General features: G+C 39.5%; 44 protein-coding genes (1 of these 44 only partly in view). 21 read left to right on the top strand and 23 right to left on the bottom strand.

Features of this window, described 5'->3' with window-relative positions; translation table 11 throughout:
• Window positions 1-52 precede the first annotated feature (52 nt).
• Both CKW03_RS07690 and CKW03_RS07685 read left to right on the top strand, forming a co-directional pair.
• On the top strand, window positions 53-895 hold the full coding sequence (locus CKW03_RS07690; RefSeq protein ID WP_093095539.1) for a mechanosensitive ion channel family protein: 843 nt from the start codon (window positions 53-55) through the stop codon (window positions 893-895).
• 88 nt (window positions 896-983) lie between these two features.
• A complete protein-coding gene (locus CKW03_RS07685) occupies window positions 984-1,205 on the top strand; it encodes a hypothetical protein (protein WP_093095538.1) in 222 nt (73 codons plus the stop codon).
• A 707-nt stretch (window positions 1,206-1,912) separates the two neighbouring features.
• On the opposite strand, the gene CKW03_RS07680 is transcribed toward CKW03_RS07685, so the two are convergent.
• The 5 genes from CKW03_RS07680 to CKW03_RS07655 all read right to left on the bottom strand — a co-directional run bounded on the left by CKW03_RS07680 (window position 1,913) and on the right by CKW03_RS07655 (window position 10,426).
• Window positions 1,913-4,363, bottom strand: coding sequence for a ThuA domain-containing protein (locus tag CKW03_RS07680; protein ID WP_093095536.1), 2,451 nt, complete (start codon window positions 4,361-4,363; stop codon window positions 1,913-1,915).
• 788 nt (window positions 4,364-5,151) lie between these two features.
• Window positions 5,152-6,363, bottom strand: a complete 1,212-nt coding sequence (locus tag CKW03_RS07670) for an MFS transporter (protein ID WP_093095533.1) — start codon at window positions 6,361-6,363, stop codon at window positions 5,152-5,154.
• Window positions 6,364-6,403: 40 nt separating this feature from the next.
• A complete protein-coding gene (locus CKW03_RS07665; protein WP_093095532.1) occupies window positions 6,404-7,543 on the bottom strand; it encodes an NAD(P)-binding domain-containing protein in 1,140 nt (379 codons plus the stop codon).
• 343 nt (window positions 7,544-7,886) lie between these two features.
• Window positions 7,887-9,389 (bottom strand): acyl-CoA dehydrogenase family protein, encoded by a 1,503-nt coding sequence (locus CKW03_RS07660; protein ID WP_093095530.1) that lies wholly within the window; start codon window positions 9,387-9,389, stop codon window positions 7,887-7,889.
• Between the two features lie 167 nt (window positions 9,390-9,556).
• Window positions 9,557-10,426: a helix-turn-helix domain-containing protein gene (locus tag CKW03_RS07655; protein ID WP_093095529.1), complete on the bottom strand. Its 870-nt coding sequence runs from the start codon at window positions 10,424-10,426 to the stop codon at window positions 9,557-9,559.
• Window positions 10,427-10,567: 141 nt separating this feature from the next.
• Between CKW03_RS07655 and CKW03_RS07650 the strand changes: the two genes are divergently transcribed.
• Window positions 10,568-11,842: a DUF2264 domain-containing protein gene (locus tag CKW03_RS07650; protein WP_236736439.1), complete on the top strand. Its 1,275-nt coding sequence runs from the start codon at window positions 10,568-10,570 to the stop codon at window positions 11,840-11,842.
• A gap of 103 nt (window positions 11,843-11,945) precedes the next feature.
• Complete coding sequence (locus CKW03_RS07645; protein WP_093095527.1) at window positions 11,946-12,413, top strand: response regulator; 468 nt, start codon at window positions 11,946-11,948, stop codon at window positions 12,411-12,413.
• Between the two features lie 11 nt (window positions 12,414-12,424).
• Here CKW03_RS07645 and CKW03_RS07640 read toward each other — a convergent pair whose 3' ends face one another.
• The 4 genes from CKW03_RS07640 to CKW03_RS07625 are packed head-to-tail and all read right to left on the bottom strand — an operon-like array spanning window position 12,425 to window position 17,653.
• A complete protein-coding gene (locus CKW03_RS07640) occupies window positions 12,425-13,513 on the bottom strand; it encodes a hybrid sensor histidine kinase/response regulator (protein ID WP_093095526.1) in 1,089 nt (362 codons plus the stop codon).
• Window positions 13,514-13,562: 49 nt separating this feature from the next.
• Window positions 13,563-15,722, bottom strand: coding sequence for a sensor histidine kinase (locus CKW03_RS07635; protein ID WP_093095524.1), 2,160 nt, complete (start codon window positions 15,720-15,722; stop codon window positions 13,563-13,565).
• Window positions 15,723-15,732: 10 nt separating this feature from the next.
• Window positions 15,733-16,836: a ThiF family adenylyltransferase gene (locus tag CKW03_RS07630; protein ID WP_093095523.1), complete on the bottom strand. Its 1,104-nt coding sequence runs from the start codon at window positions 16,834-16,836 to the stop codon at window positions 15,733-15,735.
• Window positions 16,837-16,840: 4 nt separating this feature from the next.
• On the bottom strand, window positions 16,841-17,653 hold the full coding sequence (locus CKW03_RS07625; protein WP_093095522.1) for a hypothetical protein: 813 nt from the start codon (window positions 17,651-17,653) through the stop codon (window positions 16,841-16,843).
• 750 nt (window positions 17,654-18,403) lie between these two features.
• On the opposite strand from CKW03_RS07625, the gene CKW03_RS07620 reads away from it, so the two are divergent.
• The 3 genes from CKW03_RS07620 (at window position 18,404) to CKW03_RS07610 (ending at window position 21,279) form a co-directional block, all read left to right on the top strand.
• Window positions 18,404-19,906 (top strand): PAS domain-containing sensor histidine kinase, encoded by a 1,503-nt coding sequence (locus tag CKW03_RS07620; protein WP_093095520.1) that lies wholly within the window; start codon window positions 18,404-18,406, stop codon window positions 19,904-19,906.
• Between the two features lie 6 nt (window positions 19,907-19,912).
• Complete coding sequence (locus CKW03_RS07615; protein ID WP_093095519.1) at window positions 19,913-20,350, top strand: response regulator; 438 nt, start codon at window positions 19,913-19,915, stop codon at window positions 20,348-20,350.
• 344 nt (window positions 20,351-20,694) lie between these two features.
• Window positions 20,695-21,279, top strand: coding sequence for a helix-turn-helix domain-containing protein (locus tag CKW03_RS07610; RefSeq protein WP_093095517.1), 585 nt, complete (start codon window positions 20,695-20,697; stop codon window positions 21,277-21,279).
• Window positions 21,280-21,358: 79 nt separating this feature from the next.
• On the opposite strand, the gene CKW03_RS07605 is transcribed toward CKW03_RS07610, so the two are convergent.
• From CKW03_RS07605 to CKW03_RS07580, 6 genes are all read right to left on the bottom strand, one after another.
• Window positions 21,359-22,795, bottom strand: coding sequence for a c-type cytochrome domain-containing protein (locus CKW03_RS07605; protein WP_093095516.1), 1,437 nt, complete (start codon window positions 22,793-22,795; stop codon window positions 21,359-21,361).
• Entirely contained in the window at window positions 22,792-23,679 is an 888-nt protein-coding gene (locus tag CKW03_RS07600) for a sugar phosphate isomerase/epimerase family protein (protein ID WP_093095515.1), read from the bottom strand. The genes CKW03_RS07605 and CKW03_RS07600 overlap by 4 nt, the downstream gene beginning before the upstream one ends.
• Before the next feature lie 7 nt (window positions 23,680-23,686).
• Window positions 23,687-25,186 carry a DUF1501 domain-containing protein gene (locus tag CKW03_RS07595; RefSeq protein ID WP_093095513.1) on the bottom strand — a complete coding sequence of 500 codons (1,500 nt, stop codon included), beginning with the start codon at window positions 25,184-25,186 and terminating at the stop codon, window positions 23,687-23,689.
• A gap of 4 nt (window positions 25,187-25,190) precedes the next feature.
• On the bottom strand, window positions 25,191-27,947 hold the full coding sequence (locus CKW03_RS07590) for a DUF1553 domain-containing protein (RefSeq protein WP_093095511.1): 2,757 nt from the start codon (window positions 27,945-27,947) through the stop codon (window positions 25,191-25,193).
• 326 nt (window positions 27,948-28,273) lie between these two features.
• On the bottom strand, window positions 28,274-29,062 hold the full coding sequence (locus tag CKW03_RS07585; protein ID WP_197700990.1) for a class I SAM-dependent methyltransferase: 789 nt from the start codon (window positions 29,060-29,062) through the stop codon (window positions 28,274-28,276).
• Window positions 29,063-29,158: 96 nt separating this feature from the next.
• Window positions 29,159-30,184: a glycosyltransferase family protein gene (locus CKW03_RS07580; RefSeq protein WP_093095508.1), complete on the bottom strand. Its 1,026-nt coding sequence runs from the start codon at window positions 30,182-30,184 to the stop codon at window positions 29,159-29,161.
• A gap of 162 nt (window positions 30,185-30,346) precedes the next feature.
• Here CKW03_RS07580 and CKW03_RS20900 point away from each other — a divergent pair, with 162 nt between their 5' ends.
• The 4 genes from CKW03_RS20900 (at window position 30,347) to CKW03_RS07560 (ending at window position 37,859) form a co-directional block, all read left to right on the top strand.
• Window positions 30,347-30,670: a DUF6660 family protein gene (locus CKW03_RS20900; protein ID WP_373865678.1), complete on the top strand. Its 324-nt coding sequence runs from the start codon at window positions 30,347-30,349 to the stop codon at window positions 30,668-30,670.
• 113 nt (window positions 30,671-30,783) lie between these two features.
• A complete protein-coding gene (locus CKW03_RS07570; RefSeq protein ID WP_093095506.1) occupies window positions 30,784-35,136 on the top strand; it encodes a CusA/CzcA family heavy metal efflux RND transporter in 4,353 nt (1,450 codons plus the stop codon).
• Between the two features lie 4 nt (window positions 35,137-35,140).
• On the top strand, window positions 35,141-36,472 hold the full coding sequence (locus CKW03_RS07565) for an efflux RND transporter periplasmic adaptor subunit (RefSeq protein ID WP_093097712.1): 1,332 nt from the start codon (window positions 35,141-35,143) through the stop codon (window positions 36,470-36,472).
• A 787-nt stretch (window positions 36,473-37,259) separates the two neighbouring features.
• A complete protein-coding gene (locus tag CKW03_RS07560) occupies window positions 37,260-37,859 on the top strand; it encodes a hypothetical protein (RefSeq protein WP_093095504.1) in 600 nt (199 codons plus the stop codon).
• A gap of 1 nt (window position 37,860) precedes the next feature.
• On the opposite strand, the gene CKW03_RS07555 is transcribed toward CKW03_RS07560, so the two are convergent.
• Window positions 37,861-39,336: a glycoside hydrolase family 130 protein gene (locus tag CKW03_RS07555; protein ID WP_093095503.1), complete on the bottom strand. Its 1,476-nt coding sequence runs from the start codon at window positions 39,334-39,336 to the stop codon at window positions 37,861-37,863.
• Window positions 39,337-39,504: 168 nt separating this feature from the next.
• Between CKW03_RS07555 and CKW03_RS07550 the strand changes: the two genes are divergently transcribed.
• The 6 genes from CKW03_RS07550 to CKW03_RS07525 all read left to right on the top strand — a co-directional run bounded on the left by CKW03_RS07550 (window position 39,505) and on the right by CKW03_RS07525 (window position 45,386).
• Window positions 39,505-40,707, top strand: coding sequence for a glycosyltransferase family 4 protein (locus CKW03_RS07550; protein WP_093095500.1), 1,203 nt, complete (start codon window positions 39,505-39,507; stop codon window positions 40,705-40,707).
• Window positions 40,708-40,719: 12 nt separating this feature from the next.
• Window positions 40,720-41,811, top strand: coding sequence for a hypothetical protein (locus tag CKW03_RS07545; protein WP_093095499.1), 1,092 nt, complete (start codon window positions 40,720-40,722; stop codon window positions 41,809-41,811).
• A 91-nt stretch (window positions 41,812-41,902) separates the two neighbouring features.
• Entirely contained in the window at window positions 41,903-42,082 is a 180-nt protein-coding gene (locus tag CKW03_RS07540; protein WP_093095497.1) for a hypothetical protein, read from the top strand.
• Window positions 42,083-42,112: 30 nt separating this feature from the next.
• A complete protein-coding gene (locus CKW03_RS07535) occupies window positions 42,113-43,153 on the top strand; it encodes a DNA topoisomerase IB (RefSeq protein ID WP_093095496.1) in 1,041 nt (346 codons plus the stop codon).
• A gap of 100 nt (window positions 43,154-43,253) precedes the next feature.
• Window positions 43,254-43,709 carry a ferritin-like domain-containing protein gene (locus CKW03_RS07530; RefSeq protein WP_157739427.1) on the top strand — a complete coding sequence of 152 codons (456 nt, stop codon included), beginning with the start codon at window positions 43,254-43,256 and terminating at the stop codon, window positions 43,707-43,709.
• A 585-nt stretch (window positions 43,710-44,294) separates the two neighbouring features.
• Window positions 44,295-45,386: a sensor histidine kinase gene (locus CKW03_RS07525; RefSeq protein ID WP_093095493.1), complete on the top strand. Its 1,092-nt coding sequence runs from the start codon at window positions 44,295-44,297 to the stop codon at window positions 45,384-45,386.
• Here CKW03_RS07525 and CKW03_RS07520 read toward each other — a convergent pair whose 3' ends face one another.
• Window positions 45,387-46,073: a DUF421 domain-containing protein gene (locus CKW03_RS07520; RefSeq protein ID WP_093095492.1), complete on the bottom strand. Its 687-nt coding sequence runs from the start codon at window positions 46,071-46,073 to the stop codon at window positions 45,387-45,389.
• A gap of 86 nt (window positions 46,074-46,159) precedes the next feature.
• On the opposite strand from CKW03_RS07520, the gene CKW03_RS07515 reads away from it, so the two are divergent.
• Together CKW03_RS07515 and ku are read left to right on the top strand one after the other, a co-directional pair.
• The gene (locus CKW03_RS07515; protein ID WP_093095490.1) at window positions 46,160-47,056 is read left to right on the top strand and encodes an SDR family oxidoreductase; all 897 of its coding nucleotides are present in this window, start codon (window positions 46,160-46,162) and stop codon (window positions 47,054-47,056) included.
• Window positions 47,057-48,903: 1,847 nt separating this feature from the next.
• A complete protein-coding gene (ku, locus tag CKW03_RS07505; protein ID WP_093095488.1) occupies window positions 48,904-49,656 on the top strand; it encodes a non-homologous end joining protein Ku in 753 nt (250 codons plus the stop codon).
• Here ku and ligD read toward each other — a convergent pair.
• Genes ligD through CKW03_RS07490 form a run of 3 tightly spaced genes read right to left on the bottom strand, consistent with a single transcriptional unit; the run spans window position 49,653 to window position 53,902 of the window.
• Complete coding sequence (gene ligD / locus CKW03_RS07500; RefSeq protein ID WP_093095486.1) at window positions 49,653-52,115, bottom strand: DNA ligase D; 2,463 nt, start codon at window positions 52,113-52,115, stop codon at window positions 49,653-49,655. The two genes, ku and ligD, sit on opposite strands and share 4 nt — an antisense overlap.
• Before the next feature lie 44 nt (window positions 52,116-52,159).
• A complete protein-coding gene (locus CKW03_RS07495) occupies window positions 52,160-52,819 on the bottom strand; it encodes a response regulator transcription factor (RefSeq protein WP_093095485.1) in 660 nt (219 codons plus the stop codon).
• Between the two features lie 3 nt (window positions 52,820-52,822).
• Window positions 52,823-53,902 (bottom strand): sensor histidine kinase, encoded by a 1,080-nt coding sequence (locus tag CKW03_RS07490; RefSeq protein ID WP_093095484.1) that lies wholly within the window; start codon window positions 53,900-53,902, stop codon window positions 52,823-52,825.
• Between the two features lie 465 nt (window positions 53,903-54,367).
• On the opposite strand from CKW03_RS07490, the gene CKW03_RS07485 reads away from it, so the two are divergent.
• Window positions 54,368-54,862, top strand: coding sequence for an RNA polymerase sigma factor (locus CKW03_RS07485; protein WP_093095483.1), 495 nt, complete (start codon window positions 54,368-54,370; stop codon window positions 54,860-54,862).
• Between the two features lie 107 nt (window positions 54,863-54,969).
• Here the strand turns inward: CKW03_RS07485 and CKW03_RS07480 are convergent, their stop codons facing one another.
• Complete coding sequence (locus CKW03_RS07480) at window positions 54,970-55,188, bottom strand: hypothetical protein (RefSeq protein ID WP_093095482.1); 219 nt, start codon at window positions 55,186-55,188, stop codon at window positions 54,970-54,972.
• A 505-nt stretch (window positions 55,189-55,693) separates the two neighbouring features.
• Between CKW03_RS07480 and CKW03_RS07475 the strand changes: the two genes are divergently transcribed.
• Complete coding sequence (locus CKW03_RS07475; protein ID WP_197700989.1) at window positions 55,694-56,122, top strand: GNAT family N-acetyltransferase; 429 nt, start codon at window positions 55,694-55,696, stop codon at window positions 56,120-56,122.
• Between the two features lie 172 nt (window positions 56,123-56,294).
• Here the strand turns inward: CKW03_RS07475 and CKW03_RS07470 are convergent, their stop codons facing one another.
• Both CKW03_RS07470 and CKW03_RS07465 read right to left on the bottom strand, forming a co-directional pair.
• Window positions 56,295-56,807: a hypothetical protein gene (locus tag CKW03_RS07470; RefSeq protein WP_093095478.1), complete on the bottom strand. Its 513-nt coding sequence runs from the start codon at window positions 56,805-56,807 to the stop codon at window positions 56,295-56,297.
• 98 nt (window positions 56,808-56,905) lie between these two features.
• A protein-coding gene (locus tag CKW03_RS07465) for a DUF808 domain-containing protein (protein WP_093095477.1) crosses the window boundary here: on the bottom strand, window positions 56,906-57,671 show its 3' portion. The gene runs 107 nt beyond the window's last position; the window shows 766 of its 873 coding nt (coding positions 108-873); the start codon falls outside the window, past its right edge; its stop codon occupies window positions 56,906-56,908.

Here is a 57,671-nt window from a genome sequence, read left to right as displayed (position 1 = left end):
ATGTTTCAAACTGAATATTTACTAGTAATACGCACAACAAAAACAGAAAAAAATGCAAGACGCAAATTTGAATGGTATTGAAAACAAATTGGAAAAATTTATTGACAGCGCAATTGCTTACGCGCCAGTATTATTGAGCTCTTTGATTTCAGCCGCCCTTGTTCTCTTCTTAGGCCTATGGCTCATCAAACTTTTTGGAAAACTTTTAGGAAAGATTTTCGAAAAGCGTGATGTTGACCCTAGTATCAGAACTTTTTTAGGCAACTTATTGAATTGGGTCTTGAAAATCATGCTTTTTATTGTTGTTGTCAGTCAATTAGGGGTTCAGACATCGACATTTATTGCAGTGATTGGTGCGGCTGGTTTAGCAATCGGTATGTCCTTGCAAGGTTCCCTATCCAACTTCGCTGGTGGAGTGTTGATCCTGTTATTCAAACCATTTAGGGTTGGCGATTATATCTCCTCATCTTCCGGTGTGGATGGAACCGTTAAAGTCATCGATATTTTCAATACCAGATTAGTAACTCCGCAAAACCAATTGGTCATTATCCCCAATGGCGAGCTTTCCAATAGCAATATCACCAACTATTCTGAATTGGGAACTCGTAGGACCTGGTTCAACATCGGTGTCGGCTATGATACCGACCTAAAGGCTGCAAAAAGATTATTATTGGATACCGTTTCAAAAAATGAATTTGCATTTAAAGAACCCGCACCAGATGTGGTGGTCACCGAATTAGGAGATAGTGCTATTAATCTCTCTGTCCGCGTCACGACCTCCAACGAAAACTTCTGGGCCATGCAGGAACAATTGATCATCCAATGTAAAGAAGACCTGGACAAAGCAGGGATCGAAATCCCATTCCCACAAACCGATATTCATATTAAGAAGTAAAAAAAGGGATTGTTGGGGAGTCTTTCGTATATAAATGTATTAAGAAGGGAAAAGGGATTATTGGATAGGCCTGGTGATTTGAACCAGGATGGAAAGGATAAGAGGATGGACCAAGATCTTTTCCGATGGTCGAGCGCAGTCGAGACCCGGCACAGGATCATTGTTGGCATTATATTCAACAATAATTTCACCAAAATTCGTAGGGGCGTATCGCATACGCCCGCAACATGGATTTGAACCAGGATTCCCTTCGACGGTTATCGAAGCCGAGATGCCGCTCGATATCCATCGAAACCAGGCACAGGATTAAAGGACCAAGATCATTTCCGAAGGTCGAGACCCGGCACAGGATTCAAAGGACCAAGATCTTTTCCGATGGTCGAGCGGCATCTCGGAACCGCTCGATATTCATCGAGACCCGGCACAGGATTAATAGACCAAGATCATTAGCGCTATATTCAAACATGGCACGTTAGCCCGGAACTATCCTAAAAACCTTTCCCTTGCCCTTTCCGGTGTCATCCTGACGCAGGAAGGATCTCGGAACTATTCAAACCTCCCCTTTATTCAAAAACAATGATGATTCCATTAGCGAACAGGTCCTACACCGAAGGTGTAGGATGACAAAATGTAGTGGACATTTTCGTACAGATTCTTCACTCATCGTTCAGAATTGGATATTCATGTGAGGGATTCAGAGCGCAGCGAAGAATCCATTGTTGTTTTTTTTTAAGAATCGGTGTCATCCCGAAATCGTAAGATGAGGGAACTATTTTTTATTGTTTTATACCCATAAAGGGGATTTTCGGAAAAATATTTCACCCCCTCTAGGGGTTAACCGTTTAACGCCTCATCCTTCTACAAAGATTCCACCCACGCTGTGGGTTTTCTACAAACATTTCAACTTCCTAGAAATTCTCCAACACCCCCACCCTTTCCCCCATAAAAAAAGGAGCAGCCAGCCAGCTACTCCAATTTTTTATATCCCTGATCAATCAGGGTAGTTTCAACTAATTCTTATTTATGCGATAGAATCCAAGTTACGATTTCATCTAGATCAGCATCTTTCATGTTAGGGTGTGCAGCCATCGCTACTTCTCCCCAAACACCACTTCCGCCATTCTTGATTTTCTTCACAAGGATGCTATGGGCATCTTTATTGTCTTTGTAATGTTTGGCGATCTCCACATAAGAAGGTCCTACAGACTTCTTATCCAAAGCATGACAAGCCTTACAATCTGATGCTTCAATCAAAGCCTCACCTTTAGGTTTGCTACCTTGTTGGTGACCCATTGGTCCAGCCACGCTCGCATCGCCATCAGCTCCTTTATTGGCAGCATGATCTGCCGAGGCTGCTACGAAATCGACCCTTGAAATACCTGCATCTGGGTTCTTGCTGAACCAGCCACTTCCGTACTCCAATACATAGAACTTACCATCTGGGCCAACTTCCATATCAATTGGACTATTGAACTTAACACCGCCCATAAATGGCTCCATCTTATCGAAATCACCGTTAGGCAACATCGTTACTGCTTTGAACCATCCACGAATCCAGTCATAGATAAATAATTTACCATTGTAATAATCTGGATAGCGGGTTTCTTGCGGGAACATATCGGTATAATAGATAGGACCTGCCATCGCATTACGACCGCCAGAACCTACTTGAGGGAAATCAGGTGATTCAGCATATGGATACCAAATAAATGCCGGCATAGCCTCTGGCAACTCCCTTAAACCTGTATTGTTCCTTGAATCATTGATTGGCTTCTTCGGATCATAAGCAGCACCCATTTCTCCAGTCTCATAGTTATAAGCATGGTAAGCATAATTGTTTCCTACGAAATACGGCCAGCCAAAGAAACCAGCCTTACGGGCTTGGTTAACCTCATCATAGCCACGTGGTCCTCTGTTCAAAGAATCTTTATTGGCATCTGGTCCAACTTCTCCCCAATACAAGAATCCATTTTTCTTGTCAATGGAAACTCGATATGGGTTTCTGTTACCCATTACATAGATTTCAGGCCTAGTTTTTTCGGTTCCTTTAGGGAATAAGTTTCCTGCAGGAATATCATAAGTACCATCTTCCTTCACTGTGATACGCAATACCTTTCCACGTAAGTCATTGGTGTTTCCAGAAGAACGTTGAGCATCATATTGCTCATGTCCTTCCCTTGAATCCTTAGGTGAAAATCCGTTGCTCACATATTTTTGGTTTGGCTCATCAAATGGTGTGGAGTTATCTCCTGTAGAAATAAATAAATTTCTATCCTTACCAAATGCCAATGAACCACCTGTATGACAACAGATATCACGTTGAGAATACAATTCTAAAACCACTTTCTCAGAAGCCATGTCCAATTTATTGTCTTTAAAGACAAATCTTGAAAGCCTATTTACCGAAGTATCTTTAGGACTGTAATAAGCATAGATATAATTGTTCTTTGCAAAATCAGGGTCAGCGGTCAAGCCCATAAATCCTTCTTCTGCATTGACGTTTGGAACCTCTGTTTTATGATAAACATCCAATAGCCCAACTTGGGTCACTTTATTCGTTTCTTTGCTATATAGCAATAGTTCTCCACGACGTTGCGCAATCAAGATATCTAGATTAGGCAAGATAGCCATCTCGGTAGGTTCGAAGAATTCTCCTTCTGCCAAAGTAACTTTCTTGAATTGATCAGCAGCCGGAACTTGTAAAGTCTTTGCTTTTTTATAATCCAGTTCATAGTTCTTACCGATAGCATATTGGATACCGCCAAGGATATGCTTCAAGAAATTCGGGTCAGAATATTCAGCATCCTCATGTCCCAGTCCGGTATAGAATGAACGTCCACCATCATATTCCTGGTACCAAGCCACTGGAGCTTGCTCCATTTCATCCTTATTCGGGAAAACAGATTTATCAACGGTCATCAAGATTTTCAACCCTTCAGGTTGTTTCTTGAACGTGTACCATTCATCTGTAATTTCCCAAGGATCAGGAAGACCTTTTGTGGAGGGATGACTTTTGTCGACCAGGGTTAACTTACCCTGTTTCAATTCAGGCTCTGATCCAAAATATCCACCCAGTAAACGACCGTACCAACCCCAATCCGTCTCAGAGTCAGCCGCCGAATGGATTCCAACAAAACCACCTCCAGCTTGAATATAGCGCTCGAAATCAGCTTCTTGATAATTGTTTAAGACATCTCCAGATGTATTTAAGAATACAACTGCTGAGTAATTCTTCAAAGAATCCTCAACAAATCGATCTGCATTCGAAGTGGTATCCACGACGAAATCGTTCTCTAGACCTAATTTTTGAATGGCTGCATTGCCCTTTTCAATAGAATTGTGATGAAAACCTGCAGTTTTACTGAAAACCAATACCCTTGGCTTTCCAGATCGTTTTTGTTGACAAGAACTCAGGACCGCTACCAATATTAGCAGAAGAGAAATCTTGGATAAACAATGTTTAATCATATTTGAGTTTATTAATATTTTTTGTGTTTAGGTTTCGCTAATCCGTTTTACCAAATTAACAAATGTCAGTCAAAAAACAAATATGCAATTATTTATTTCAGTCTAAAGAACTGCATTAAAAAAATTACATCTGAAAAGAGGGATTTGGTTGAGGGTAAAATGCTAAGGATTGCTGGGAATTTGGGAGTCCCCAACAGGGGTAAAAAATTTATAGAATCGAGAATTGGAATATAGAAAACCCCCAGAGGTGGTGGAATCTTTGTAGAAAGGTGAAGCGTCAAAAGGATAACCCACAGCGGGGGTGAAATATTTTTCTATACCCTTTAAATGGGTTGATAATGAAAAAAATAGTTTCCTCACCTTACGATTTCGGGATGACAGCCATCCTTAAAAAATAGATTCTTCGCTGTGCTCTGAATCCCTCTCTGGGCCATTTCCCATTCTGAACGGGTTGTGAAGAATCTGTACGTGTCGTCAGCGTCATAACCTGTCATCCTACACCTTCGGTGTAGGACCTGTTCGCAAATGGAATTATAATTGTTTTAGAATAAATGGAAGGTTTGAATAGTTCCGAGATCCTTCCTGCGTCAGGATGACCCCGGGAAAAAAAAGGGTTTTAGGATTAGTTCCTTGCAAAGGTGCCATGTTTGGAGATAACGAATGATCTTGGTCCATCCTCTCATCCCGTACCCCGAGCGGAGCCTAGGGGAATCCTGGTTCTTCCCCCGATCTTGGTCTATCCTCTCATCCCATTCATCCTGGTTCAACCCCGATCTTCCTCAAATCCCCTACAAATACTTCCCTTCTACAATTTTATTCACCCTATACATCAATAAGATACAGAGCAAAATACTCACAAAGGTAATCCAACCTAATAACTGGAAATTCTCAAATCCTTGGTTCCCCTCTTTTTCGATCAAAACTATACCGCCAAGAATTGATGCAATCCCTCCACTGGATTGCTGGATGGCAGAATTGATATTCATAAAGGCTCCGCGTTCGCTTGCTTCTGGAATCGCGGTGATCATTGCTGTTGCACTGATAATTCTAGAAGACACGAACAACATCATACAACTAAATGCCACTGCAACCATAAATAAATTGCCTGCCGGAACGTTAACAAACCAAATAACACAAATTCCCGCCAATAAACTTCCCGTTACAAACAACTTATACTTTCCCCAAGAATCACTTAATTTCCCGAAAAAGGGTGATCCAACCAGGGTTGCAATACCCGCTGCGAAAAAAACATAGGGCAATTGATCTTCCGCATAATTCAGGTCGAATACCAAATGCGGCGTTATGTATGGTTGTAGGATAAATCCTCCTGTCGATAAGAAAAAGGTCGTGGAAAAGGCTACCAAATACTTTCTATTGGTAAAAACCCTTCTGATCACTTGGAAATAACTGCTTTTCTCACCCTCAAGTGTTTTGGATGGAATAGGTTGCATATACTTCAATAACATGGCGATATTGACGAGACCTATGCCTACAATAAAATAAAACGGAACATGCCAAGACCAGATATGTGCTAAATAGAGTCCTAGAGGAATCCCTAAAATCTGGCTAGCTGAAAAAGCCATTTGAATGAAGCCCATAACCCTACCACGGACTTCATATCGAAAAAAATCTGTTACCGTCGCAAAGGTAATACCTGACATAACACCTCCAAATACACCAGCCACAATCCTGGAAACCAGCAGAAAATAATAAGAAGGTGCTATCGCACAGAAAACTGTCCCAATAATAAAGCCCACGTACATCATCAAAAGGATGTTTTTCCGATCAAAGCGATCGATAAAACCAGCCAATAAGAAACCCGATGCACCTGCACTCAGGGCATAGGCGGAAACTAAAATTCCAAATTGTTTGGTAGAGATATTCAAGGAATCGATCAACTCAGCACCCAATGGTGCCATGACTGCAAAATCTAGCACAACGGTAAACTGAACTATGGTCAACATCGCGACCAATAGGGCTTCGTATCGGGAAAAGGTCATATAAAAAGTTAAGTTCTCAAAAAATGTATCTGTTCGGCACCTATTTTAATTTCAAATATGCAATCAATTCTTTTGCGGCTGCACGCCCTGCCCTATTCGCACCAATGGTCGAAGAGGAAGGTCCATATCCCGTAAGATGGATCCTTGGATCTTGGACAACCTCAGTGGCCAATGATCCCCCCATTGTAATACCGCCTTGTTCATTTTTTAAACCTAATGGATCTAAATGGTCCAAGGAATGTCGAAACCCGGTATTCCAAAAAATAACATCAGCTTCCATTTCGGTCCCATCCTCCCATTTCACCCCTTTAGCGGTAATCTCCTGGAACATGGGCTTCCTATCCAAAACGCCTGTCTTCAACATATCCGCAATAGCTGGCGTGATCGGTAAACCAGTTACAGAAACAACAGAATTTGGAGGCAATCCCATCCGTACCCTTTCATCGACCATAGCCACAGCTTCTCTTCCTAATTCCGGATTAAATTCATAGGGCCTAAAATCCGGTGGTCGACGAGTTACCCAAGTGGTTTTGGTTACTTTGGATAGCTCTCCTAACAATTGGACCGCTGAAATCCCACCTCCCACGATGATGACATGTTTTCCAATAAATTCTTCGGCATTTTTATATTCACCAGTGTGCAACTGCCTGCCCTCAAATTTATCCCAACCCGGGTATTTTGGACAATGTGGAGTTTTCCAGGTACCAGTAGCATTAATAATGCCTCGAGCCGAAAATTGCAATCCATTGGTATGGATCAAAAACCTTCCATTTCTCTCAGTCACTTCCAGTACATTCACCGGTCGGATTACTGGTAGGCCGAAAGTTTTTTCATATTTCTCATAATATTGTGGTAAGGCCACATTGGCACGCAATTCCTTATCATCCCGATTGACAGCTTCTGAAAAGCCCATTCCAGGCAAATCATTGATTCCATTGACATTGCTCAAGGTCAATGAATCCCAGCGATGTTGCCAAGCTCCTCCTGAGCCAAATTCATCGTCCAATACCACAAATCCCTTTCCCGGTTCTATACCTTCTCTTTTGAGATGATATGCCGCCGATAATCCCGCTTGCCCTGCTCCAATGACAACAATATCAACCTTATAGAAAACATCCAGTTTCCCATTGCCATTAAGAGATGTTGTAGCCGCAGTACCAGCCTTACTTTGATTCGCCATACTTACTTAACAATAGTAATATTCAATAGATTGTTTAACCTATAGCTAGTTTTTTTGTTTGATGGAATAAAAATATCAAAGATTTAGAAGAATGGTATTTTTCAGGGATTTTCCTGACATAATTATGGCTAATAATATAGACCTCATTCGAGACTCATTCGAGGCATATTCGGGAATGCTTCGGTTAGTATATTAGCTTCCTTTAAGACATTATGCAAAAATTCGGAACATGTCTCGAATGAGGTTAAATAGAAAAACAATATAAAAAGCCAATCTAAATTTTTGGACATAAAAAAAGCTGAGTAAATATACTCAGCTCTCCTTGTTGTATTTGAAATTGTTATTAAGAGACAAAATTCATCCAATCCGAATTCAAACCATATTCTACCAGTGGATTAGCGCTGTTTTTGCTAATATATTGGCCATGGAACATGGTCAAATCCATCAAGATATGCTGACGGGTGATTTCTACTAGTTCAGCATTGAACCCTTCCATTTGAATGACGAATTGGAAACTGATTACTCTAGCGATCATTCGACCTATGGTCACCATATCACGTTGGTTGATTCCAGCTTCTAAATTAAAGTTCAATTGCTCCTTGAAATAAGCTGCACTCAGATTAGCAGTTGGATAGTTTTTCAAGAATTCATAAAGATTAGCCTCCTTCGCTTTACGCATCATCTTGCTAATACCTTCAGCAATCTGTGCATACAACATTTCATTGGACCCTTCGAAAATCTGGAATGGGCGACTATCAACCACTGATCTTCCAGCGATATGATCTAATCGATATCCATTTGCACCTGCTAATTGAAGACTGATCTGAGCAGACTCTTGCATCAAATCGGTAATCAATGCTTTCAAGGTATTGGCTTCAATACTTAATCCCGAAAGATCATTTTCGATTCCGCTGGTCGCTACTGAATAGGCACACATACCTGAACAGATAGCAAAGGCTGCTTGGATTCTTGAAATCTGATATTTAACGGAATCAATGTTGATCAATGGACTTCCGCTAACAATTCTGTTTTGGCAATGTTGCAAGGATTCATCAAGTAGACGCTTGATAAAACCTAGGCCCATACCTGGAAATTGCAATCTACTTCGGTGAAGCATATCCAACATCAATTTGATCCCCGTACTTTCTGGAGTCAATTTTTGATCTTCTGGAACGACAACGTCTATTTGATTGATACCATAAGGAATGGCATATAATCCAAGGTTGTTATAGCGCTCGACCATTGGGATATGTTGTTCAGGATTACTGTTATCCGTCACAAAGAAGTCGATATCGCGGGTCAATTCACCTGTTGGGGTGAACTTACGTGCCGTAACCAACCAGAAATCTGCGGCGCCGCTCAATCCTTGCCAGTGCTTTTCACCTTTGATCTTATAAGAGTTACCGATTTGCTCGTAACCCGTTTTCATATTCAAAGCATCGCTACCGTATGCTTTCTCGGTGATCATTAGACCACCCATTGCATTGTTTTCAATAAATTCCTTGAACACTCTTTCTTGCACCGAGTAATTCCCGTATTTGGCAACAGGCTCCAAGAATAGAGCGATATTGATACCGAACATTAAGGAAAGTGCCAAAGATTCATAAGAAGCTGCAGACAGAACTCCTAAACAATCTTTGACCGCTACTCCTCTTCCTCCATGTAGTTTAGGAATAGCCACCGCCAGAGGTTTTTTCTTCATGATCTCCGCAAGGAATTCAGCTGGAAAATCACGTTTCAAACTGATTGCTGAATAATCAAATTCTTCTCTGAAAAGGTGGTATAAGTGTTTTCTGAATGATGAAATATAGTTTTCAAAATCTATATTTTCTATAACTCCGTTCATACTATTTTTATTTACAATTAATTCTGAGCAATTTATAGGATTGCCCTTTTGAGTTAAACAAAATGGCTATCATAAAACTCAATTGTAAAATTAGAGGGAAATGGAGAAAATCACTATGAGGAATTCGTCTATATTTAGGACAAATCGTGCATGAAAATAAAAATAGGCTAATTTATTGTCTTTCGGTATTCAGTTGGTGATATACCAACAATCTTTTTGAATAAACGAGTAAAATAAGAAGGATCATCAAACTCCAATTCATAGGCAATGCTGGCCACACTTTTATTGGTTTCCAACAGCATTAATTGACTATGGATAATGGCAACTTCAAGGATGAGCTGCTTGGAGGATTTCTTGAACACTGCGGAAACACATCTATTTAAATAGTTTACAGAGACAGCCAACATATCAGCATAAAAATTGACCGACTTTTCCTTATTATAATGTAAATGAACCAGTTGCTTAAAGGATATGGCTATCTCCTGGCGCCTCCCTAAAGTTTTATTGGAGTCAGAAATCTTAATAATCTTTAACATCACCGTTTTAAAAATACTTTCATAGTATTCTTTATAGGGTTTATCCGTATAGATTTCCTTGTACAAAAGGTCTAGCAGTTGATTTAATTCTACATCATCTATCTTATTGAGATTCAATAAAGGCGAGATAGTGAATATATTGAGGATTTCCTGCTCCCTGAACAGTGAGGTCATGGCTTGTTCTTTGATCAACACACAATATCCCTGGGCCGATTTATCCACGGAATCGATGGCAGAAATATTGCCATAATTAGAAATTAGCACAGAAGGTGCCTGTACCATAAATGAGGTGGATTCGATCTGATGTTTGAAATATCCCTTGTTGATATAGATAAGAAGATTATAGCCAAAGAATATAGGCGGAATAGGCGTTTTTAGATAAGGTGCGATATCGCGCAATGGAAAGATCTTGATCGGAGTATGTATATAGGTCAAGTGTTTAAGGCTGCCCCCCATAAACTTCTCTACGAACTCATCAGCACTGATTTTATTCTTTTCCATACCTTATTGTATTTCAATATCACAAACTTAATAAAATTGATTGAGGATGCCGATTTTCAATTTATGCTAGTTTTTAGACAGAATATGTTAAATTAGGGAAAAGGTCCAATAGCCGGCCTAAACCATCAATAAACCCCTCCTATGAAAAGAAGAACTTGGATACAATCTGCAGGATTAATGTTAGGTGCATTCGCCATGCAAAAAAACATGGCTTATGCCAGTGATAAAGTTATAGACACCGCCGATGAGACAAACCAAGATCCAACCAAAAATGATAGAGCATATTGGGTTTCCATTTTGAGTAAAATGGCACAGCCTATTTTAGAGAACATCAGCAAGGGCACCTTCCAGAAAAATATGCCGATGGTAGTATCCGAATCTTATGATAGCCGAAACCCGAAAGTTGGCTATTTGGAAGCATTTGGTCGATTGTTGGCTGGTATGGCTCCTTGGTTAGGCTTGAAAGATGATGATACAGAGGAAGGAAAGCTCAGAAAAAAATACAGGGAACAGGCCTTATTAGGAATTCAACATGGCTTTGACCCAAACTCTGCAGATTATTTTGATTGGCGAGGCAAAGAAGGACAAACCTTGGTGGATGCCGCCCATTTGGCATTGGGAATTTTAAGGGCACCGCAAGCCCTATGGGAGCCCTTACCCGAAAAGACAAAGCAGCAAGTTATAGAGGAAATGAAATATATCCGTTGGATCAAGCCAGGGCAGAACAACTGGTTGTTGTTCGCTTCTATTACCGAGACCTTCTTGTATACAGTAGGTGTGGAACCGAATCGGGAAAGCATCGATCTAGCCATCAATAAATTTGACCAAGATTGGTATGTTGGGGATGGTTGGTATTCAGACGGCAGCAGGTTCGCCTTTGATCATTACAATGGCTATATCATACATTGCATGTTGGTCGAAACCTTGAAGCATAACCTTAAGGCTGGAGATTATCAAGAAAAGTATGATCGGGCATACAAAAGAATTCAGCGCTATGCACATCATTTGGAAAGGATGATTTCGCCAGAAGGATATTTTCCAATAATCGGGAGAAGTTCAACCTATAGAAATGGGGCCTTCCAACCCTTGGCACAAGTCGCACTGGACAAGAAACTTCCTGAAAATCTATCATACGGACAGATCAGGAATGGACTGACTGCCATTCTGAAAAATATTTACAAGCATGATCTATATGACCAATACGGCTGGTTGATTTTAGGATTTACTTCTAAAGAACAGGGGAATATTGCTGATACATATACCAATACGGGATCATTATATGAGGCAACATTATCTTTCTTACCTTTAGGCTTACCGGCAGATGATGAATTTTGGACCGCAGCAAGTGAAGAACTGACCTCTCAGCGGGCTTTTTCAGGGAAAAAGTTCTCAAAAGATTATCAAGTAAAATATTAATTTAAATCTGAAAAAAAGTCCAATTTTCTCATTATATTCAAATCAATTATTATGGACCACAAATAATTACTAATTTTGAAACAGTTTTTCAAGTAAGAAAGTAATGAACATAGAAAATAAAATTAATGTGTTGTATTTGGATGATGAAGAGAACAATTTATTTTCTTTTAAAGCCACGTTTAGGTTTAAATACAATGTATTTACTGCCTTAACGGGTGCTGAAGCATTGGATATTATTAGCAAAAATGATATCCAAATCATTATTACTGACCAGCGAATGCCCGAAATGACCGGAGTGGAATTCTTAGAAAAGGTAATTGAAATAAAACCTGATCCGATGCGAATCCTATTGACTGGTTATACCGATATGGGTGCTGTGGTTGATGCTATTAACAAGGGTAAGATCTTCCATTACCTGAACAAACCATGGAGCGAAGAAGAATTGACCGAAACAATCGCTAGAGCTTTCGAAATCTACCAAAACAAGAAAAACATCATCGATCAAAAATCCAAGCTGGAAATCTCAAACGAGCAGTTGGAATTTTTACTTCGTCAAAAGCTTCTTTCCTAAAATGGCGATGACTATTCCTTGGAAGGAATAGTCACAACAAATTTAGATCCGTTCTCAGGTGCTGAATCCACCTCAATACCACCTTTTAACTTCTGGACCGCAGTCTTCACATTGTACAATCCAAAGCCCATTCCTTCAGCCTGATCGCTTGCGCGGAAAAACAACCTGAAAATATCGTTGATCGAAGATTCTGAAATACCAATCCCGTTATCCGTAACCGTAATTTTGGCATGTCCGTTTTCAGTCTCTGCTTTTAACTTCACCCATTTATCCAATGAGTCTAATTTTTGGTATTTTATCGCATTGGACACCAAGTTATGTAAGATCAATTCCAAGATTGACTTATCGTTGATGAACGTGTTTTCTTGGTCCACTTCAAAACTGATCTCTACACCTGAATTCTGGCTGTACATCTTGTAAAAGTCGAGGATATCTTCAAAAATAGAATTGAAATCAATTTTTGAAAGATTGAGTTCACCCCTTCTCAATAGGTAATAGTCACGTAGGCTATTGATATAATCTTCGAGTTTCACAATGGAAGTTTTCATCAAGTTCAAGATTTCATGAACCTGTTCCACACTCTTGAAATCCAATGCGATACGGATAGCTCCCAAGACTCCCGCCAATGGATCGCGCAAATCATGGCTAACGCTGTAAGCAAACTTATCAAGCTCTTCATAAGCTTTCTGAAGCTCCATATTGCGCATATCCAACAAAGAGTTCGTTACATAGAACTTATTGGCCTCCTCAATACAAGAAATAATCTCAGCCTCCTCCCATGGTTTTTTGATAAACCTGAAGATATGGCCTCGGTTAATGGAGTCAATAACCGTATCCATATCGGCAAAAGCCGTGATCAGGATCCGCATAGGTTTCGGAAACTCCTTTTTGATCCTGCTGAAGAAATCAATCCCATTTTCACCGGGCATCTTTTGGTCACAAAAAATCACCCTGATATTGGGATTGGTCATTAAAATATTTTCTGCATCTGTAGTATTGCTTGCAATATGAATATCATAGTGAAACCTCAATGCTGCTTTAAATCCTACCAAATTATTGTACTCATCATCTATGTACAACACCTCAAAATTCTTATCCATACTATTACCTTTTAGTGTGACCTAAAAAACCTTTAATCTAATCTTTACCTTATTGTTTGATTGGCAAGTGGATTTCAAAAGTAGTTCCCTCTCCTACTGTGGATTGCAAACCAATTTTTCCATTATGTCTTTCAATTGTTTTATAAGCAATTGACATCCCTAGACCTGTCCCTTCGCCAACATCCTTCGTTGTAAAAAATGGCTCAAAGATACGTCCGATGACCTCTGGAGGGATCCCCGTACCGTTGTCCATAATACTGATTATTACTTTTGACAAATCGTCATTTAATTTTGTTTCGATTTTGATTTCCCCGCCTATTTTTCCATTGAATTTCTTTTCCACTGCATAGATGGCATTGGAAAGGATATTCATAAAGACTTGGTTCAACTTGCCCGCATAGCACTCCACCATGGGGATGCTATGGTATTTTTTGAGAATCTTAATCCGTTCCTTGGTCATTGGATTCAAGATTACCAAGGTTGAATCCAAGCATTCATTCAAGTCTGCCCGCTTCAGGGTGTCCTCATCGATCCTGGAAAAAATCCTTAAGCTGCGAACGATCTCTGCCGTACGCTCTGCTCCTTCTTGTATACCTTTCAACAAGAAATTAATCTCTGATTTCAGGTAATCGACATCGTTGATATTTTTGATGTTCTGGATTTTCTCTTGCTTCTCCGCAGGTTGCAGATCATTATTCAAAGCGATCATTTCAACCTGGTCAATGATATCCCAAAGTATGTTCACGTCCCTACGGAGCGGCGAAACATTGGAAGTGACAAAGTTGATCGGGTTATTGATCTCATGCGCCACACCGGCGGTCAACTGACCGAGGGAAGCCATTTTTTCGGATTCCACCAGTTGCGCCTGGGCATCTTTCAGGTTGGATAGCGTCAGGCTAAGCGATTTATTGGACTCTTGGAGTTCCTCCGTTCTTTCACGGACCTTCTGTTCCAAAATCACATTCTGCTCTCGGATCAGTTTTTCGTTTTCTTGGGAAATTGCCAATTCACGTACTTGCAATTCCAACATCTCTTTGCGATAGGTATTGATCTTATCCGCCAAAGCGAAGGAAAGCAAGAGAGCTTCGATAACAGAACCGATCTGAACGGATCGCGCCGTGAAAACGTTAGTTGGTAATACACCATAATCCTTCAGCACATAGACCAAAACGCTGATCAAAAAGATACACCATGCGAATAGGAAGAACTTGGTTTGGCTATATTTTCTACGCGATAATTCAAAGGCAAAAATAAGGACGATAGCCGCACCACCGCCAGCAACCAGGTTCACGATCCTGTAGGCTGGAATGATATAGCCTATGATCAGCAAGACAATGGCAAAAAAGTAGCCCAACAAGAATACGTTCAGCAATTTATTGAAGCCCTTGGCTTCTACTGAGGTATGCAGGAATGACTTGACAAAGAGGATGGCCCCAATGCCGGACATGGCACCTGAAAACGTTAACAATCGAGCAGATAGCCATTCACTTCGGATTGGAAAAACTCTTTCAAACAGTCCTAAAACTGCCATTTGTGCCACAAAGACCCAAAAGATATAGTTGACATAGGTGAGATAATGCTTTTCGCCAGTAGCTACGTACAGAAAGGCATTGTACAATACCAAGGACAACATCAGCCCAATATAAATGGCCGATAAAACATCCTCCTTTTGCAAGAAATCGAAAAGTCCTGCTGGGGTATGGATGGATAACGGTACGATAACTTGGGTTTCGCTCTGCAATTTCATGTAACAGACAGCACTCTCCCCTTTCTTGAGCTGCAGGTCGAACAAGTAAAATTGATGGGAATATTTCCGATCACTATAACCTTGCTTAAGATTATAACCCACACTATCTATTTCAGAATTTATGATAGAATAGAATTTTACCTCAGCAATGTTGGGATGGGAAAGATCCACTATCAATCGATCCTCATCTGAATTATTGACGATTTTAAATTTGATCCAATGGGGCTTCTTGACAATCCCTAAGTTTGGGACATCGGTTTCGCATTTGGTGAATAGCTCTGGATGCTCCAAAACATCCTTAAACGACACGGACTCCCCGTTTTCCTCATATAGAGATAAATATTTTCCTATGTTCTTAACATCACTCCCGTTAAAATATAGCACAGTATCTGTCGAAGCCTTTGCAGAAAAGCGGAAAAGACAGCATAAAACCATAATCGGAAATAACCAATATCTTGACATCTCTGATGCTCTAATTAACAGGGTGTGCACTTAATATTTTCTCCAAATCCACGTAATACCTTCCAGACTTCAGGTCTTGCCCTAGCAAGAGTTTTCTGGAAGCCCAAGCGGAAATCCCACCGCCCAATACGACCTCTGAAGCCAGCTGTGGCCAAGATTTAAGGGATTTTCCTAGTTCTGGAAGTGATTGTTTCATCCTATCGGAAAGATCCTTGGCATTGACGATTTTCATCAATAGCCCCATTCTCTCGCTCTTGTCCAAAGCATGGATTTCTTCTACCGTTAAATCGCCAACAAGTCCATGGAATATTTTCAGGTCAGGAATCTTATCGAATCTCTCGATATCTAACATGGCGCGGTCATTGGTTTCCATAATGACCGGAATACCAAATTCCCTTGCGCGGATTCTGCTTTCTACCTTCACTTCAAAATTATCACAGACCTCAATCAGCAGGTCAAGCTTTTGACTTCCTATCAGAAATTCTTGGTAGTCCTCTTCTTTGATGCCTTCAGGATAGATCTCTACTTCCAGATAAGGATCGATCTCTGCAATTTCTCTAGCTGCCAAGACAACCTTAGGGAACCCTAGGCTGAAAATTGGCGCTCTCAATCTATTCAAATTGCTTAAATCGAGATCGTCAAAATCCGCAAGCTTTAACTTTCCACAGCCTCTTTCCATGGCAATCGTAAGAGCCACAGATTGACCAACGGAAAGGCCGATAATACCAATAGTCTTAGTTGACAGAAGCTCTTGCTCTGATTTTGATATTTTAAGCTGATTACGGTTTGTTCTAACTTCGATAAATTCTTCACGTTCCAAAATGTGCACTAAGGTTTTTCTCCAAGGATAGTAGACCCAGGCACCCAACTCTTCCATAGGTTGTTGATTACAGACTAAACCAACAAATTCAAGAAATTGTTCTTCATTTGTCGAAAAAGTAGGATTTCGGCAGACAAATAAATCCCTCAACTGTCTCTCGAATTGATCATACACAAAAATGATCTCCTGCTTATCGATCAACTCTTGGATAGCAATTACATCCGCTGGATTGGATTTGTCAAAAAATAGGGGTTTATATAAATAGTTGTTTAAGGTAGCGTGATTGTCTTGCATAGTTTTATAGTATTACAATATCATCGGGATTCTTTCCATTATCCTGGGATCGTGGTCCATTGGCCATATTGATGATTTTTTGGAGGTCCCAACCTTTAAGGTCGTTGAGGCTTAGGTCATAATGTATTTCAATCTCCTTCGATCGCAGAACCTCAATACGAGGGCCTACAGCCATATCCCGCAGGGCAAGAATGGCGTTTCTATCTTCTTCGGAAGCAGTGGGAACATTCAGCACATCGTCCAAAACCATCGTAGTGGCCAAGAGATCCAGTTTGGGGTAGTAAAATGTACCGTTATTCCCAACGCCAAATTCCTGTCGATATCCTACCGCTTTCGTTAGATTAATCGTATATGGAGCGCATAAAGCGAATAATGTCTTCAAACCAATGCGGGGAGCGATTGCAATGGCGGCACGGGTAAGGAATATGCTTCCGATACCATAGCCAGCAATCTCGCGGGAGTTCCAAAGTCCACAACCCTCGCCTGTACCTTCTTGGGCATAAGACCAAACCAAGTCAAAAATCTTAGGATCCATCATCCCGGTTGCTTCTTCGATTGGGAGGGGTTGGGTACCTCCTGCAACATGGATACGGGCTCCACCATAGACGTTTTCGCCATCCAGCGATTCAACTATCAAAACAAAAGATGCGGGGTTAAACATCCATTCGTCCTTGGATGAGGTTACTTTCTTTACACCTATGGAGGTTAGCACATGTTCATGCCCTTTGATAAATCGTAAACATGTTTCAGGGTCATCTATTGCTCTAAACGCCCTCAACCTGACGACAGGTCTACCATTTTTTAAAATTAACGTCACTTTTCTTTCGGCTATATTTAATAAATAAAATAAAATTTATTTTAAAGCTAATATTACCTATAGTTGACTATATGCTAATCCTGCACAATAGTTAATTCATGGGTAACATTGGCTTTATTAAACCAATACTGTTAATTGAAAAATTACCTTAATTCTATAGATATCGCCGGAACAAAAGATTGTCCCTAGATACATTTGGTTTGGTTTTTCCATGCTTAAACAAACTGAATTAATAATTTTTGCGTCGCAAAGGTAGCATCATCTTGGTTTTAAAAAAGACATATTTCAATATTGATTAGTTAATTATATTAAACCTATTTTAATATCTTATATCCAAGAAACATTTTAGCATCCTACTTTCTACACAATAATCCATTTTGCCATGCACTAATTTCAATCCTTTCCTGGTCTTTCGATTACAGATTTCAGAGCTAATTAGCTCACAAAACCTCTAATTAAGAACGAATTACCCATGATTCAGATTTATTATTCGTATTTATTAATAGTAAGTGTTAAAGTACAAAAATGCACTTAGGTTAACAGGAGCAAGTTAGCACTTTTTTTAATTTTATTTAATAAAATTTTAACCATCCTGTATCGATTTTAGGAATTTTTCATTAAAATAGGAACAAAAATTTCTTTATCTTTACTTCATTTCGAGAATCAATATTCTTGCAAGCCGGAAAGTATTAACAGAAAACACTATCTATTTATCATTTTCAGCACAGTAAGCTGACCATTATTATCAATATGAAGCTTCCAAAAGTGTCGGATGAATTAAAACAATTGAAACAGAAACTGGAAGATTTTGATTCCTTAGTATCCTCTATTGATGATATCATTTTTGAAATCAGGGATGATGGCGTGATCCTAAATTGCTGGACGTCGACTCCAGAACAATTGTTTTATGAGAAGGACTTTATCATCAATAAATCCATCGCTGACCTTTTCCCCAAAGAGTTCTCGGAAACCCTCCTATTCATCTTAAACAAATCCTTCAAAAAAAGGACAGGATATGTACTGAAATACAAATCTCCCTACCAGTCCAATCCGGATCAATGGTTTAAGCTGAAGACCAAGATCATCAGCAATAAGACCGACCGCTTGACAGTGGTGGTGACCAACATAACCAGAGAACAAAGGCTTGAAGCAGAAATGCGAATCAAGGAGGAAAAATTCAACCGTGCTTTCAAGAATTCTTCTATCGGGATGCTACTTTTAAACCGCTCCCTGAAGGTCATGGAGTACAATCAGGAATTGCAAAGCATATTAGGCTACTCCATTGCGGAAGAAATGCTGGAAAAACCTATATCAGAGTTTATCCATGCAGAGTCCATCGATTTGGTGACCGCAGCCACAAAAGCCGTAAAGTCTGGTGAGAAGGAAAAAGCAATCATAGAAGCACGTTGTATCGCGAAAGAAGATAAGTCGTTTTATTGCTTGATCAATATTTCCTCTGTATTGGATATGACCGGAAAGTTGGTTTATTTTCTGTGTCAAATCCAAGATCTATCGCTTTTTAAAAACAATGAAATCAAGCTTAACCAGCAGAATGAATTGCTTGCAAAAAGAAACTACGAACTGAAAGTTCGGGTTAATCAATTAGAAGCCTACAATCAGATCTTAACGCATAACCTGCGGACACCCATCAGCAATATTGATATGATCATCAATCAGTTTGCTATTGAAACGGACGAACTCGAAAGGCAAGTATTGATTAATCTATTGAAAAAGAGCAATTCGAAGTTCTTAAAACTGTTTGATAAACTGATTCAAACTCTTGAGATTCAAAATTCTAATGATACTCTTTTCCTGACCTCAAATATGGATGAAATATGCCAGTATTTGATTAATCAATTTCAATCAAAGATCGATAGTAATGAACTTTATTTGGACTGCCATTTTGAAGTTATAGAAATAGCTTTCCCTGCAATATACATCTACCATATTATCAATTACTTGATCAATGAAAGCCTGAAATTAAACTATTCTGAGAAGAAAGTCACGATCAAAATTAGGACCGAAAAGAGAGAAGGTTTCGTGGAGATAAAAATTGAGAATGACTGTGAATCACAGCGTTGTTTTGGAATCGATAAGGATTTAGCATCAACAGAAGAGGATATTGATGAAAATTCCCTATTAGATTTGCATCTAGCGAAGCAACAGATCCAAAGTTTTGGAGGAAGTATAAATATCTCAAAAAATGTCGATTTCGGGAATCAAGTTAGCATACATTTACCCATTGAAAATTAACGGATTATGATGAAGGATACTTTAAGGATAACCCTTGTGGACGATGATTCTATATTCTGTTTTTTATTCAGGAAATTCCTTGAAAAATATCACAATAAAAACATCGAATTGAGCATCTTTCCTGATGGATATACAGCTGCTGAATTTTTCAGGAAGAACAAAGCTAACAAGGAAACTTATCCCCAAGTATTGTTCATCGACATCAATATGCCCTTGATGAATGGCTGGGAATTGATGACAAGCATCAAAGAAGAAAACTTATTCGAAGACCAGGACGTCAGCATCTATATTATCAGCTCTTCTATCTGTAAATCCGACCGATATAAAAGCAACGATGGCCATCAATATATCGAATACCTGACAAAACCCATTTCCCATCAAACGCTTTTCCAGGTTTTGGACAGTGTAAACCCCGAAGACTCTCCAACCTTAACGCAGGAATAAAAAGACGTTAAATAAGTCTTTTTAGATTTAATGAACAAACATTTAAGGGCTCTACAAGCGTAGTATGTAAATCTATCGCCATATTCGATGAATTGGCCGAGCAAAACAAATAAAAAAAACGACATCATAGAAAGAGAGCCAATGCCTGTCTTTTAAAGTTTTTACAGTGGGCCTTCTGCATCAATAGATTCAAAAAAAAGGAAACAATTAAAAAATAACCACACCTTTATATTGTTAAATCTTTATTATTATTTTGTTTCTAGCAACGAAAATGAAATAAAAAAAATAACAATATTACTTAATAAGTTTAACTTTACTTGAATCATTTTTAATTACAACAAACAATGCAAGGCAATACTATTTTCAAAATAAGTAGTAAGATCAAGGAAATAAGAAAAAACAAGAGCATCACTATCCAAGAGCTTGCGAATAAGGCAGGAGTAAGCAAAGGGCTGATTTCACAGATTGAAAACAACAGAACCATTCCTTCACTCCCTGTTTTAATCAATATCATCAGCTCCCTTGAGATTGATATAAACAAGTTTTTCGAAGATTTTAAGGGTCCTAAGGACCCCGGACCAGTGATTGTCCTTAAAAAAGAAAACTATTCCTCTTTAAAACTGGAACGAGGTTCTGGTTCGCTTTACAGAAGGATTATCGAACAGGATTTAGGAGAAAGTAATATGAGCATTGCACTATTAGAGCTAGATCCATTTGCTGAGGAGTCCATTGTCCAAACAGATGCTTATATCTTTAAACATGTAATCAATGGCAAAGCTGCTATTCATCTAAGGAATCAGGTGGTTGATCTTGAGGCCGGTGATTCCATGTTTTTCGACGGGAGCATGATACATTCCGCCAAAAATGACAATGATGAAAAATGCATCATTTTAATAACCTATTACTTCCCTAATAAAGTTCTATCTTAAAGGAGGTCTTACAAAAACAAACACCAGTACTTGGTTTCTATTAAACCCAAATGAAACTTATTCCTTAGCTCTTTTGGGTTTAATATTTTATAGTATCTGACTCCAAAAAAGGAAGTTCATAGTTTCCGGTATCTACTCTTGATTTCCCATTTCCTTTTGGAATATCCGGATTGAACCTAGCACCACTCTGGAAGGCATATATATCCTTCAGCGATTTTATGGAATTGAGCTGCTCTACTCCTTTTTCGGTAACCTTTGTACCTACGATATTGAGATAGGCCAACTGTGGGGCTGACTTTAAGTCTTCCATGCCTTTGTCGGAAACTTCGGTATGTTCCAGATGCAGCCGAATTAAGTTTGGCAGAGAGGCCAAAAGTTTCATACCTTGATCAGTCACCTTGGTATGCCCTAATTTCAGTTGTACGATATTCTCCTTGATATGCATTAGGTCCTCAATATCCTTGTCGCTAAGCTCAGGATAGTTAATAGCATTGATGGTTACATAGTTGTTTTCTGTAGCAATTGGCAAAACTTTAATGCCTTTAGCCTGCCAAGCATCCAATCGGTTTTCAGGAAGGTCTGGAGCTTCTGGCAGGTCCGCATAGAGCATCGGGGATTCCGCTGGTTCAGCAGGGCTTTCCAATTTCTTAAGGATTGTAGCAATCTCCTCCCCTTGTTCCAGTTGCTTTACCTTCTTTTCAAATGTTAGTCCGCTATCGATCCACCAAGCGATTAGCTTAATTTGGTCGGCAGTGATAGGTTTTCTTCCTTTCGGAGGCATTCTATCTTCATGGCCTTCAGGCAAGATCAAACGTCTATATAGTTCACTTTTATCTTTGTTACCAGCTTCCAGCAAACTGCCTGACTCACCGCCCTTCAATAAGCTCTCTTGGTTATGCAGAGCAAACTCGCCTTCCTGTTTCTTTTCACCATGGCAACCCTGGCACCTAGCTTTCAGGATAGGCTGTATGACCTGTCCATAAACCTCAGCTTCTTGCACATTCTCCAGAACCATAATTTCCTCTTCCTCATCTTTTATTCCCATGAACCCCTTTATATCCGAAGGAAGTGCATCTTTGATATAGCCTTTTCCATGGGTCAGGGTACCGCCGAAGTGGCCCGTAAATCCCAAGAGTACTACCACTGCAAGCAGCATCGTAAAACGCTGGGATTTCAATCTTCCCAAAATACCTTGTACAGCATATCCATCACGGTACAACCAATAACAGAGCAAGGACAATACAGCCACTGAAATCCCTAGCCATTGGTGGAAATCCAACACGTCTTCCTCATAACCACCATCCTGTGATAGCAGAAAGCCAGTAATCGCCGCTAACACAGCTGCCAATGCACCCAACAACAGGGAAAACCTGATAGCAGAGCCAAAATCAAGACCTTTTTTGAATTTGGCAAAGGCCGCCATTGCAAAGGCCAGCACTAGCATACCGATTGGCATGTGCACCAGTATTGGATGGAAACGACCAAAAAAGGAAGCCAATTCTTCTAAAAACTTCATAAGGAGCTATATCTTTTCTTCAGGAGATCCAACATGTATTTATTTACCGACCACTGATCGGCAACAGGCTGTTGCGTATAGGGCAAGGTTGGCATATAGCCCGAAGGACCAAATTCCATGCACATGGTTAAGGTGGATTTACCTTGTTTCTTATAACTGTCCACCACCACATCCCACCAGGCTAAGTGTTGGTCCAATGCTGCTTTCCATTCAGGAGCTGCCGGATCGTTTACCTGTGCACCCTGCTGATGTCCAACCCTTGTATGGATATGACCAGTCCTTGAAAGCGCAAGATCAACGGCCTCCTTTTGATCAGAAAGCAAAGATTCATGCACTACGCACCAATGCGAAATATCCAAGGCTAGGGTCAATTCAGGAACTTTCTCCAGATAACCCTTGGTAATATTAGCGGCAAAACTGAATCTACCACGATGGGTCTCGTGGTAGATTGGGATACCTGACTCTTTGCTCAAGCCCGAAGCAAGCAAAATCAATTTGCTGTTTTCCTCAAAACTGTAGTATTCCTTGCCCGTGTGACAATTGATATAATCAGGTTTTAGCTTAATAGCTTCTTTCAAATTATTTCCAAAACTCGCATAATAGGTAGCATAATCATCACCACCGCCGCCAGAAAGCAAGCCTAATGAAAGACCATTTTCCTTGAGTGCTTCCAACATCGCTGCCCGTTCAGCTTGGTTTCCCGGCAGCCAGGTCTCCACCCCATCATAGCCAGCCTCCTTCACTTTTTTACAGAAGTCCGCCCAAGTATCGGTCATTCCCCAGTTTGTACAATAATATTTGATGGTCAGGCTTTTCTCCGTTTGAGCGAACAGGAAATTCATTTGCAAGACCAGTATGATCAATAGCCTAAAAAGGTGCTTCATATATTCTTTAGATAATATCTTTGATTACGGTGCCTTCAACATCAGTCAACCTGAAAGGTCGCCCTTGGAATTCATAAGTAAACTTTTCATGGTCAAAGCCAAGCAAATGCAGCATGGTCGCATGGACATCGTGAACAGAAGACCTGCCGCTGACGCCGGCAAATCCAATTTCATCCGTTTCACCGTAGCTGACCCCGTTTCGGATTCCACCTCCAGCCATCCAAATGGTATAAGCATCGGTGTGGTGATCGCGCCCCAAGAATGGCATATCATTGTTATCGCGATTTTCCTGCATCGGAGTCCTTCCAAATTCCCCTCCCCAAACAACAAGGGTTTCTTCCAACAATCCACGTTGCTTCAGGTCCATGAGGAGTGCAGTCATCGGGCGGTCGATCTCGCGGCATTTATTCCGGAAACCTAGGTCAATGGAATCAGAAGGATTAGTTCCATGACTATCCCAGCCCCAATCGAAAAGTTGCACAAAGCGCACTCCCTTCTCCACCAGCTTACGTGCCAGCAGACAGTTGTTTGCAAAAGACTCTTGACCCGGTTTAGTTCCGTACAGCTCATGGATATATTCAGGCTCATTATTGATGTCCATAACCTCAGGCACGGCTACCTGCATTTTATAGGCCATCTCATATTGCGCGATCCTAGACAGAGTCTCAGGATCCTTGAAAGTTTCAAATTCCTCCTTGTTCACTTGGTTGATCGCATCGATGGCGTTCCGCTTCAAGTCACGGTCCATCCCTTCCGGATCAGCAATATAGAGAACAGGATCTCCCTTGGACCTACATTGCACCCCCTGGTATACCGAAGGCAGAAATCCACTACCCCAAACACTCTTTCCAGCATCAGGAGTTTTACCGCCAGAAGTCAAGACCACAAAGCCAGGCAAGTTGCTGTTTTCAGACCCCAGACCGTAGGTTACCCAAGACCCGATACTCGGACGCCCCAGACGGGCACTCCCGGTATGCATGAACAACTGCGCCGGACCATGATTAAACTGGTCGGTATGTACAGCCTTTAGAAAGCTCACCTCATCCACTACCTTGCTAAAATGCGGTAGGTGATCAGAAACCCAAGCTCCACTCTGTCCATATTGCTTAAAGGTAGCCTGCGGACCCAACATTTTCGGAACCCCACGGATAAAAGCAAAGGTCTTACCCGCCAACAGCGATTCAGGGCAAGGTTGATTATGTAGTTTCTGCAGAGCAGGCTTATAGTCGAATAGTTCCAATTGAGAAGGCGCTCCTGCCATGTGCAAGTAGATTACATTCTTGGCCTTGCCAGCAAAGTGCGGAGCCCTTGGTAGCAAGGGATTCAATGCGTTTAGATCAACGCCCTCAGCGTTCGCCGCATTTCCAGAACGCATACAACTCGCCATCATCCCACCAAGAGCGATGCTCCCAATCCCAGCCACGCATTTCTTCAGGAAATGTCGTCTGGTCTCTGCCTGCAACTGCCTTATATAGGCCTCATTCACTAGCTTATCAAAGTCTTTCATTTCCTTAAGATTTCGTCAAAAATTCATCTAAGTTCAACAGCGCATTCGCTACCAGGGTATATGCAGCATCACTGAGCAGTTCTTTCCGGTCTGGAGAAACATGATCTTTACCCAAGAACTTTTCCGCTTCACCCGGACGCTTCTCAAAATTATCATATGCCTGCGCATAAAGTTTCTCCAGTACCGCCAGTTTATCTGCGGAAAGGTCCCTGAACATCGTATGTCGGTATCCTGCTGCTATTCCAGATTTCAGGTCACCTTTAGCTTCTTTTTTCATGATGGCAGCCAGATTCTTGGCCGCCTCTATATAGACAGGATCGTTAAGTGTTGTCAATGCCTGTAGCGGTGTATTCGTCCTGATCCTGTCCACCAAACACACTTCCCTACTGGATGCATCAAAAGAGACAAAGGATGGATACGGACTCGTCCTTTTCAGGAAGGTGTAGATACCACGCCTAAATTGATCTTCCCCCTCACTTTTCTTCCAGGACTCACCACTGTACACAGTCATCCAAACACCTTCTGGCTGATATGGCATCACACTCGGACCAAACATCTTCCCGCTCAATAAGCCACTTACCGTCAAAGCTTGATCGCGGATTTGTTCCGCAGAAAGCCTAAAACGCGGACCTCTAGCCAAATAATAATTCTCAGGGTCTTTTTTGGCGTCCTTACTATCCAAGCTCGATGATTGCCTATAAGTAGATGAAAGCACGATATCCTTAATCAGCGACTTCATGCTCCACGCCTTCTCATGCATCAGATCCAAGGCCAAGTAATCCAACAATTCCCGATGGATCGGCGGATTACTCTGTGTACCCATATCGCCTAATGGCTCCACCAGGCCCCTTCCAAACAGTTGTGCCCATACCCTGTTTACCAGCGTCCTTGCCGTCAAAGGGTTATCCTTGGCAACCAACCATTGCGCGAAGCCCAAACGGTTGTTTGCTGCACCTTTAGGAAAAGGGTTCAATGCCTCAGGCACTTTGGGCTCAACTACATCACCCGGCGCCAAACGGTTACCACGTTCAAATATCTTGGTGGTCCTTTTCATATCTTCAGGGTTCTCGATCATGATCGGAACGCTAGCAGGGTTGGTGTTCACCAATTGCAATATACTTTTTTGCATATGCTCCGCACCTGGAGCTTTCATGTCAGGAAATGGCTCACGAAATGCCATCCATTCCACCATACACACCGGTTCATCCTTTCCTAATTTAGGGTTGGTAAAAACAAGGAATAGATCATGCCTACCTTGCGTTTCCGCAATTGGAGCCTGTATCACCTGTCTTCCCTGCGTGTTCGGCAGCTCTATACTCGCTATGGTCTCTCCGTCCAGCCTGTCTTTACGAATTTCCAGCTTTCCACCAGTATTGCTAGTCCAATAATTCAGGTAGATCAATTTCTTGCCATCCAACTGAATATCCCTCATTCTGGCATTTCCACCATTCCTCACTCCCAACCATTTGGTATCATACAAGGCTGCATTGCTCAGCTGATCCGTATAATGAGCATGAATCTTCGGCTCTAGGCTCTTCAAGAAAAGGTCTGTGGAATGCAGAAGCTTTTCATTGCCATATTGAGCTAACCAAGTCTTGATGCTATCAATTTTGTGTTGCTCCTGTTCGCCATAAAAACGCAGCCTAGGGTGGTCACCCTCGGTATCTTCGTCTCGGGTATTATTGAAAAAAGCAACAGATTTATAATATTCCTCAAACTTAAAAGGGTCGTAGGTATGGCTATGGCATTGCACACATTCAAAAGTAGTGCTCAGCCAAACCTGATAAGTCGTGTTCACACGATCCAGAACCGCAGCAACCCTAAACTCTTCGCTGTCCGTTCCGCCCTCATCGTTATTCATTGTATTCCTATGGAAAGCCGTGGCGATCAGCTGATCTTTGCTGGGCTCAGGCAACAGGTCACCAGCAAGCTGTTCAATACTGAATTGATCATAAGGCATATCCTTGTTGAAAGCCCTGATCACCCAGTCCCTGTATTCCCAGATCTGTCTCGAACCATCCCTTTCATAGCCCTTGGTATCCGCATACCTAGCCATGTCCAACCACCAGGAGGCCCATTTCTCACCATATTGTTGCGAACTGAGCAGGCTGTCCACCCTGATTTCGTAGGCATTGTCCCGACTATCATTTTTGAAGGCCTCAACCTCCGCTAGGCTCGGCGGAACACCGGCAAGATCCAAGTATACCCTTCTCAATAAAGTTTCACGATCAGCCTCCCCCGAAGGAGATAGCCCCTGTGCGTCCAATTTATCTTTGATGAAATAGTCTATGTTATTGGTTATCCCCTTAGGTTTGAATCCAAAAAGAGAAGCAAAAGAAAAAGATTTAGGGACTTCTACCTCTTCAGGAAGCTGATATGCCCAATGTTTCCCCCATTTAGCACCTTGGTCCACCCATTTACGCAGGATTTCGATTTCACTATCATCCAATTTTGGCGCATTGTAGGGCATCCGCAATTCCGGGTCCTCTTCGGTCAGCCGTTTGATCATATTGCTATGTTCGGCATCCCCACGAATGATGGCAGGTTCCCCAGATTTCGCATTGGCAAAGGCCTCCTCTTCGAAAAGGAAGCTCAGCTCACCGTTTTTCTTCACCCCACCATGGCATGAGATGCAGTGCTTATTCAGAATGGGCTTTACATCGCTACTGAAATCAACTTCCTCACTATTGTGCACAGTAAAAAAACCGACGGCAAGCACCAGAACAGTCAAAGCAGAAAAAACCAATATCTTTCTTTTCATTGCAGGTTTATATTACGCTTAGTTATAGGTTTATAGAATTATATACACAGTCCAATAACAGGAATATGCATCCATACGTAAAATTAGCACAGAATGTATGTACAATCTGATTCAAGATTGATAGATACTGAGCTTTTTTTAACCCTTCAGTTATATATATTAATGAAATACAACAAACTATGTATGGTCAGGTTTATAATTAAAAACACCTTGAATAAGAATTCAATCTAATAAATTTACTAAAAATTTGATACAGGAAATGTATAATTTTTGAGACTAAGAAAGTCTAAAGGATTCTTTAGACCTGGACTGTATGTACAAACTAACTATATTTTTTGCCCCCTTACCTCCTTCAGCACCATTTGCATCACATTGGCATCTTTTTCTATCCAGTTCTGATAATCCAGTATTGCCTTCTGTCTTAATTCTTCCGTAACATATTGTTCCTCCACAAGTTGCTTAGAACTTGCTACCTTAACCCAGATCCCAAGTTTATCATCAAAGTTTGCTTGACCTCTCAAATAGGTTTCGTTTGACTCCCGAACCTCTATGTTTCTCAATCCATTTTCGTTGAAAATCATGGGCAAACATTCAGCCATGCGATTGTTCATGCCGTTATCCGATCTCCATCGCAACCAAGAAGCATAAAAACTGCCCATACTTTCAGGAATTTTTGGATCCCATTCAATATCCTCATGGATATAATCCAAAACGGAAAGAATGCCCTTCGTTTTTAAGAACCCTATCATTTTTGCTATGGCTTCATTTGGTTTAGACAGCCATTGTAGAGTTCTTGCAGAAACCACCAAATCAAACTTTTCAATACTTTCGAACTCAAAAATATCTGCATGCAATAATTCCAAGTTACTGACTTCCGCATAATTCCGCTTGCCAGCTTCAATAAAATCTAAGGTGTTATCTATTCCGACTACCTTCCCTTTGGGACCAATTAGATTGGCAATCCCCTTACTGATGGCACCGGTACCACAACCGACATCCAATACTGATATTCCCGGTTGTAATATTGGAAGAATTGTGTGATAATCCTTTTCAACAGTTCGGCTATCAAATATTTTATCTGCTGCTTGCTCTGAACGATCGACGAATTTCTGCATAATCATTAATAATTTGGGTACTGTAAATTATCAATAATCCAGAACAATTCGGAATATTTTTTACACAAAAAAAAAAAAAAATTAATTTCCTTTTCGCTATAGCATAGACTTATTAAAATACTCGATACCAGTACTGTTATACAATTTCTTATAGAGCAGCACGTGCTTCACTAATTTGGCATGTTCCGTAAACCGTTTCCATTTCTTGAATTTATTTTTCCAGGTAAAGAACTGCTGCATACTCAATAATTCATTGGCCATAGTCTGCGCATTCAGGTTTTCAACCGCTATGCTTCGCAATTCTTTCCCATGTTGGGGGTTGTATTTTTCCAATTCTCGGACCAGGTCCTTTTCGGTGTATTTTCTGTTCAAATAGCGACCAGAACAGTTGTTCTTTACATATTTCCAAAAATTCCTAGGTCTCAGGTACCCATCTGCCTTATTCCCATTATAACCTCGATTATCATAGATTAAACAGGGCCTTCCACATGCCATGGCATCATAGATTGACCTCCCCACACCAACTACCAAATCAGCTTTGTTAATATGCTTTTCTATATTTAGCGTTGGGTTCACGTGCTTATTAAAAGCCTTGAACTCCAAACCTTTAACATCACACACTTTTTTCAAAAGTTTATTTGCTTTTTCACTTTGGCAGAGGGAAAGAACACTTTCTAATTCCTCATTTGGCGCTACAATAGACTTTTTCTCGTCCACATCGATTCCATTGAGGATCACTGAATTCGGATAGCCTAAATCTATTAAATGGTCTGATACCTCCTCCGAAATACCCACATGATAATCAGCTAATGGAGATGGCTGTTCCAGGTCAGGAATTATTCCGTGGCAGACCTGCACAATAGCTGATTTTCCATAGAGTTCCTTTACAGTTGTATTATGGTTCGCGATGATCAAGTCATATTTTTTCTCAGACATAAAGGAAACTTGCAATTCTTCCTCTATTTTATCAGATACATCTCCTTTTGAGAAAGTGAAATATTCCACTTCAATTCCTTCTATATTTTTGAGCGCTTTGATTAAATCGTACGTATATGCCTCGGATCCTCCAATCTGATCCAAATGATTTGTTCCAATTAAAATTTTCTGGGGATTATTACCCATAGTGATGTCTTTAAAAATAGTTAGCCAAATAGGCGGATGATTAATTAAAAACGAAATTGATAGTGATTCGATACTCCATTACTGCAACTTTCTTGTTACAAACAACCTTCTTTATTGATTCTCACTAATTTCCCATTGCTTAGTTTATATATATTTGTGGTAATGAGATTCGCCTCTATCATATTAATGGTTTATGTCATGGTCCTAACTTTCATTCCATGCAGTGATCGTATGACCGAATCTCATACCCATTTACATAGTGGCACAGAACAAAGCAGCCATCAGGAACATCATGACTGCTCAAAAGACAGCTGCACCCCTTTTTGCACCTGTTCATGCTGCGGCATTTCCTTAACGGTAGCCAACTTCCATGTGTTCAACCTTGAAAAACCAATAGAATCTTACGCCAACATTGATTTAACAGAAAAAGAGTATCCCCTTGTCAGCAATGACCAGGAAAACATTTGGCAGCCTCCACAGGTTTAATCTTCAATTTTTTATTGTTCCTGAATCATAGATTCAGGAAGATTTATTTTATAGATATGGCTCAATATCGCCTTATCTAAATACCATAAAATGTTGAATTTAAAGCCATTCATGTGCTAGATCAAATCATAAAGTTTAGTATCAAGAATAAGATCATTATCGGAATAATGACCTTGGTTTTGATCATTTGGGGGGTATGGTCAGCTACCAAACTACCCATTGATGCCGTTCCTGACATCACTAACAATCAGGTCCAAATATTCACCAGTACCCCGACCCTTGCCGGTCAGGAAGTGGAACGTCTCGTTACTTTCCCGATTGAGCAGAGCATTGCCAATATCCCAGATATTGAAGAAATCCGATCCATTTCTAGATTTGGTCTCTCTGTCATTACCGTTGTCTTTAAGGAGGATGTGGATATCTATTTCGCTCGGCAACTCATCAATGAAAAACTTCTTGAAGCGACTGAGGACATCCCGAAAAACATCGGAAATCCTGAAATGTCGCCAGTCAGTACCGGTTTAGGCGAGGTCTATCAATATATCATCCACCCTAAAAAAGGTAGTGAAAGCAAATATACCTCCATGGATCTCCGTGAGATGCAGGATTGGATCGTTGCCCGCCAACTCTATGGAACTCCTGGCGTAGCCGAAGTAAACAGCTTTGGTGGCCAATTAAAGCAATATGAGGTTGCTGTCCATCCCGATCAATTACGAGCTATGGGGGTCAGCATTCCTGATATTTTCGATGCCCTAGAAAAAAACAATCAAAACACAGGTGGTGCTTATATCGATAAAAAACCTAATGCTTATTTCATTAGGGGAATAGGATTAGTAAGTTCCCTTGAAGATGTAGGTAATATCCCTGTCAAAACGGATGGCATCGTTCCTATCTTCATCAAAGATGTTGCAGACGTCAGATTAGGCTCCGCAGTCCGTTATGGGGCTTTGACCTATAATGGCGAAGTCGACGCCGTAGGCGGAGTGGTTATGATGCTGAAAGGCGAGAATAGTAATGATGTCGTGAACCGAATCAAGGAAAAGCTTCCGACTATCCAGAATTCATTACCAGAAGACGTTGTCATTGAACCCTACCTGGATCGTACCGACCTTATTGGCAGAGCCATTGGTACGGTAGAAAAAAACCTGATTGAAGGAGCTCTTATCGTCATCTTTGTTTTAGTCCTATTCTTAGGAAACCTCAGAGCAGGATTAATTGTCGCCTCAGCCATTCCCCTTTCCCTATTATTTGCATTAGGCATGATGAATGTCTTTGGCGTCAGTGCAAACTTAATGAGCTTAGGAGCGATCGACTTTGGTCTTATCGTCGATGGAGCCGTTATCGTGGTCGAAGCCACCTTACACCATTTAGGATTAAGAAAATCTACCCATCGACTTAGCCAAAAAGAAATGGACCAAGAGGTTTTCGATTCAGCCTCTAAGATCAGGACACAGGCTGCTTTCGGAGAGATCATCATCCTAATTGTTTATATCCCTATCTTAACGCTGGTAGGTGTAGAAGGCAAAATGTTCTCGCCAATGGCCAAGACCGTAGGTTTTGCCATTTTTGGAGCACTTATCCTTTCATTGACCTATATCCCTATGATGTGTGCCCTTTTCCTTCCTAGAAAAGGACATGATAAAAAAACATTCAGCGATAAATTCATCGAAAAATTGCATCAGATGTATGCACCATTATTGGAAAAAGCAATACGGGTTAAATACATCATAGTGTCCATAGCAGTAGCTATTTTCTTGTTTTCGATCTTTCTTTTCAACAGAATGGGGGGCGAATTTATTCCACAATTACAGGAAGGTGATTATGCCTTTCACTGTATCCTCCCTCCTGGAACCTCCTTGAGCCAAAGTATTGAAACATCTATGCAGGCATCTAGGATTATCAAGGAATTTGAGGAAGTAAAAATGGTAGTGGGTAAGACCGGAGCAGCTGAAGTACCAACTGACCCCATGCCACCAGAAGCAACCGACATCATGGTGATATTGAACCCACAGGATGAATGGAAATCTGGACGATCCTATGAAGAACTCGGCGATGCTATTATGGAAAAACTCCAAGTCATCCCGGGAGTATTCTTCGAAAAAAACCAACCGATCCAGATGCGCTTCAACGAACTGATGACCGGTATCCGCCAGGACGTAGCGGTAAAAATCTTCGGTGAGAACCTAGACTCCCTATTGACTTATGCCAATCAAGTCAATGCAGTAATTCAAACGGTTCCGGGAACAACTGCCCCTCAAGTGGAGCAAGTTACAGGACTGCCACAAATCAACATCATTTACGATCGCGTCAGGATGGCCAATTACGGATTGACCATTGAGGATGTCAATGATGTGGTAAGTACTGCATTCGCAGGAAAAAGCAGCGGTATGGTATATGAGAATGAAAGAAGGTTTGATCTGGTAGTACGACTTCATGATGAACATCGAAACAATATTGAAGATGTAAGCCAACTGTTGATCCCTACCCAAAACCATCAACAGATCCCTCTATCGCAGGTGGCTAAGATCGACTTCACCGTTGGACCGGCCCAGATCAGCCGTGAAGGAGGTAAAAGAAGGATAGTTATTGGTTTCAACGTTGCAGGTAGAGATGTCCAATCCGTAGTGGAGGAAATACAAGAAAAATTAGGTTCGCAAGTTAAACTGCCAGCAGGTTATTACTTTACTTATGGCGGACAATTTGAGAATCTCCAACAGGCTAGCTCTAGGTTAATGATCGCTGTGCCGATTTCCCTATTGCTTATTTTCTTCCTGTTATATTTCACCTTCCATTCCTTCAAGCAAGCAACCTTGATCTTTACGGCAATCCCAATGAGTGCCATCGGTGGGGTCTTCGCCCTCTTGATTCGGGATATGCCATTTAGTATCAGTGCTGGTGTTGGCTTTATTGCCCTGTTTGGGGTCGCCGTACTGAATGGTATTGTATTGATCGGTAAATTCAATCAGCTAGAAAAAGAAGGGATGACGGATATTATCCAGCGGGTGAAGGTAGGAACCGAGATCAGGTTAAGGCCAGTCCTCATGACGGCTACGGTAGCATCTTTAGGTTTTTTACCGATGGCAATCAGCACCAGTGCCGGAGCGGAAGTTCAGAAACCACTGGCAACCGTGGTTATCGGTGGTCTGGTCACGGCTACGATCCTGACGCTTTTTGTACTCCCACTTTTATATATCATTTTCAATTCTAAAATCAAGATAAAACCTGCGCCTATGAAAACGACTATAAGCTTATTTATCTTAGGGTTTTTAGGAATATCCTCTGCAAATGCTCAACAAAAGATCAATATTGACCAGGCTATCCAAATTGCGGTTGAGAACAATAAAGGGTTAAAGGCCAATGACCTGGAAATTCGAGCGGCGGAAAGCCTGCTCAAAACCAGTGGAGAGCTCCCTAAAACAGACCTGAATTTTCAATATGGTCAAAACGATGGCTTTGAGCAGAACGATGCGATCTCCATTTCCCAATCCATCCCATTTCCTACCCTATTCAAATCTAGAAAAGCATTGGTCAATGAACAGGTGAAAGCGAAGCAAGTTGAAAAATCAATAGGCATCAATCAGTTAAAACAACAGGTTCGCACCTATTTTCTACAAATCGCTTATCTGGATAACAATGAAAAGGAACTTAAATCTCTTGACAGTATCTACCGGGATTTTATCCGCATAGCCGAAGTTCGATTCAATGCAGGGGATACGAAAAAAGTGGATATCAATACTGCTCAAGCTAAACAAGGAGAAATCAATCTATTGTATAAACAGAATGAAACCTTGAAGAGAAATGCGTATAACAGCCTTAAGAACCTGATGCAGGTTACCGATGATTTTGAGGTTGAGATAGCTGAAATATTTGAACCTATCCGTCTTTCAGAGATAACCGATACCTCAAAAATCGCTGAACATCCGCAAATCCAAGCCCTCTATCAACAGGCTCGCATTGCAGAATCCAGCAAGCAAGTCGAGAAATCATCGGGTTTGCCAGATTTCAACATCGGTTATACCAATGCTTCCCTGATGGGAATGCATGAAAGAAATGGGGTAGAAAAGTATTATGGCCGTGGCCAACGGTTCAGCTCTTTTGACGTTGGTATAGCCATCCCATTAACCTATGGGACGACAAAGGCCAAGATCAGGTCCTTAGACTTTGAAAAACAGGCTGCTGAAATGGCTGCAGAATGGGAAAAGCAAAAGCTACAGAACGAATATGCGAATATGATGAACCAGTATGAGCAGAACCTCGCTCAGTACAATTATTTCAAGGATAATGCACTACCCAATGCGAGGGAAATAATCAATGCTGCTAAACTGGGATATTCTGCCGGCGATATATCCTATGTAGAATATCTTTTCGCTCTACAGACCACAACAGATATCTATTTGAATTACCTAAAGAGCATTCAGAGTGTCAATGAATCTGTTATTTCAATTTATTCAATCATTAATCAATAAGCTTATGCAACCCATCAATAAAACAAAATACCTTCTATTCTGCCTAGGCTTTGCATGCATATTGTCTTCTTGTAATAGCAGTTCTAGCAATTCGGAAAAATCTGCTGAAACCGAAGAAGGCCATGGACATGAACATGGAGCCACCGAAAAAACGACGATTACCTCACTGACTGATGAGCAGATCAAAGAGGTGGGCATTCAATTTGGACAAATTGAGCAGAAAAACCTTACTGCGCGAATCACAGCCAATGGGGTTTTGAATGTACCCAATAATAACCGTTCCAATGTGACTCCCCTTTATGGAGGTGTGATCCAATCACTGAATGTTCAATTAGGCGATCATGTCAGAAAAGGGCAAACCATTGCGACCATTATCAATCCGCAATTCATCCAATTGCAAGAAGATTATCTGAATGCAAATAATGAGATTCAGGCGGCTGAACAGGAGCTTCAGCGCCAGCAAGAGCTTAATGCGGGCAATGCTGGAGTCAAAAGAAACCTTCAGAATGCGGTGAGCAACCTGAATATCTTGAGGACCAAAAAAGCTTCTTCTGCAAAACAACTCCAATTGTTGGGAATTAACCCGAATGCCATTTCAACCAGCAATTTGCGATCGGCATTGTCAATTAGCAGTCCGATCAATGGAGTCGTATCCAATATTTTTGCGAAACTGGGCAGTTATGTGGATGTCTCCTCTCCTATAGTTGAGGTTGTGGACAACAGCATGATCCATCTGGATCTGCAGGTATTCGAAAGGGATCTGCCGAAGTTAAAGGTAGGCCAAGAAATCAGTTTCACGACCACGAACAATCCAAGCAAAATCTACACCGCCAAGATTTCCCAAATTGGTGCTTCTTTTGAAAACGAAAGCAAGACCATAGCTATCCACAGTATGGTGGTTGGAGATAAATCAGGCCTCATTGATGGCATGAATACTTCAGGTTCCATCAGCGTGGAAGATGTAACAACCGCAGCAGTTCCCGATGAAGCCATTGTAGAGTCTGAAGGTAAAACCTTTATATTTATCGAAACCGATAAAAAACCCGAAGCAGAACATGAAGATCATGAACATGCTGCTGGCGAGGAACATGACCACGCAGGCGAACACGATCATCCTGAAGAACCCCATGTCCATAAGGAAGGTGAAGAACATGATCATGCTGAACACTCGAAATCTATTAATTTTGAAAAAATAGAGGTGCTAAGGGGTGTTTCTAGTATGGGTTATACCGGTATTACCCCAGTAGTTGAAATACCAGCTAACAGCAAGATCGTAGTAAAGAATGCATTCTTTATCAATGCTAAAATGGTAGGTACAGTTGGCCATAGCCACTAAACCATTAAATTAAACAACATAAACATCATAGGTCTGGAATTAAAACTCCAGACCTATGTTTTTTAATAAACAACCCGAACCAAGCCGAGCTTTTCCAACAATATTTAACAACAATCTTTGTTAAAAGATTGATAAAAGCATACTTGGGATAAAACAGATAATATGGCTTTCCTTTGGGTCTTATTCGAGACACATTTTGAATTTTCCGAATATGCCTCGAACATGAGCAAAAGCAGACCCGAAGAACATGATCCATTTTGGAGATTTAGAGTTTTTACAAAATTTTCAGGAAGGTGCTGAGGTGTACAGCTTAAAGCAAAAAAAGCTTTCTTTCCAGTGTCAAACTGAGGCACGATTTTCTCGGAACAATACAAACAATGATTGAAATAACGAACAGGTCATCCATCTTCGATGGATGATGACAGAACGTGTGGGGCATTTACGTACAGATTCTTCACTGACCGTTCAGAATTGGGAGTTTCTCAGAGAGGGATTCAGAGTGCAGCGAAGAATCTATTTTTTTTTTTTTATGGGATTGGGGTCATTGCGAATCGCAAGATGAGCAAACTATTTCTTATTTAATTTGACCACATGAACGGGAATTATTGAAAAATATTTCACCCCCACTAGGGGTTATCCTTTATTATCCATAATTGCTCTACAAAGATTCCACCCCCTCTGGGGGTTCAGTAAATGATACACACCAAAAACCTTAATATAATAACTAGCGGATTGAAAAAAATCAACTTTTAGTTTTGTAAATTGTTATTCAAGTAAAAACAATGAGATGAAACATTTAATTCCAGCACAGCATGAAGGAAAGGATATGGATATCTCCGATTCCGTGGAATTCGAGAATGAAATTCTAGCTAAGAACTTTTATTTAGAGGCAAAGAACAGACTATTGGCTATCAATAATTGGAATGAGGTAGCAAAGGTTCCCGTTTCGACCTTCGAGCACTTAGATGCCTTTGGCAAACATTCTGAAGAAAGGCCGCAAGAAGGCGATTTTGTTAAGATAGATATTCCCGGACCTGGACTATGGAGTACTTCAGGTTACGATTATGTTCAAATAGAACAGATCAATGAATCTTCTGATACTGAACATGACTTGATTACGCTTACTCTAAGGCCAAGTTTTATGCCGCATCAAGATCATGATCATGAAACCAAACATTTCTTTAAAAACATGGCGACATCGAGCTTTCAGGTGAAGCGAGATGGCAAGACCGTTGAGGCCTCCTATTTTGGAAGGAATGAAATCATGAACTTGGAGCTTGATTCCATCCTGGACCGATTAAGGAATATTTTTGTTGCCTTAGGTGCAAAATTAGGAGCCTCTTATCCACAATGGAAATCCTTGATCGAAGGGATTTTACAAAAGTAAATTAAGGATTTCCCTCCTCTAATAACGTGCTGAGCAGTTCCTCGAGACAGATTGTTGCATAGGTCGACTCATGATCAGAGTAGGCATACGGCAGGATCAATTGATTGTTATGGATGATCTGCCCACAGGAATAGAGTACATTTGGCACATATCCATTTCTCTCCTCCTCATTGGCAAATAGAAGGGGTTCCTTTAGTTTCCCCAAGACCTTAGTAGGATCATGCAAATCGAGCAGCATTGCTCCGATCACATATTCGCGCATGGGTCCTACAGAATGGGTGATAACCAACCAGCCCTTTTCCGTTTCAAGAGGCGATCCACAATTGCCGACTTGTATAAATTCCCAAGGGCTTTCAGGTTCGGCAACCAGATGGATTTCATCGTGCCAATTGGTAATAGAATCCGAAAAAGACACATAGCTATTTTCACCATCCACCCGACAGAGCATGACGTATTTGCCATTGACCTTCCTTGGAAAAAGAGCAGCACCCTTATTGGCGATCTTACCATTGATAGGCTGCACTTTGAAATTGATAAAATCCTTGGTTGAGAGCAGTTTTGGAAGAATAGAATGACCATCATAAGCCGTATAGGTAGCATAATAGGTTATATTGCCTTTTTCACTTTTATAGGCTACAAAACGGGCATCTTCAATTCCATTCTTTTCGGTATCGCTGATAGGAAAGATTACTCGTTCTGAAATAGAAGTATCCAAGGAATAAGAAATCTCATAATGTGAAGAAGCCAACCACATGATCTGGTGCATCAAAATCTGGTTATCATGGGTCAATTCATTTTCTTCCTCGATTTCTTTAACAAAACGCAACAATTCATCATAGGTAAATGAATCCGTCAATTTGCTTTCTATGATTTTAGTTAAATCCTCGTCTACCCAATGCATCTGCATCAATTTTTCAATAAAATCGTCCTTTTTATAGCGATAATTTTTAACATGCTTAGGCTTGTCCAATAAAATGCCTACCTCATCGAGTTCAATGTTTAAATTCTTATCGATGATCCCTGAACGAAAGACTATGGAAGATAAATGCCCTTCCCCAACTGCCCTGAAACTTAGCACTACCCTTTTTTCGCCTTCATGTGTTTGGGATTGATCAGGTGAAAATACGATCGAAGGGTTAAAATAAGCGGCAGCTTCGATGGAATATTCCATGGTAAAGAAGGAGCCAATCAGTAATTTTTCGACCTCGGTCAATTTCTTGGTATCGATCTTTAGGTCTTTTAATTCTTGAGCCTTCAGCTTGTAGTTTCTTTCTAAAATATTGATTACACTGCGATGTCTTCGGGCATAATTTCTTAAAATCTGGGTAATCAACTCATTCTTTTTTACATCGCTTAAATTCAGTACTCTTTCAATAATTCTTTTAGAACGTTCTGGAGATAGGTTGAAACGACGAGCTAATACCCTATCCAACTTAGGTTTGAATAATATATTCTTTCTGTTTATTGTAATTCCCATATCAATTTAATTATAAGCCAACAACTTATTTATAACGATTAAAAAGAGGTCTTGTTTAATCTTTGTCATATTTAATTTTTATTGGGCTTAAATCTGAACAATTTCATCTTACTGGATGTTCAACAAGTAGTAAAGAATTAGTTATAAACAATTTGCAAAAGGATTTTTATGAAAATTTTGATTATTGGCACCTATCCGCCTAGGAAATGTGGGATAGCAACTTTTACGCATGATTTGTTCCAATCTATTTTGGACCATTCCAATGAAGTTGAGGTTATTGCTATTACGGACGGGACAGAGACCAGCTTTCCTCCTGAGGTGAAAAGAACAATAAGAAGAAATGAGAAATCAGACTATTTGGAATCGGCAGAGTGGGCAAACCAACAAATGTATCAGTGCTGTATCCTACAGCATGAATATGGAATATTTGGTGGGGAGGCAGGGGAATATATTTTGGATTTTATCTTACGGATAAATGTTCCCATCATAACTAATTTGCACACCATCCTTCAAAATCCAAATCCAATGGAGTTTAACGTCATTCAGAAATTAAGCATTCTGAGCGATAAAATCACTGTAATGACGCAACGAGGGATCGATATGCTGGAAAAAGTTTACCATATCAATTCTGATCGGCTTAGCCTGATTCCACATGGTGTTCCTAATTTTAAATCAACAAAAGAAGAAGCCAAAACGATTTTAGGACTCGAGGACAAAATCGTAATGTTATCCTTTGGACTTTTGGGTAGGAATAAAGGTTATGAAATTGCCATTGAAGCGACCTCAAAAATACGCTCAGATAACTTCGTGTATATAATCCTTGGGGCAACCCATCCGAATGTTTTGAAGGAAGAAGGCGATACTTACAAAAATAGTTTGATGCAACAAGCTGGCAAGCTCCAGCTTTCAGGCAAGGTATTCTTCGTGAACCATTTTGTCAGTGATGAAACCTTACAGCAGTATTTAAAAGCTTGTGACATCTATGTTACCCCCTATCCAAATGAAAGTCAAATGAGCAGTGGCACGCTATCCTTTGCCCTTGGCGCTGGTGCAGCCATAATTTCCACCCCATATTGGTATGCTAAGGATCTATTGGATGAGAATCGAGGAATGTTATTTGATTTTAACGATGTAGAAGGATTGGCAACATGCATCAACAATCTGATTGAAGATCCCAAACTCATGGAAAGCTATCAGCAAAGGGCGGAAAACTTTGGAAAAGCGATGTCCTGGATGAATGTAGGAAAACAACATTTAAGTTTAATTTCTGCTATCAATGCTCCAAAATCTAAAGTACAAAGCATGGAAAACCAAGACAAGACATTAAAGTTCTTGGATCCTGGAAAATCAAAGAAATTGATTTCTTCTTAATTCCTTATCAAGATGGAGGAAATTCAGGTAGATAATAAGTGCTATTCAAAGATAGTCAAGACATTTTTTGATCGGGTTCCAAAATTAGAGTTTCCTTATATTGAAATTTTGACGACCCCGACCGGTATCCTTCAACATGCCAAATTCAATATCCCGAATTACCATCATGGTTATTGTTTGGATGATAACTGCAGGGCTTTGCTATTATTCTGCAAGGCATATCATCAATTAGAACCCAGTTATAGAAATAAATACATCAGTAATTTCCTGGGATTTATCCATTATGCACAGAAAGAAGACGGGATCTTTAGAAACTTCATGTCCTTTGATCTACAGTTCATCGAGCACATAGGATCGGATGACAGCTTTGGAAGGACAATTTGGGCCCTAGGATTTCTGCTTTCAAAAAAAGAAATTGCCAATTATCATCCTATAGCCAAGGAATTATTTGATAGATCCTATCCTCACATGGCAGATTGCAAATCTGCACGAGCTGTAGGCTACCAAATTTTGGGATTGCTACACTATCTCGAAAAATATCCAGAGGATATGAAAATCCGAAAACAACTTGAAGGTTCCTGTCAATTTCTTATGGACGAATATAAAGCAGCAGAAAATGAAGATTGGCATTGGTTTGAAGAAGTCATTTCTTATGACAATGCGATCCTCCCCATGAGTATCTTAAGAGCATCGCGCTATTTTGGAAACAAGGAAATGGAAAAAATAGGATTGGCAAGCAGTGCTTTTTTAGATCAGGTTATTTTTCGAAAAGGTTATTTTTCAAGTATTGGAAATATTAATTGGTTAAAAAAGGAAGGTATTTGCAGTGATTTCGGTCAACAACCCATTGAAGTGAGCAGTACAATTATGCTTTACGAAGAGCTTCAACATCATGCAATTAGGATAAATTATAAAGAAAGAATCCTAGAAACTTTCTCTTGGTTTTTAGGGAACAACATAAAAGGAGAAGTCTTATTTGATTTCCAAAACATGGCTTGCTACGATGGCTTGGAAGAATATGGTGTAAACAAGAACCAAGGAGCGGAAAGTAATTTAGCTTTTTGGCTATCTTACTTGGATACAGCAAATTACATCCATTCTTGATTTAAGTATTTATTCCGATAAAACAGGTATTTAAACTATAAACTTATTCTTTTTTCAAGTGTTTTTCCATTAACACAGCGTTGGAGGCAATATGAAAAAACAAGGAAATACACCTATTGAAAGACATCCCCATAATAAAAACACTTTGGATTCCAGAAGTACCAACATTAAAGCAGATCCATCAAAAGACAGTACTAAGTCAGATAGTAATTCAAAAGCAGAAGCGACTGGAAACTCTGGCAAACAAGTGAATGATAAAAGGGAGAATTGATTAAGGTTCTCCGGAATCATTAATTAAAAAATGGAAAAATCCTTTACCCATAGTTCGATCGATAAGATTAAAGGCCTTAAGTATGTTGACAGTAATATTACCGGCTTTTCAAGAATAAAAAAGGGTAAGGGGTTTTCCTTTGTTGACCAAAAGAAAAAAATTATTTCTGACCCGAAAACACTAGCTAGAATTTCTTCTTTGGTCATCCCTCCGAATTGGGAAAACGTCTGGATCTGTCCTTATAAATCAGGTCATCTTCAAGCTACGGGGTACGATATAAAAGGAAGAAAACAATATATTTACCACCCGAAATGGAATGCCTTGAGGAAGGAAGATAAATTTGCCATGCTTCTCCCCTTTGCTAAAGGGCTAAGTAGTTTAAAAAAACGGATCAAACGGGACCTCAGACGAAAAGAAATCGACCTCCAAAAAGTAACAGCCTTAGCCTTGCAGATCATGGATCTAACCTCCATGCGCGCAGGAAATCAATTTTACGAAAAAACGAACGGCTCCTATGGCTTGACAACCTTAAAAAACCGACATCTTTCCATTGATAAAAATAAAATCACGTTTAAATATATAGGTAAAAAAGGGGTTCCTCAGGAAAAGAACCTTACCGCAAAGAGGCTTGCTCAGATATTAAAGAAAGTAAAGTCGATTCCTGGACAGCAATTATTCCAATTTGAGGATCAAAACCAGCAAGTCCATCAATTGGATTCTGGACATTTGAATGAATATTTGTACCAGGTTTATCAAAAACATATAACCTGCAAAACTTTTAGGACTTGGAATGCCTGTTTTTTATGCTTAGAACTATTTTTAAACAGTGAATATGCTGAAGATCCCAAACTTAGAAAATTGCATGCACAGGAAATTATAAAAACTGTGGCCAAAAAATTAGGTAATAGCAAATCAGTGGCCCTGAAACATTATATCCACCCAAAATTGATTAGTGATTATGAAATGGGAACATTAGGAAACTGGATCAAGTATAACAAGGAAAGTTCGGCTAGCGAAAAGGAAAAGAGGATCAAAGCTAGATTAATAAAAATAATTGGGGCTCAAAAATAACAAGTATTAACTCATTCCACTGAGTACAAATACTTGAAAATGAAAAACTTAAAACTTATCAACTCCTTACATGGTTCATTGGTTACTAAATCGAACAGCAATGGACAATAACGAAAAGAAAATAGATCTGGTCAACCGAGCCGTTGAGATCAATAATGATCGGATTAAGGGCTATGAAAAAGCCATAGAAATTGCGGGTGATGCAAATCTTCGCGAATTGCAAGAACTATTCAGGCAATACATAGAGCAGTCACGCCAATTTATCACTGAATTAAGTCCATACCTGGAGCGGTATGGTCAAGAACCCACTGAGGACAGTAACTTGACAGGAAAAATATTCAGGATATGGATGGATATCAAATCAGCCATTTCCCCTTCCATTTCGCAAGCCATTCTAGAAAGTTGCGAAAAGGGAGAAGATGAATTCAAAGAAACTTATAAAGAAATACTCAGCGATTGCTTGGATGAATTTCAGGAATTGATTGACGTTTTACAGCAGCAGCTTGCCACCCAACTAGAAGCTCACCAAAAGATCAAAGAGTTAAGAGATTATTAAACAAAGACTCAAACACCCATATCCATATTTTGACAGGCAGCAGAAAACTCAATTCTTCTGCCTGTATTGATTTTACAAGTATAAAAAGAATATAAATACGGTTTTTAAAGAGCAAAATACGGTTTTTTAGGTATTTAAGCATTTATCCATATATAAAGTTGTATTTTAATTGAAAGGAAAAAATAATGGATTCAAGTTTATTGACAATCTTTTTAATCCTGGTCTGTGTATTAGTATTGGGCTATGCCGTATATAATATCCGAGCAAAAAGACGTAACAAAAACGAATAAACAGACATTTGAACAATTGATAAACTATTGATTTTGAATTATTTTAATATTTCAAACATCAAATAATAAGAATACAGTAATCGTTTATTTATAAAACCTTCATTTTCCAAAAACCCTCCTGCTCTCCGCTTGAGGGTTTTCCTTTGGGAAATTTTTTTTAAAAATAGATTTAAATTATATCATTAGCCTTTTTACATATCAGAGTTAGACCGCAAATATCCCATTTAAGCTAGACTTGTGAATATCCTTAAATTCAATAAATTTATTGTTTTACAATTGTACACGTGATAAATTTATGCTGCCTGAAAATTTTAAATTTTTAAACGAAATCCTCAATTATTCACCTTTAGCGACTGCTATTTACGACAGTCCGGATCTGCGTATTGCTTTTGTCAATGAGGCTATGTTGAAAATGTGGTGTGCTGATAAGAACATTATTGGCAAACCATTTAGTGACGTGTTTCCATCCTTTAAAGAAAGTGGTTTTTCAGGCCTACTAGAAACTGTATGGCAGACAGGTAAGAGCTATAGAGCTACGGATACAGAAGCTGATATCCTCAAGGACGGTGTTCCGATCAAAAGGTTTTTTGATTTTGAATATAAGGCCTTGACGGATGAAAACCATAATACTTACGCCATATTGCATACTTCTATCGATGTAACGGAGAAACACGTTGCCTTAAAAACCATACAATCGCACGAGCAGCACCTCAATTATAACAATGAACTCGAATTAATAACCAATACCTTAGTTCACGACGCCAAAAACCCAATTTCAATTGCCCGGATCGCGGTTGAAAACATCATGAATAATCATGTAAAGCAGAATCCCGATTTAAAGAATTGGTTGTTTGTCATAGACGAGGCACTGAGCAGCCTTACGCAAATCATCGACAAAACCTCCTTATTAAGTGAAGCTAGAACCTATAAAATCGGCAAGAAACTGGTGCCATTATCGGAGAAAATCAATATTTGGGTCAAGGAAGCAAAATTAATCTATCAAGTTCCTTCTCTCCAAGTAAAATTAGGGTATTTACTTCCCGTGATGGCTGAACCAAGCTCCCTGTACCAGGTTTTTTCCAATATCATTGGAAATGCCATAAAATATTCTTCGCAACAGGAATACCCAACCTTAGAAATCCACAGTGAACAGGTTAATGATGGAGTAAACTATTATTTCAAGGATAATGGAATTGGAATCCCAAGGGAGGAAATTGATGAAATCTATTCCAATATGCAGCGAGCTTCCAATTCAGGGAACTTCCAAGGTAATGGGATTGGCCTATTTATCGTAAAGCGGATAATGGAAACCTTACAGGGCACAATAGAGGTGCAAAGCATCGTCAATAAAGGAACAGAAGTAAAGCTCTATTTTCCAGACAATTAATTAATGGAATGCTGTGTTTATAGCCTTTGTCCAACGATTTTTGTGACATACTGGACACTTCAGGCTCTTATCCACTACTTCCATGATTTTGCCACAGTACATACAGGCATAAGGACCTTGGCTGACATCAAGAGGTTCTATTTCTTTATAGTCATCAGGGAAAAGAGGTAATCCAAATTTTACATCTTCATTTTTAAAACGAAGAAGACTCATGGTACCATCGGTTTCCAAAACGGCAGTCCGGACTTGTCCTAAATGTTCAATCGACTGATTCCTCAATTCAGTGAAGAATTCCATTTTAGAGAAACTGCCAATATTTTCTTCATTGACCGCAAAAACACCGTCACGTACCACTACAAAGGGATCACCCTCCATAATTTTGTTAACAAAACTGAATTTTGCAGCTAACCAAGTGATTAACTTATATAGGACGATCACGGTCAAGAAAACCAATATGGCATGTAAGATGGGGAGGTCATCCTGAAACATGGGGTCACCTGCTGCTGAGCCTAAACCCAAAATAATAGCTACTTCAAATAGAGTTAGCTGCCGCACACCTCTTCTCCCCGAAATCCGCAGGATCAGCAAAATCAACAGGAACATGATCAATGTCCGCATCACTATTTCGATCAATAATTGGGAGCTTGCTCCATCAAATAAAATCTTATATAAGCTACTATCTTGCATTATGTCGAATTCTTTTTAAGCAGAACGATTATGGATTCAAATTGTTCTATCCCTGTAAACAAGATGATCATTAATTATAAGCAGCAATGAAAAAAGAAGGACAAGAATCAAAGAATCCAGAGACGAAATACCCAGCTCCACCATTCAAGAAGCAACCTCAATCTCCACCGGGAGAGACAAAATTAATGGACCCTCAACCGGACCATGGAGAAAATAGCTATGTAGGACATGGCATAATGAAGGGAAAAGCCGTAATTATTACCGGTGGCGATTCTGGAATTGGTAAAGCAATCGCTATAGCCATGGCTAGAGAAGGCGCAGACATCCTGATCGCATATAAGGATGATATTGAGAATGAAGATGCCTATGATACCGCAGAATGGGTAAAACAGGCTGGTTCAAAAGCCATCCTATTTAAAGCTGATTTAAGTGAAGAACTTAACTGTAAAAAACTCATAGAGCTAGCTGTCACTGAATTTAAAAAGATTGATGTCCTCATCAACAATGCTGCTTATCAAATGACCTATAAGGATATAGAGGATATCACTGCAGAAGAATGGAACAAAACATTCGAAGTAAATTTGAGTGCAATGTTTTATTTGGTAAAATATGCTAAAAAGTATATTCCCGCTGGCGGCAGTATTATCAATACCACTTCAGTGAATGCCTATGATCCTAATCCCACCCTATTGCCCTATGCAGCCAGTAAGGCGGCAATCCAAAATTTCACCTCCAGCTTAGCGCAAAAATTCCTGGAAGAAAACACAGGAATCCGCGTGAATGCAGTTGCACCAGGACCAATATGGACCCCTTTGATTCCCAGTACCATTCCGGATCATGAAAAATTTGGAAGCAACACCCCAATGGGAAGGCCGGGACAACCGGCAGAAATTGCCCCAATCTATGTTTTCCTTGCTTCGGATGCAGCGTCCTATATTTCTGGGGCCACCATACCAGCAACTGGAGGAAGAGTGACTATTTAGGTTGTTGCCTTTAGTGTCACTTTGTGGAATAAAAGATCTCGAGCCAAACAAACCATGATTGCATTGGCGTACAGTTCCTCCAAACCAAGTTAACAACTCTGGGGTCATCCTGAGAAGGAAAAATTTGGGCTAAATTTATCGGAAGGTGATGACAGCATGTTGGCAATGAAAATCTATTAGCTCTTTTATTTTTTAAATATATAACCCCATTGGGGTTCCATTATTTTAGCAGACATGGCACGTTAGCCTGGAAGTCGCGCAAAAACGATGTTCGATAAATCGAACATCGTTTTTGCATTAACCCTTTATAGTTCGATACCATTGCTAAAATAATTCTGCCCTTCCAGGGCAGTGGTTCGCCAAAAGAGAAATAAATCAGGAAAATAAATATGGGGGCTAAATACCTAGAAACACAGATTTAACAAACGTGTCATCATGGTACGCAGGAAGGATCTAGGAGCCATACAAAGCAAGATTGCATTGGCGTACAGTTCCTCCAAACCAAGTTAACAACTCTGGGGTCATCCTGAGAAGTAAAAATTTGGGCTAAATTTATCGGAAGGTGATGACAGCAAAGTGGAAGGCAAAAAACAAAATTTAGATTCTTCGTTACTTTTGAAGCCCAAAAGTAACCAAAAGGCTTAGGCCCATTTAAGGTGGCTTTTCGCACGGGCTCCAGCACATGGATAGAATGCCTTGTTGTCGGGAATATCTTTCAATAGATCACCCCATCAAAAGGGATGATCTATTGAAAGCATTCCAAGGCCAATCCCATCGCACAGGCATCGGCATTCTATCCATTTTTCCGCCACTGGAAATGAGCCGGAGGCTAAAGGTCTTCCTTCGGAAGAATGGATGTTTGCATTGCCAAACCCCCATCGGGCAATATCATTAAGTTAAAGTTTTTGGCGTCATTGGTACGCAGGAAGGATCTCGGAGCCATACAAAGGATGGAGGTATTGGGTATATTTCTTCAAATCACGTATACAACAATGGGGGCATCCTACGCAGGAAGGATATAGGAGCCATATAAAGGATGGAGGTATTGGGGTATATTTCTTCAAACCACGTGTACAACAATGGCTTCATCCTGACGCAGGAAGGATCTCAGAAGAACACAAACCATGATTGCATTGGCGTACAGGTCCTCCAAACCAAGTTAACAACTCTGGGGTCATCCTGAGAATGAAGGATATCGGAGCCATACAAAGGATGTAGGTATTGGGTATATTTCTTCAAACCACGTGTACAACAATGGAGGCATCCTACGGAGGAAGGATTTCGGAGCCATACAAACCATGATTGCATTGGCGTACAGTTCCTCTATCTTCGATAGAGGATGACAAAATCTAGTGGACATTTACGTACAGATTCTTCACTCACCGTTCAGAATTAACAATGTCCCAGAGAGGGATTCAGAGCGCAGCGAAGAATCTATTTTTTTATTTTATTTAGAGGAGTTTGTCATTCCGCTATCGTAAGATGAGGAAACTATTTTTTATTGTTTAATGCCGGTAATTTTTTTGTTTTATGCCATTAAAAAGGATTTGTTGAAAAATATTTCACCCACACTGTGGGTTGGTCGTTATTATCCATCATTGATCTACAAAGATTTCACCCCTGCTAGGGGTTTAGTAAATGATATATTTAATTTTGGATGCTTGCATTTTTCCGAGATGTTTCGTCCCTACCAATAGACACAAGAAATCCTTAAATTAATGTCATTAGCACCGCTCGGGGATCACCTAGAACAGCAATATTTTCTACAAAGCCCCCTTAAAAAGCTCTGTCCTTGGACTACACAGAACTATATTTCACAAAGATTGTTTAATAAAATAAAACATGATATGAAAGCAATTTGGACAGGAGCCATCGGTTTTGGATTAGTGAATATCCCGATCAAGATTTTCTCAGCAACACAAAGCAGTAGCCTCGACCTGGATATGTTGGACCGAAAGGACCATGCTAATATCAAATACAAAAGGGTAAATGAAAATTCAGGGAAAGAAGTTAATTGGGACAATATTGTGAAAGGCTATTTATTGAAAGATAAATATGTGATCTTGGAAGATGCCGATTTTGAAGAGGCCATGCCTGAAAAAAACAAAATGATCAACTTACAAACCTTTGTGAAGCTCCAAGAAATCGATAGCATCTATTTTGATACTCCATATTATTTAGAGCCTCAAAAATCAGGGGAAAAAGCTTATCAATTATTATTACAGGCTTTGGAAAAAAGTAAAATGGCGGGATTAGGGACTTTCGTGATGCGGAGTGTGGAAAACTTAGCGATCATAAAACCCTATAAAAACATTCTCTTGCTCAACAAGCTTCGTTTTGAGGAGGAAATCAGAGATACGGATGAACTAAAAACTCCATCTAGCAAAATTTCCAAACAGGAAATGGATATGGCACTTCAACTGATAAAAATGAACAGCAAGGAGTTTGATATTTCCGCTTTCAAAAATGAATATTCTAAGGAATTAATGAAAATCATCAATCAGAAAAGCAAAGGAAAGAGAGCGACTATCCGAAAAATCAACGTGGAAAACACAAAAGCTACCGATCTCTTGGAGAAACTAAAAGCAAGTTTAGCTTAAAATTTAGACAGGGCTTTCTTGATATCGACCTTACTCGATTGAAGTTCCTGCCATGGATCGTCAATCGTAGTAACTCGGCCATATACATTGAAAATATGGAAATCTTGAATCGAAAGGTCATAGTTGAGCTCTTCCCAAAGGATGGGTGTACTAACCGTGGCATTCGGTTTTGGTCTTACCGAATAAGGCGCCACAATGGTCTGCCCTTCTTTGTTCTGTAGATAATCGAGATAAATCAATCCTTTTCGTTTTTTTGGATCTCGGACCAGACTCGTCGTTTCTGGATGAACCTGATGGATCAACTCTGCAATAAATTGAACAAAATCACGAACTACTTGGTAATCATATTTTGCTGCAACATTCATAAAGATATGTAGACCACTCGATCCGGATGTTTTAATAAATGCAGGGATATCCCCTTTATCCAGGATCTCCTTTGCTGTAAGTGCCACATCAATGGTATCATTCCATTCTGCCCCATTAGGATCCAAGTCAAGCACGGCATATTGAGGTTTTTCGGGATTTTTATAAGTCGATAGCCAGGGGTTTATTTCGATGGAACCAAGGTTGACAATATAAAGTAAACTAGGTAAATCATTGCATATGAGATAATCAATGGTTTTGGAGGTACTTTCAGAAAATACTTCGGTAGTCTTGAGCCAAGCAGGAATCTTATCTGGATCGACATCTTTTTGAAAGAAGCTTTGCGCTTCAATTCCATTTGGAAATCTATTCATGGAAATAGGCTTATCTTTCAGGTAAGGCAAGATATAATCGCCCATCTTTTCATAATAATCCAAAAGGTCGCCTTTGCTAATTTTTTCTGTTGGCCAATATAGCTTATCCAGGTTGGTTAACTTGAGTGTTTTTTTTCCAAATTTCAGTTCCTTATCCATAATCTTATCTTCCTTTTCTGGTTCTTCCTTCGTTGTTTCATTAACCGATTTATCTTCACGAATCCCTTTAAAAACGGGGTGCCGAAGATGTTCGTCCCTAGTCCATTCTGAATAATATATATCACAGACCAGTTCAGGTCTTAACCAAGTGACATCTTTCTCCTTGGCAATTTTCTCAGTCTTTGGAAATGGTTTAACATCAGTCACTAAGGGTTTGAACAATTTATTTAAGGATTTCAATAATTCCTCATTAAAACCCGTTCCACAATTACCGATATATTTAAGTTGTCCTGCTGTTTTTATCCCTAGAACAATGGCTCCAAAATGAGATCGTGAACCTTCTGGTTTGGTAAATCCACAGATAATGGCTTCCTGTGTATTGCGGATCTTAATTTTTAGCCAGCTTCCGTTTCTCTGCCCCATCCCGTAAGGATCATCTCTTCTTTTTGCGATAATACCTTCCCATTTTTGCTCCCTCGCATAATCCAATAAATCCTTTTGAGGAGATTTGATTTCAGCGGACAATTTTATATGTTGGAATTTATGTTTTTTAATTAGTAGATTCAGGATTTCCTTTCTTTCAAGTAAAGAATAGGCTGTCAGGTCATTATTATCGAGATAAAGAATATCGAACACATAATAATAGATATTTAGGTTTTTAGGGATGGGTTCACCAGACTGCAGATATTGGAATTGAGCAATAGCATTTTTATCTTCAATTACGATCTCGCCATCGAGGATACAATCTCTCGTTAAGCCTTCCAAGTCTTTGAGGATACTGGGAAATTTATTGCTCAGCAGATTGCCATTTCTGGATATCAATTTCTTCGTGCCGTTTTGGGAAAAATAGAGTGAACGGAAGCCATCAAATTTCTTTTCAAAAAGCCAATCATTGCCATCAGGAATAGCTTGGCTTAATTTAGCAAGCATGGGCTTTATACTTTTATCGTCCAGCCCTAGGGGCTTTTTTTTTACGGTTTCAGTTTTATCTGATTTTTTCTTAAAGTCCTTACCTTCCTTTTTGATGGATTCACTTACCAATTTTTCAGAATCGAAAGGTTTATCCCATGAGAATTCATCCTTATGTTTGATCAATAGCCAATTCTTATCGACTCCAGTATGCATCCTGACGAGAGCAAAATCACCTTTTAGGACCTTGCCTTCCAACTTGAACTTAATATTACCGTTCTTCCATTGCTTTAGGAATTCTTGGTCGGATTTTACTTCCAAAGGGATATACTTACCTTCATCAAATATACTAACGGTGCCTGCGCCATAATTACCTTCAGGAATGCTGCCTTCAAACGATCCATAACTGAGGGGATGGTCTTCGACTTGAACAGCCAATCTTTTGTCTTTAGGATTCAGGGATGGGCCTTTAGGAACTGCCCAGCTCTTTAATGCACCATCGATTTCCAATCGAAAATCATAATGAAGTCGACTGGCATGATGCCTTTGAACAACAAAATGATGTTGCGTGGCATTAATTTTTCCCTTTACAGCTTTGGGTTCCGCGGTCTGGGAAAAATCTCGTTTTTTGTTATATTGATCAAGGTTCGACATAGCTTCAAAGGAAGAACAAACCGAACCTTGATAAAGTTTACAAATTATTGAATCAGTCCATTCAATACGGCATATTTAATCAATGCAGGTGTGTTTTTGGACTTTGTTTTATCGATCAGATTCTGTCGATGGCCTTCCACGGTACGCTTTGAAAGGAATAACTTCTTCGAAATTTCTAGGTTAGTCAAGCCCTCCCCAAGCAATTCAAGGACTTCCAGTTCTCTGGAGGTCAAGTCAAGAGCTTCAGGGTCAAATTCCATGGACTTGTTTTTATTCTTTTCAATTCCATTATTGATAAAAGAAATTGCCAATTCCTCACATAGATATTTACCACCATTTGCGACATGATTGATGCAAAAAATAAGTTCATCAGATCCTACATTTTTGACCAAATATCCTTTTGCGCCATATTCGAAGGCTTTGAACATATGTTGTTCACAATCCAACATGGTCAGCACAATGACTTTAATATTAGGGTATTTTGCAGTTACCTCCTGGATTAGCTGTAAACCGTCTAGGTTGCTCATACTTAAGTCAGTGATAATAATATCGACTTCTATTCCAGCATTTAATGAAAGCAACGCATCTTTTCCGTTGCTGACATCAGCTACTACATTAAAATTTGTTTGGGAATTTAAAAGAAGCTTAATACCATTTCTCACCACTAAATGATCTTCAGCTAAAAGTATCTTAATTTCGCCCATTTTTTAAAATACGTTTAATATAATGTCCACTGCGGTTCCTTTTTTTAATTCCAAAATTTTAATTTCTCCTTGATACAAATCAATTCTATTTTTTATACTCCTCAAACCAATTCCTTTCCTCATGTTATCGGCTAATTCCTCGGAAAAGCCCTTTCCATTGTCCTTGACTGTTATTTGAACTTTCTCTTCATTCATTCCCACTTTTACAGCAACTTTATTTGCATGGGAATGTTTTAGGCAGTTATTCAATAATTCTTGGACAATTCTATAGATTACTAACTTGACTTCTTGTTCAACATCTTCCACTTTATTAGAAATCGCGGTGGTAATTTGGAAATCAGGCATATCAATTCGGTTTACCATAAACTGAATGGCGGCCTTCAGTCCAAAATCATTGAGTACAGCAGGTACCAAGTCGATCGAGATATTTCGGATTTGCGAAATAGCATCGTTCAACATCAGTTTAATGGACTGTATTTCATTGGATTTACCTTGTTTATCGTTTTCTAAATGTTGGAGGTTTAATTTTATCGCATATAGGGTTTGGGCGACACTATCGTGTAATTGGGTTCCAATTCTAAATCGCTCCTGTTCTTGGGTATCCACAATGGCTTGAAACACTTCTTTTTTTAATTCCACCCAATGATGGTGTGGATAAAACTTTTTATCAAACAGGAGCATGCAATATTGTGGCTCTTGGAACTGATTGATAAATTTTTTTATGAAGGTTTCGATATTTAGGAAAGAACTTTTACTCTTTTTAAATCTCAAATTAACCAATAAAGGTTTTCTGGATTCATCTCTGTTTTCAAAAATTCCCTTTAATCTATATGCATCTTCTGAGTTTAAAAACTCAAAAATATCTCTAGAAATTAACTCCTTTCCTTTTAAACCAAATATGTAATCAAATCTTCCATTAATACGAATAACATGGAAGTTTTTATCCAATACCAGAATGGCGAAGGGACCTTCTTTAAAAAAGACATCAAAGCATAAAAAATCACTCTTACACTCTTCTTGGAGCAGGGTGTACTTTCTATTGCTGTTAGATTTATGTATTGAATCTTTTTTCGAAGTTAGCATGACTAATTAACCTTGTCTTTTTTCCTTTAATTAGTTTACTTTTTCCCATTAATTTATAAAGAAATACTTCCTAATAAATCAATTTTATATATCATCGGTATTGCTTATTTAAATTTTTAATAAGCTATTAAAATTAGCTAAAATTAATTGCTATCAACTTGGACCATGGTTGAATTAAATAGATTTCAGTACTTTTTAAGTGAATTCAGGTATTTGTCGCAATTCCGCTACAATTTATTGTGTAACAAATAATTTAACAATTAATAAAAAATTCAGTTTTTGGAGAATGTAGGGTTATTTGAAACCAAAAGGGATTGATGACAAATTACCTAAGTTACCTAGACTTGAGCAATTAATACCTGCTAAAAAGTTTAATACCCATTTTAGCAAGCCAGGGGACAGACAGCAAAACATGCTCACAAACAATACGTTATATTGTTAATTAAACAATAACAACATACCATCATGAAAAATCTAATTAATGATGTGATCGTTGAAAATAGCCCCATTCTGACCAGATTGGCTAATAATTTCACGACGGATCAAAACGAAAAAGAAGAACTAGTTCAAGAAACCTTTATACGAAGCTTGAAATCAATCGAAAAATTCATCAACCACCCTAAAATAGTCTCGTGGTTATACGTGATCATGAAAAACATTTATTTGAATAAATACAGGCGCTTAAACCTATATAGAACTGCTGAAAAGGAACTTATCTACACAGGAGAAAACAGGAATTCTAGAAACAGTGCCGAATCCAGGTTTGTCATGGGAGATATTGAAAAATCCATGAACAGCCTGTCTGACGAGAATTACGAGATAATCAGTATGTACCTAGAAGGCTTTAAATACTATGAAATTGCTGAAAACCTGGGCATTAAAGAAGGCACCATTAAGACCAGGATCCATACGATCCGCAGGATTTTGAGAAAGAAGCTCAGTGTTTATACCCATAACTAGCTAGAACTAATATCTCCCCCCGAGCAGTACCTAATACCTTTAATCCAAACCAATACAATAAAAAAAAAGTCAAGGAAAAACCTTGACTAGAGTCGAATTTGAAGAATCTATTCTTCATAAAGTTGTTCTGCATTTATCCCAAGTGCGGTAATGGATTTTAGAATGGAATAACTTACGATATTTATCCCTTTGACAGAGAGTAAATAGCCATCCACATAAGGGGCAATCTGCCAATCGTTGATATTTGTTATTTCATTTAATGCGTCTCTGACGCTGTTTAGTTGATGCAGCGAAACCTTTCCAATTTCAAATTTTAGACTTTCCATGATATACCTCCTGTACTAAGTGTTTTTCGAAAAATGTTAATTAAATTGTTGATAAATGGGAAGTAATGGATAAATAAATATCCATCAACAAACTATCTATCAACAAGTTACATAATTTTAAAAAATATTGCAATAGTTGCAAGAGAAAATGTAATGAGATGGAAGTTTAATGTAATAAAGTGCAAAAAACTGATTTTCAGGAAATTTCTTTGGAGTTTGGATGGGGAATTTCTTTATGGAGAAAGAGTTTTTGAAAAACCTATTCATAGCGGGGAAGAATTGTGGATAGAATTTAATTTGTTTATCGGATAATCCCTAGCTGGGTCGAATTCTTTTTTAAGAAAGCTCCTTGGAAAAAAGAAAACAGATCGTTTGTGATGCTTAGGATAAAATCTGCAAAAAAATATTCTTTCTTTTTTGTCCTTTTATTTTTATTCTAGATTTTTTGTACATTTACTATGCAAACATAGGAAAATCTACCATGAAGTTTAGAAAAGCCCATATAATGGACTTAGAAAGAATCATTGAATTACTTTCGGACGATATGTTAGGGAATATGCGTGAAGCTTATCGCCATCCTCTTCCTGCGGAGTACATTACGGCCTTCAATAAAATTAATGAAGACAAAAACCAAGAGCTTATTGTCATGGAATCGGAAGATGGTAAAGTAATCGGTTGTTTGCAATTGACGTTTATCCAATATCTTACCTATCGTGGTGGCATCCGGGCCCAGATAGAAGGCGTTAGGATTGATAAGGCAGAGCGCTCAAAGGGTTATGGTGAAAAGATGATCCGATATGCAATCCGTAGAGCGAAAGGTAAAAGTGCACACGTCCTGCAACTGACAGTTGACAAGGTAAGACCAGAGGCATTAAAGTTTTATGAGAAGCTGGGTTTTAAAGCTAGTCACGAAGGGATGAAATTACATCTCTAATTAGAAAAGAAACGTTTAACAATAACATGGCAGATGGCCATATAAAAAAATCCCTGGCTGCTTGGTCAGGGTTTTTTGTTTTAGTATTCTCAGAGAGTCAGCCTTTTGTAATTCTCTGTAAACAAAAAGCCCGAAAATTAATTTCGGGCTTTACTTTAATATCTAATATTTTTTATCCAGCAGGAGTCGGTTCAGTTGGAACTTCTGGGGTTTCAGGAACCTCAGGTGTTTCCGCAGGAACAACCTTTCTATATTCTTCAAAAGTACCTGCTTCATTTCCAAAACCAATGCGCAGAGTATTTCCCTGTAAAGTTACAGGCATTCCTTTGCTACACTCTTTGCTGTATTTAATTCGGTCGTTGATACCTGCATAAGGACTATTATTTACCGAATAATATTCAAAGTCCCCTTCTTGATTGTCATTCTTCAGATTCTGGAAATTACAGAATTTACCACGGCTAACTTTTAATTTATTGTCTGGCATGAATTCCAGCATTTTCAACGTATCCAAATGAGGGCCTTCGGTTATCGCTGTATCAACATTCCCTAATCCATCAACTTTAACCCATTTCCCAATCAGTTCTGTTGTATCCTTTGGAGTCTTTACTTCTTCGTCATCTTTAGAACAAGCTGTAAAAGCGCCTATAACAGCCACAAAACAAATAATGTTTAATATTTTTTTCATAAATAATGTATACTAATTCATTTAGAAATTCTATTCGGTTTAGGTATGAACCTATTGGAGGCGCAAATTGCTAAAAAATAAACCTACCTACAAATAAATTAATGTTTATCCTTGCCTATTCCAAAAATCTTCTTTACCAGGAGCACAATCCCTAAAACGACAAAACCTACTACAAGACCTATTCCAAATTCTTTAACGATGGAAGGAACCTGAGGAAGGAAATGGTGGAAAAAGTCGATATTATGAACGAAAATACCCCCTGCAACCAACAATAGGGCAATAGTTCCGATCACGCCTAAGGCTTTGATAACAATAGGTAAAAGCTTCACAAGGAGGTGTCCTAATTTAGCGGCTATTCCTTTATCGTTTGATTTTTTGATCAGGCTATGTCCTGCATCATCCATTCTCACGATCAGGGCCACAATTCCATAAACACCTACAGTAGCAAGGATGGCAACCACAGAGACCGTCAAGATCTGGATTGCAAGGCTTTCTTCCAATACAGTTCCCAGTGCTATGATTACAATCTCTACCGATAATATAAAATCTGTGGTCACCGCTGATTTTACTTTTGCAGATTCTGCAGCTTCACCTTCCAAGGCTTGTTCCTTGATGACCTCCTGTCCCTCTTTCTTTCGGTGAAAAAGATAATGTATCACTTTTTCAGCACCTTCATACGCAAGATAGGCACCTCCAATCAGTAAAATATACTTAATAACAACGGGAAGAAAAGCATTGAGCAAGAGCGCGACAGGCACGATGATTAGCTTGTTGACAAAGGAACCTTTCGTAATGGCCCATAGAACGGGTAATTCCCTGGAAGCTAAAAATCCGGTTGCTTTTTCAGCATTTACTGCCAAATCA

The sequence above is a fragment of the Sphingobacterium mizutaii genome (genome assembly GCF_900187125.1).
Lineage (GTDB): Bacteria > Bacteroidota > Bacteroidia > Sphingobacteriales > Sphingobacteriaceae > Sphingobacterium > Sphingobacterium mizutaii.
The sequence above is the reverse complement of the archived record's forward strand: the minus strand, read 5'-3'. Positions and strand labels throughout refer to the sequence as shown.

Bases quoted from the DNA above. Each gene is read 5' to 3' on its own strand.
- CKW03_RS07690 (WP_093095539.1), top strand. From the start codon at position 53: ATGCAAGACGCAAATTTGAATGGTATTGAAAACAAATTGGAAAAATTT.
- CKW03_RS07685 (WP_093095538.1), top strand. From the start codon at position 984: ATGGAAAGGATAAGAGGATGGACCAAGATCTTTTCCGATGGTCGAGCG.
- CKW03_RS07680 (WP_093095536.1), bottom strand. From the start codon at position 4,363: ATGATTAAACATTGTTTATCCAAGATTTCTCTTCTGCTAATATTGGTA.
- CKW03_RS07670 (WP_093095533.1), bottom strand. From the start codon at position 6,363: ATGACCTTTTCCCGATACGAAGCCCTATTGGTCGCGATGTTGACCATA.
- CKW03_RS07665 (WP_093095532.1), bottom strand. From the start codon at position 7,543: ATGGCGAATCAAAGTAAGGCTGGTACTGCGGCTACAACATCTCTTAAT.
- CKW03_RS07660 (WP_093095530.1), bottom strand. From the start codon at position 9,389: ATGAACGGAGTTATAGAAAATATAGATTTTGAAAACTATATTTCATCA.
- CKW03_RS07655 (WP_093095529.1), bottom strand. From the start codon at position 10,426: ATGGAAAAGAATAAAATCAGTGCTGATGAGTTCGTAGAGAAGTTTATG.
- CKW03_RS07650 (WP_236736439.1), top strand. From the start codon at position 10,568: ATGAAAAGAAGAACTTGGATACAATCTGCAGGATTAATGTTAGGTGCA.
- CKW03_RS07645 (WP_093095527.1), top strand. From the start codon at position 11,946: ATGAACATAGAAAATAAAATTAATGTGTTGTATTTGGATGATGAAGAG.
- CKW03_RS07640 (WP_093095526.1), bottom strand. From the start codon at position 13,513: ATGGATAAGAATTTTGAGGTGTTGTACATAGATGATGAGTACAATAAT.
- CKW03_RS07635 (WP_093095524.1), bottom strand. From the start codon at position 15,722: ATGTCAAGATATTGGTTATTTCCGATTATGGTTTTATGCTGTCTTTTC.
- CKW03_RS07630 (WP_093095523.1), bottom strand. From the start codon at position 16,836: ATGCAAGACAATCACGCTACCTTAAACAACTATTTATATAAACCCCTA.
- CKW03_RS07620 (WP_093095520.1), top strand. From the start codon at position 18,404: ATGAAGCTTCCAAAAGTGTCGGATGAATTAAAACAATTGAAACAGAAA.
- CKW03_RS07615 (WP_093095519.1), top strand. From the start codon at position 19,913: ATGATGAAGGATACTTTAAGGATAACCCTTGTGGACGATGATTCTATA.
- CKW03_RS07610 (WP_093095517.1), top strand. From the start codon at position 20,695: ATGCAAGGCAATACTATTTTCAAAATAAGTAGTAAGATCAAGGAAATA.
- CKW03_RS07605 (WP_093095516.1), bottom strand. From the start codon at position 22,795: ATGAAGTTTTTAGAAGAATTGGCTTCCTTTTTTGGTCGTTTCCATCCA.
- CKW03_RS07600 (WP_093095515.1), bottom strand. From the start codon at position 23,679: ATGAAGCACCTTTTTAGGCTATTGATCATACTGGTCTTGCAAATGAAT.
- CKW03_RS07595 (WP_093095513.1), bottom strand. From the start codon at position 25,186: ATGAAAGACTTTGATAAGCTAGTGAATGAGGCCTATATAAGGCAGTTG.
- CKW03_RS07590 (WP_093095511.1), bottom strand. From the start codon at position 27,947: ATGAAAAGAAAGATATTGGTTTTTTCTGCTTTGACTGTTCTGGTGCTT.
- CKW03_RS07585 (WP_197700990.1), bottom strand. From the start codon at position 29,062: ATGCAGAAATTCGTCGATCGTTCAGAGCAAGCAGCAGATAAAATATTT.
- CKW03_RS07580 (WP_093095508.1), bottom strand. From the start codon at position 30,184: ATGGGTAATAATCCCCAGAAAATTTTAATTGGAACAAATCATTTGGAT.
- CKW03_RS20900 (WP_373865678.1), top strand. From the start codon at position 30,347: ATGAGATTCGCCTCTATCATATTAATGGTTTATGTCATGGTCCTAACT.
- CKW03_RS07565 (WP_093097712.1), top strand. From the start codon at position 35,141: ATGCAACCCATCAATAAAACAAAATACCTTCTATTCTGCCTAGGCTTT.
- CKW03_RS07560 (WP_093095504.1), top strand. From the start codon at position 37,260: ATGAAACATTTAATTCCAGCACAGCATGAAGGAAAGGATATGGATATC.
- CKW03_RS07555 (WP_093095503.1), bottom strand. From the start codon at position 39,336: ATGGGAATTACAATAAACAGAAAGAATATATTATTCAAACCTAAGTTG.
- CKW03_RS07550 (WP_093095500.1), top strand. From the start codon at position 39,505: ATGAAAATTTTGATTATTGGCACCTATCCGCCTAGGAAATGTGGGATA.
- CKW03_RS07545 (WP_093095499.1), top strand. From the start codon at position 40,720: ATGGAGGAAATTCAGGTAGATAATAAGTGCTATTCAAAGATAGTCAAG.
- CKW03_RS07540 (WP_093095497.1), top strand. From the start codon at position 41,903: ATGAAAAAACAAGGAAATACACCTATTGAAAGACATCCCCATAATAAA.
- CKW03_RS07535 (WP_093095496.1), top strand. From the start codon at position 42,113: ATGGAAAAATCCTTTACCCATAGTTCGATCGATAAGATTAAAGGCCTT.
- CKW03_RS07530 (WP_157739427.1), top strand. From the start codon at position 43,254: ATGGACAATAACGAAAAGAAAATAGATCTGGTCAACCGAGCCGTTGAG.
- CKW03_RS07525 (WP_093095493.1), top strand. From the start codon at position 44,295: ATGCTGCCTGAAAATTTTAAATTTTTAAACGAAATCCTCAATTATTCA.
- CKW03_RS07520 (WP_093095492.1), bottom strand. From the start codon at position 46,073: ATGCAAGATAGTAGCTTATATAAGATTTTATTTGATGGAGCAAGCTCC.
- CKW03_RS07515 (WP_093095490.1), top strand. From the start codon at position 46,160: ATGAAAAAAGAAGGACAAGAATCAAAGAATCCAGAGACGAAATACCCA.
- ku (WP_093095488.1), top strand. From the start codon at position 48,904: ATGAAAGCAATTTGGACAGGAGCCATCGGTTTTGGATTAGTGAATATC.
- ligD (WP_093095486.1), bottom strand. From the start codon at position 52,115: ATGTCGAACCTTGATCAATATAACAAAAAACGAGATTTTTCCCAGACC.
- CKW03_RS07495 (WP_093095485.1), bottom strand. From the start codon at position 52,819: ATGGGCGAAATTAAGATACTTTTAGCTGAAGATCATTTAGTGGTGAGA.
- CKW03_RS07490 (WP_093095484.1), bottom strand. From the start codon at position 53,902: ATGCTAACTTCGAAAAAAGATTCAATACATAAATCTAACAGCAATAGA.
- CKW03_RS07485 (WP_093095483.1), top strand. From the start codon at position 54,368: ATGAAAAATCTAATTAATGATGTGATCGTTGAAAATAGCCCCATTCTG.
- CKW03_RS07480 (WP_093095482.1), bottom strand. From the start codon at position 55,188: ATGGAAAGTCTAAAATTTGAAATTGGAAAGGTTTCGCTGCATCAACTA.
- CKW03_RS07475 (WP_197700989.1), top strand. From the start codon at position 55,694: ATGGACTTAGAAAGAATCATTGAATTACTTTCGGACGATATGTTAGGG.
- CKW03_RS07470 (WP_093095478.1), bottom strand. From the start codon at position 56,807: ATGAAAAAAATATTAAACATTATTTGTTTTGTGGCTGTTATAGGCGCT.